The organism is Pseudomonas sp. TS_SC_3 (genome assembly GCF_056156225.1).
In genome coordinates this window covers 402,567-460,237 of sequence record NZ_CM149586.1, presented here as the reverse complement: position 1 = coordinate 460,237, position 57,671 = coordinate 402,567, and the positions used below count along the sequence as shown (strand labels likewise).

50 protein-coding genes and 1 tRNA gene (2 of these 51 cut by a window edge) are annotated in these 57,671 nt (G+C 60.8%); 25 read left to right on the top strand and 26 right to left on the bottom strand.

All coding sequences use genetic code 11. From position 1 onward, the window contains the following. The 7 genes in view from AC0J6G_RS02225 to AC0J6G_RS02195 are tightly spaced (at most 24 nt apart) and all read right to left on the bottom strand, a layout consistent with a single transcriptional unit that may run on beyond the window. Nucleotides 1–532, bottom strand: partial view of a heme ABC transporter ATP-binding protein gene (locus AC0J6G_RS02225; protein ID WP_475250868.1) — the 5' portion only. 236 nt of this gene lie to the left of the window's left edge; only the first 532 of its 768 coding nucleotides appear in the window; the start codon lies at nucleotides 530–532; its stop codon lies beyond the left edge, outside the window. Continuing rightward, entirely contained in the window at nucleotides 532–1,569 is a 1,038-nt protein-coding gene (locus AC0J6G_RS02220) for a FecCD family ABC transporter permease (RefSeq protein ID WP_339526252.1), read from the bottom strand. Before AC0J6G_RS02220 ends, AC0J6G_RS02225 begins: the two co-directional genes overlap by 1 nt. Then, entirely contained in the window at nucleotides 1,566–2,465 is a 900-nt protein-coding gene (locus AC0J6G_RS02215) for a heme/hemin ABC transporter substrate-binding protein (RefSeq protein ID WP_475250865.1), read from the bottom strand. The genes AC0J6G_RS02220 and AC0J6G_RS02215 overlap by 4 nt, the downstream gene beginning before the upstream one ends. Further along, entirely contained in the window at nucleotides 2,452–2,883 is a 432-nt protein-coding gene (locus tag AC0J6G_RS02210) for an ExbD/TolR family protein (protein ID WP_475250863.1), read from the bottom strand. The genes AC0J6G_RS02215 and AC0J6G_RS02210 overlap by 14 nt, the downstream gene beginning before the upstream one ends. Further along, nucleotides 2,880–3,521: a MotA/TolQ/ExbB proton channel family protein gene (locus AC0J6G_RS02205; RefSeq protein ID WP_167147846.1), complete on the bottom strand. Its 642-nt coding sequence runs from the start codon at nucleotides 3,519–3,521 to the stop codon at nucleotides 2,880–2,882. Before AC0J6G_RS02205 ends, AC0J6G_RS02210 begins: the two co-directional genes overlap by 4 nt. A 1-nt stretch (nucleotide 3,522) precedes the next feature. Continuing rightward, nucleotides 3,523–4,593 (bottom strand): hemin-degrading factor, encoded by a 1,071-nt coding sequence (locus AC0J6G_RS02200; protein ID WP_475250861.1) that lies wholly within the window; start codon nucleotides 4,591–4,593, stop codon nucleotides 3,523–3,525. Nucleotides 4,594–4,617: 24 nt separating this feature from the next. After that, nucleotides 4,618–5,322 carry an energy transducer TonB gene (locus AC0J6G_RS02195; protein ID WP_475250859.1) on the bottom strand — a complete coding sequence of 235 codons (705 nt, stop codon included), beginning with the start codon at nucleotides 5,320–5,322 and terminating at the stop codon, nucleotides 4,618–4,620. Nucleotides 5,323–5,452: 130 nt separating this feature from the next. On the opposite strand from AC0J6G_RS02195, the gene AC0J6G_RS02190 reads away from it, so the two are divergent. Next, entirely contained in the window at nucleotides 5,453–7,666 is a 2,214-nt protein-coding gene (locus tag AC0J6G_RS02190) for a TonB-dependent hemoglobin/transferrin/lactoferrin family receptor (protein WP_475250857.1), read from the top strand. Between the two features lie 126 nt (nucleotides 7,667–7,792). Continuing rightward, the gene (locus tag AC0J6G_RS02185; protein WP_475250855.1) at nucleotides 7,793–8,119 is read left to right on the top strand and encodes a Rieske (2Fe-2S) protein; all 327 of its coding nucleotides are present in this window, start codon (nucleotides 7,793–7,795) and stop codon (nucleotides 8,117–8,119) included. Here the strand turns inward: AC0J6G_RS02185 and AC0J6G_RS02180 are convergent. From AC0J6G_RS02180 to AC0J6G_RS02170, 3 genes are all read right to left on the bottom strand, one after another. Continuing rightward, entirely contained in the window at nucleotides 8,116–9,006 is an 891-nt protein-coding gene (locus AC0J6G_RS02180; RefSeq protein ID WP_475250853.1) for an esterase/lipase family protein, read from the bottom strand. The genes AC0J6G_RS02185 and AC0J6G_RS02180 overlap by 4 nt on opposite strands. 464 nt (nucleotides 9,007–9,470) lie before the next feature. Beyond that, the gene (locus tag AC0J6G_RS02175; protein WP_475250851.1) at nucleotides 9,471–10,559 is read right to left on the bottom strand and encodes a fatty acid desaturase family protein; all 1,089 of its coding nucleotides are present in this window, start codon (nucleotides 10,557–10,559) and stop codon (nucleotides 9,471–9,473) included. Between the two features lie 16 nt (nucleotides 10,560–10,575). Further along, nucleotides 10,576–11,691, bottom strand: a complete 1,116-nt coding sequence (locus AC0J6G_RS02170) for a flavin reductase family protein (protein WP_475250849.1) — start codon at nucleotides 11,689–11,691, stop codon at nucleotides 10,576–10,578. 211 nt (nucleotides 11,692–11,902) lie between these two features. Here AC0J6G_RS02170 and AC0J6G_RS02165 point away from each other — a divergent pair, with 211 nt between their 5' ends. The 7 genes from AC0J6G_RS02165 to AC0J6G_RS02135 all read left to right on the top strand — a co-directional run bounded on the left by AC0J6G_RS02165 (nucleotide 11,903) and on the right by AC0J6G_RS02135 (nucleotide 18,161). Continuing rightward, entirely contained in the window at nucleotides 11,903–12,493 is a 591-nt protein-coding gene (locus AC0J6G_RS02165) for a TetR family transcriptional regulator (RefSeq protein WP_475253562.1), read from the top strand. A 177-nt stretch (nucleotides 12,494–12,670) separates the two neighbouring features. Beyond that, nucleotides 12,671–13,171, top strand: coding sequence for an urease accessory protein UreE (ureE, locus tag AC0J6G_RS02160; RefSeq protein WP_475250847.1), 501 nt, complete (start codon nucleotides 12,671–12,673; stop codon nucleotides 13,169–13,171). After that, nucleotides 13,168–13,842 carry an urease accessory protein UreF gene (locus tag AC0J6G_RS02155; protein ID WP_475250845.1) on the top strand — a complete coding sequence of 225 codons (675 nt, stop codon included), beginning with the start codon at nucleotides 13,168–13,170 and terminating at the stop codon, nucleotides 13,840–13,842. The genes ureE and AC0J6G_RS02155 overlap by 4 nt, the downstream gene beginning before the upstream one ends. Before the next feature lie 19 nt (nucleotides 13,843–13,861). After that, a complete protein-coding gene (ureG, locus tag AC0J6G_RS02150; protein ID WP_475250843.1) occupies nucleotides 13,862–14,476 on the top strand; it encodes an urease accessory protein UreG in 615 nt (204 codons plus the stop codon). Between the two features lie 27 nt (nucleotides 14,477–14,503). Further along, nucleotides 14,504–15,076, top strand: a complete 573-nt coding sequence (locus AC0J6G_RS02145; protein WP_475250841.1) for a HupE/UreJ family protein — start codon at nucleotides 14,504–14,506, stop codon at nucleotides 15,074–15,076. Nucleotides 15,077–15,247: 171 nt separating this feature from the next. Next, a complete protein-coding gene (locus tag AC0J6G_RS02140) occupies nucleotides 15,248–16,159 on the top strand; it encodes a glycerophosphodiester phosphodiesterase family protein (RefSeq protein ID WP_475250839.1) in 912 nt (303 codons plus the stop codon). A 1,060-nt stretch (nucleotides 16,160–17,219) separates the two neighbouring features. Next, nucleotides 17,220–18,161, top strand: a complete 942-nt coding sequence (locus tag AC0J6G_RS02135; RefSeq protein ID WP_475250837.1) for a DUF808 domain-containing protein — start codon at nucleotides 17,220–17,222, stop codon at nucleotides 18,159–18,161. Here AC0J6G_RS02135 and AC0J6G_RS02130 read toward each other — a convergent pair. From AC0J6G_RS02130 to AC0J6G_RS02120, 3 genes are read right to left on the bottom strand one after another with little or no spacing between them, the layout of a single operon-like run. After that, on the bottom strand, nucleotides 18,158–19,054 hold the full coding sequence (locus tag AC0J6G_RS02130; RefSeq protein WP_475250835.1) for a transglutaminase family protein: 897 nt from the start codon (nucleotides 19,052–19,054) through the stop codon (nucleotides 18,158–18,160). The genes AC0J6G_RS02135 and AC0J6G_RS02130 overlap by 4 nt on opposite strands. Continuing rightward, nucleotides 19,051–21,543, bottom strand: coding sequence for a circularly permuted type 2 ATP-grasp protein (locus AC0J6G_RS02125; RefSeq protein ID WP_475250833.1), 2,493 nt, complete (start codon nucleotides 21,541–21,543; stop codon nucleotides 19,051–19,053). Before AC0J6G_RS02125 ends, AC0J6G_RS02130 begins: the two co-directional genes overlap by 4 nt. Before the next feature lie 60 nt (nucleotides 21,544–21,603). Further along, nucleotides 21,604–24,894 (bottom strand): transglutaminase family protein, encoded by a 3,291-nt coding sequence (locus AC0J6G_RS02120; protein WP_475250831.1) that lies wholly within the window; start codon nucleotides 24,892–24,894, stop codon nucleotides 21,604–21,606. Nucleotides 24,895–25,217: 323 nt separating this feature from the next. Here AC0J6G_RS02120 and AC0J6G_RS02115 point away from each other — a divergent pair, with 323 nt between their 5' ends. The 16 genes from AC0J6G_RS02115 (at nucleotide 25,218) to AC0J6G_RS02040 (ending at nucleotide 45,761) form a co-directional block, all read left to right on the top strand. Next, the gene (locus AC0J6G_RS02115) at nucleotides 25,218–25,394 is read left to right on the top strand and encodes a hypothetical protein (protein WP_090243806.1); all 177 of its coding nucleotides are present in this window, start codon (nucleotides 25,218–25,220) and stop codon (nucleotides 25,392–25,394) included. A 53-nt stretch (nucleotides 25,395–25,447) separates the two neighbouring features. Then, nucleotides 25,448–28,402 carry a sensor histidine kinase gene (locus tag AC0J6G_RS02110; RefSeq protein WP_475250829.1) on the top strand — a complete coding sequence of 985 codons (2,955 nt, stop codon included), beginning with the start codon at nucleotides 25,448–25,450 and terminating at the stop codon, nucleotides 28,400–28,402. 76 nt (nucleotides 28,403–28,478) lie between these two features. After that, nucleotides 28,479–29,906: a sigma-54-dependent transcriptional regulator gene (locus AC0J6G_RS02105; RefSeq protein WP_475250827.1), complete on the top strand. Its 1,428-nt coding sequence runs from the start codon at nucleotides 28,479–28,481 to the stop codon at nucleotides 29,904–29,906. 700 nt (nucleotides 29,907–30,606) lie between these two features. Next, nucleotides 30,607–32,013: a polynucleotide adenylyltransferase PcnB gene (locus AC0J6G_RS02100; protein WP_475250825.1), complete on the top strand. Its 1,407-nt coding sequence runs from the start codon at nucleotides 30,607–30,609 to the stop codon at nucleotides 32,011–32,013. Beyond that, complete coding sequence (folK, locus tag AC0J6G_RS02095; protein ID WP_475250823.1) at nucleotides 32,013–32,513, top strand: 2-amino-4-hydroxy-6-hydroxymethyldihydropteridine diphosphokinase; 501 nt, start codon at nucleotides 32,013–32,015, stop codon at nucleotides 32,511–32,513. The genes AC0J6G_RS02100 and folK overlap by 1 nt, the downstream gene beginning before the upstream one ends. Nucleotides 32,514–32,750: 237 nt before the next feature. Continuing rightward, nucleotides 32,751–33,551 (top strand): 3-methyl-2-oxobutanoate hydroxymethyltransferase, encoded by an 801-nt coding sequence (gene panB / locus AC0J6G_RS02090; protein ID WP_475250821.1) that lies wholly within the window; start codon nucleotides 32,751–32,753, stop codon nucleotides 33,549–33,551. After that, on the top strand, nucleotides 33,548–34,408 hold the full coding sequence (gene panC / locus AC0J6G_RS02085) for a pantoate--beta-alanine ligase (protein ID WP_475250819.1): 861 nt from the start codon (nucleotides 33,548–33,550) through the stop codon (nucleotides 34,406–34,408). Before panB ends, panC begins: the two co-directional genes overlap by 4 nt. A 172-nt stretch (nucleotides 34,409–34,580) precedes the next feature. After that, nucleotides 34,581–36,245, top strand: a complete 1,665-nt coding sequence (gene pgi, locus AC0J6G_RS02080) for a glucose-6-phosphate isomerase (RefSeq protein WP_475250817.1) — start codon at nucleotides 34,581–34,583, stop codon at nucleotides 36,243–36,245. Nucleotides 36,246–36,339: 94 nt separating this feature from the next. After that, on the top strand, nucleotides 36,340–38,277 hold the full coding sequence (gene acs, locus AC0J6G_RS02075) for an acetate--CoA ligase (protein WP_475250815.1): 1,938 nt from the start codon (nucleotides 36,340–36,342) through the stop codon (nucleotides 38,275–38,277). A 124-nt stretch (nucleotides 38,278–38,401) separates the two neighbouring features. Further along, nucleotides 38,402–39,277, top strand: coding sequence for an oxygenase MpaB family protein (locus AC0J6G_RS02070; protein ID WP_475250813.1), 876 nt, complete (start codon nucleotides 38,402–38,404; stop codon nucleotides 39,275–39,277). Between the two features lie 95 nt (nucleotides 39,278–39,372). Beyond that, entirely contained in the window at nucleotides 39,373–40,554 is a 1,182-nt protein-coding gene (locus AC0J6G_RS02065) for an acetyl-CoA C-acetyltransferase (RefSeq protein ID WP_475250811.1), read from the top strand. 125 nt (nucleotides 40,555–40,679) lie between these two features. Further along, nucleotides 40,680–41,696, top strand: coding sequence for a class I SAM-dependent rRNA methyltransferase (locus tag AC0J6G_RS02060; RefSeq protein WP_475250809.1), 1,017 nt, complete (start codon nucleotides 40,680–40,682; stop codon nucleotides 41,694–41,696). A 102-nt stretch (nucleotides 41,697–41,798) separates the two neighbouring features. After that, on the top strand, nucleotides 41,799–44,819 hold the full coding sequence (locus tag AC0J6G_RS02055; RefSeq protein ID WP_475250807.1) for a DUF748 domain-containing protein: 3,021 nt from the start codon (nucleotides 41,799–41,801) through the stop codon (nucleotides 44,817–44,819). Nucleotides 44,820–44,830: 11 nt separating this feature from the next. After that, a complete protein-coding gene (locus AC0J6G_RS02050; RefSeq protein WP_475250805.1) occupies nucleotides 44,831–45,127 on the top strand; it encodes a DUF2845 domain-containing protein in 297 nt (98 codons plus the stop codon). A 3-nt stretch (nucleotides 45,128–45,130) separates the two neighbouring features. Then, entirely contained in the window at nucleotides 45,131–45,430 is a 300-nt protein-coding gene (locus AC0J6G_RS02045) for a DUF2845 domain-containing protein (RefSeq protein ID WP_475250803.1), read from the top strand. A 40-nt stretch (nucleotides 45,431–45,470) separates the two neighbouring features. Continuing rightward, nucleotides 45,471–45,761, top strand: a complete 291-nt coding sequence (locus tag AC0J6G_RS02040; protein ID WP_475250801.1) for a DUF2845 domain-containing protein — start codon at nucleotides 45,471–45,473, stop codon at nucleotides 45,759–45,761. Nucleotides 45,762–45,824: 63 nt separating this feature from the next. Here AC0J6G_RS02040 and AC0J6G_RS02035 read toward each other — a convergent pair whose 3' ends face one another. The 13 genes from AC0J6G_RS02035 to glmM all read right to left on the bottom strand — a co-directional run. Further along, a complete protein-coding gene (locus AC0J6G_RS02035; protein ID WP_475250799.1) occupies nucleotides 45,825–46,022 on the bottom strand; it encodes a CsbD family protein in 198 nt (65 codons plus the stop codon). Nucleotides 46,023–46,086: 64 nt separating this feature from the next. After that, a complete protein-coding gene (locus tag AC0J6G_RS02030; RefSeq protein WP_475250797.1) occupies nucleotides 46,087–46,452 on the bottom strand; it encodes a BON domain-containing protein in 366 nt (121 codons plus the stop codon). Nucleotides 46,453–46,748: 296 nt separating this feature from the next. Then, nucleotides 46,749–48,854: a polyribonucleotide nucleotidyltransferase gene (pnp, locus tag AC0J6G_RS02025; RefSeq protein ID WP_475250795.1), complete on the bottom strand. Its 2,106-nt coding sequence runs from the start codon at nucleotides 48,852–48,854 to the stop codon at nucleotides 46,749–46,751. A 211-nt stretch (nucleotides 48,855–49,065) separates the two neighbouring features. Next, entirely contained in the window at nucleotides 49,066–49,335 is a 270-nt protein-coding gene (gene rpsO, locus AC0J6G_RS02020) for a 30S ribosomal protein S15 (RefSeq protein WP_046820615.1), read from the bottom strand. Between the two features lie 143 nt (nucleotides 49,336–49,478). Then, a complete protein-coding gene (gene truB, locus AC0J6G_RS02015) occupies nucleotides 49,479–50,396 on the bottom strand; it encodes a tRNA pseudouridine(55) synthase TruB (RefSeq protein ID WP_475250792.1) in 918 nt (305 codons plus the stop codon). A gap of 4 nt (nucleotides 50,397–50,400) precedes the next feature. Continuing rightward, nucleotides 50,401–50,808, bottom strand: coding sequence for a 30S ribosome-binding factor RbfA (gene rbfA / locus AC0J6G_RS02010; RefSeq protein WP_475250790.1), 408 nt, complete (start codon nucleotides 50,806–50,808; stop codon nucleotides 50,401–50,403). Nucleotides 50,809–50,915: 107 nt separating this feature from the next. Beyond that, the gene (gene infB, locus AC0J6G_RS02005) at nucleotides 50,916–53,402 is read right to left on the bottom strand and encodes a translation initiation factor IF-2 (protein ID WP_475250788.1); all 2,487 of its coding nucleotides are present in this window, start codon (nucleotides 53,400–53,402) and stop codon (nucleotides 50,916–50,918) included. 27 nt (nucleotides 53,403–53,429) lie between these two features. Continuing rightward, nucleotides 53,430–54,911 carry a transcription termination factor NusA gene (gene nusA / locus AC0J6G_RS02000; protein WP_475250786.1) on the bottom strand — a complete coding sequence of 494 codons (1,482 nt, stop codon included), beginning with the start codon at nucleotides 54,909–54,911 and terminating at the stop codon, nucleotides 53,430–53,432. Between the two features lie 68 nt (nucleotides 54,912–54,979). Then, nucleotides 54,980–55,441 carry a ribosome maturation factor RimP gene (rimP, locus tag AC0J6G_RS01995; RefSeq protein WP_475250784.1) on the bottom strand — a complete coding sequence of 154 codons (462 nt, stop codon included), beginning with the start codon at nucleotides 55,439–55,441 and terminating at the stop codon, nucleotides 54,980–54,982. Between the two features lie 301 nt (nucleotides 55,442–55,742). Beyond that, nucleotides 55,743–55,828, bottom strand: a tRNA-Leu gene (locus tag AC0J6G_RS01990). A gap of 31 nt (nucleotides 55,829–55,859) precedes the next feature. Further along, on the bottom strand, nucleotides 55,860–56,243 hold the full coding sequence (secG, locus tag AC0J6G_RS01985; RefSeq protein ID WP_475250782.1) for a preprotein translocase subunit SecG: 384 nt from the start codon (nucleotides 56,241–56,243) through the stop codon (nucleotides 55,860–55,862). Nucleotides 56,244–56,247: 4 nt separating this feature from the next. Then, nucleotides 56,248–57,003 (bottom strand): triose-phosphate isomerase, encoded by a 756-nt coding sequence (gene tpiA, locus AC0J6G_RS01980; protein WP_475250780.1) that lies wholly within the window; start codon nucleotides 57,001–57,003, stop codon nucleotides 56,248–56,250. A gap of 65 nt (nucleotides 57,004–57,068) precedes the next feature. Next, on the bottom strand, nucleotides 57,069–57,671 hold the end of the coding sequence (glmM, locus tag AC0J6G_RS01975; protein ID WP_475250778.1) for a phosphoglucosamine mutase. The gene runs 735 nt beyond the window's last position; 603 of the gene's 1,338 nt are visible here — the last part of the coding sequence; its start codon lies off the right edge, out of view; its stop codon occupies nucleotides 57,069–57,071.

Sequence of the window (57,671 nt, the reverse complement as noted above, 5' to 3'; positions counted from 1 at the left end):
ATGTGGTGTGCTGATGCAACGGGTCGAGCATCGAAGTGGGCTCATCGAGCAGCAGCATCTGCCCTTCACCACCCGGCCAGAGCTGCGCCAGCACTCGCGCCAGGTGCACGCGCTGACGCTCGCCGCCGGATAACGCCAGGTAGCTACGCCCGGCCAGGTGCAAGGCATCAGCCGCTTCCAGCGCTTGTTTGATGATTTGCGCATCACGCACGCGTCCGCTGGCGTGGGGTAAACGGCCCATACCGACCACTTCTTCCACGCGAAAGGCAAAATTCAGCGCGGAGGTCTGCGGTAATACCGCCAAGCGTTGCGCTCGCTCGCTACCGGGCCAGTCCTGCAAGCGCCGTTGATCCAGCCAGACATCGCCGTGGCTCGGCTGCAGCTCGCCACACAATGCGCCCAGCAAGGTGCTCTTGCCGGCGCCATTGGGCCCCAGCACGCCGAGCACCTCCCCAGGACGCAGCTCTAGGTTGATATCCGCCAACACCGTGCACGGGCCGCGCTGTACCGCCAGATTTTCCGCGCGCAGCATCAGGTACGCCCCCGCAGCAACAGATAAAGGAAGAACGGCGCGCCAATCAACGCCGTGACAATGCCGATCGGCAGTTCAGCCGGCGCCAGCACCAGTCGTGCAGCCAAATCTGCCAGCAGCAGCAGGCTGGCACCTGCCAGGGCCGAGGCCGGCAACAGTACGCGATGATCCGGCCCGACCAGCAGACGCACCAGATGCGGCACCACCAGGCCGATAAAGCCGATCATCCCCGCCGCCGCCACGGCCGCGCCCACACCAAGGGCGGTGCAGAACACCAGCTCGGCCTTGACCCGCTCCACGGCAAAACCCAGGTGACGCGCCTCAGACTCGCCCAACAGCAAGGCATTCAGCGCCTTGGCCCGCCGTGGTAACCAGAGCGCCACGGCGGCCGTCACCAGCAGCAGCGGCCACAGGCGGGCATAACTGGCGCCATTCAGGCTGCCCAGGTTCCAGAACGTCAGGGTACGCAAGGTGGCGTCATCGGCCAGGTAGGTGAAAAGGCCGATGGCCGCACCGGCCAATGCGGTCAGCGCAATACCGGCCAGCAGCATGGTCGCCACATTGGTTTCACCATCACGCCGGCCCAGGCGATAGACCAGCGCCGTCACCCCAAGGCCGCCGATAAAAGCGAACAACGACAACAAATAAGGTGCAAAGGCTTCCGGTAAACCGCCAAGGGCAGCGCCGCCGACAATCGCAATCGACGCGCCGAGGGCCGCGCCGCTGGAGACCCCGATCAGGCCAGGGTCAGCCAGCGGGTTGCGAAACAGCCCTTGCATCGCCACCCCGCACAGCGCCAGCACCGCGCCGACCAGCAGCCCGAGCAAGGTGCGCGGCAGTCGAATCTGCCCGAGTATCAATTCGGCCTGGGCCAGATCATCCCCCGGTTGCGCCAGGCCCAGCAGGCGCAATGCCGCCTTGAGGGTATCGAGCAGCGGCAGGCTGACCGGCCCCAGCGCCAGGGATAACCAGAGCGCGAGCGCCAGCAACAGGCTCAGTGCGATAAACAGTGAGCGCGGACGAATAACAGGATTCATGGCGTGGGCTTAGCTTCGGCGACCAGAGGTTGGCTGGCAGGATAAAAGGCTGCGGACAAGGCCGCCAGCCCATCTGGCAAACGCGGGCCAAGGCCACCGACCAGCAGCGTCGGATCGAGCATCAGCAAACGCTGATTACGTGCCGCCCGGGTCGCCGCCAGCGCCGGGTTCTGCTGCAGCAATGCCTCACGCGCGGCATCACCAGAAAGACTGCGATCAGCAATGATCACCACCTCCGGATCAAGCGCCAACAAGGCTTCGCTGGACAGCGCCTTGTAACCGCTATGGCTGGCCAGATTGCGCCCACCGGCACGCTCGATCAGCCAATCGGCCGAGGTGTCCTTACCGCCCGCCATCGGGCTACCGCCGGCATGGCCGAGCAACAGCAACACACCCGGCGCCGCCTGCTGACGCTGCGCAGTTACCAGCCAGTCGGCCTGCTGCTGCAAGCGCTGCTGATAGGCCGCAAAGGCCTGATCGGCGCGTTGTGGCTCGCCCAACAGTGTGCCGATGCGCTGCAGGCTGGCTTGCAGGCTGGTCAGATCCGCCTTGGACGAGAGCATTTCCACCCGCACACCGGCGCCACGCAACTGCGCCAGCACGGGCGGCGGGCCCATCTCCTCACTGCCGATCAGCATATCCGGGCGCAGCGTCAACATGCCCTCGGCGGCTAACTGGCGCTGATAACCGATGCTCGGCAGCGCGCGCAGCGACTCTGGATGCTGACTGGTGCTGTCCACCCCGACCAGACGGCTTTCGCCACCCAACGCCACCACCCACTCGCTGAGCGAGCCGCCGGAACTGATCCAGCGTTGCGGCAACGGCTCGGCGGCCATCGCCGAGGCACAGGACAACAGGCTCGCGCCCAGGGCGAACAAAGTATTAAGGCGTTTCATAGTTGGCCTCTAGAAGAATGCGACTGTCCTGAATGCCCTGCTGCTGCAGCAAGGCCATCAGGTCGAGAAATGCCGACAGCGGTGCCTGACGATCCAACGCCAGGTCCAGACCTACCGTGCTGTCGGCGACAAAGGCTGCAGTCAGTTCAGTGCGCAGCCTGCTGAAATCCGCCTGCTGCACGCCGTTAAAGCGCCAAGCACCTTCGGCTGAGAGCTGTATTTGCATGCGTTCGCCACTGCCGGCATTCGCGGTGGGCAGCGCCTCGCGGCTCTGCGGCAACTGCAAAGGCAGCTCCAGCAATGGCGTTTGCGCGGTCAGCAGAAAGAACACCAGCACGATAAAAATCACATCGAGCAGCGGTGTCAGATCGGGCAACAGATTGCCCTGAGAATTGCTGGCAGCCGGCAGACGGATCACGACAACACCCACTGCGCGGCTGGCTGATTACTCGGCAGTTCCAGCTCCAGACCATCCAATGCCAGCTGACAGCGATTGAGCAACGCCTGCACGCCCTCCAGATAACGCTCGGCCCACAAGGCAAAGCCCTGCCCCGCCGCCAGCGCCGGTATGGCGATCAGCAAGCCCCACACCGTGGTGTACAGCGCCTGCCACAATCCATCGGCGAGCAGCGCCGGGGTGACCGGGCTGTTCTGCCCGGCGATATTGGCAAACATCTCAAGCATGCCCAGCACCGTGCCGAGCAGCCCGAGCATGGGCGCCAGCATGCCGATCAGCTGCAGCAAGCGCAGTTGTCGGTTGAGACGCTGACGCTCTTCCAGTAGCCAGCAGCCGAGCAGCTCTTCGCGCTGCACCGCCGGCAAGGCGCTGTGTTTGAGCAACAACGCCAGGCCATAGCGCCAACCACGCGCACGACCTTTGCAGTGCTCACGTTCACAGGTGCGGCAGGCGCTGACCGCCGCACGCCCGGCGGCAGTGCTCAGCGGCTGCAAACGCAGAAATACGCTAAGGCGCTCCAGAATCAGTGCCAGCGCCAGCAGCGAACACAGCGCCAGCGGCCAGCCCAACGGCCCCATCGCACTCCACCACTGGCTCATCTCAGCACTCCAGCGCTGGCGCGCTTTCGGCCAGGGCGCGCCAGTCTTCGCGCTCCGGGACGCCCGGTTTGCGCGCGCCAAACAGCTGCACCACCAACTCGCCATTGGCATCGAAGGCTTCCCAGCTGGTGATCACGCCATCGGTGCTGGGCTTGCGTACCCGCCACAGCTCGGTCACGCCAGTGGTCTGCAAGTGCAGATTGAACTCGGGATCGAGCACGTTGAACCAGGTGTCCATCCAGCGCAGGTTGCGCACCGGGCCGGAGTGAATCTGGATGCAGTGGCGATTGCCGACAAACACCATGATCGGCACTTCGCGCGCACCGGCTTGCTCCAACAGTTTGGGCAGCTCGCGCACATCCAACGGCTCGGCCCACTCACTTCCGGCCAGGCGTAGGGCCTGGGTGCGTGTAGCGCCGTGTTTTTTCAGCAGGGCGAAGAAGTGGTGAGTGTCCTTGAGGGTCGACCAACCCACGCGCAGAGCATTAGCGTCTACCTGGGCATCGGCTTGCGCGGGCTGCACCTGGGGCAGCGGCATCAGTTCCAACTCGGCGCTCTGCTCAGCCATGCGGAAACGCTCCACCATTGGCGCCCAGGCACTTAGCTGGCTGTCTTCGGTGAGAAACACCTTGTGCACCGCAATGCCCTGGCGGTCGAACACCTGAATGCTGCGCTGGGTGCCTTTGCCGGTTTGCTCCTCGATGGCAAATACGCTGGCCCAGCCGCCAAGAAACAGCCGCAGATCGATATCAGCCGACACCACCAGGCCCATCCGACCATTACCGGTGACCGTCACTTCACGGTAATAACCTTTGCGTTCATGCACGCAATGCTCGTTGCGGGTCAGCGCCATCACATAGCCCAGCTCACCCAGTGCCGGCAGCAATTGCGCCCAGTCCGGCTGCAAGCGCACGGCATCGACATCGAGGCGGCTGGCCACCAGTTCGGCCTCGCTGACGGCCAGACGCTCGGCGGCATCGCGAGCGCGCAGGCGTGGCTGCTCGCTGCGCAGTACCTGCCAGGCCAGATACAGATCATTGCTGGGCGCGACAGATTGGGCGTGTGTGCTCATGGAAAACTCCTCACTACTGATTAATCAACGGCTCGCCGTCAAGGCGAACTGAATAGGGATCTGTACACGGCTAGGCACAGCCTGACCGCCGGTGGTTTCGGGGCGAAAGCGCCACTTGGCAACTGCCTCCAGAGCGGCGCGATCAAGACTCTCTACGCCCGAAGAGCGCAGTACATTCAGGCTGCGTTGCTGGCCGCGCTCATCCAGACGCACCTCGACCAGCACCACACCCTGCTGATTACGCCGCCGCGCCTGGGACGGGTAATTCGGCTGGCGGGGCGGCTCGCGGAAACTCGGTTTGCGGCTAAGCACTTCAGCGACCGGCTTTGTAGCAACAGGCTTGGCGGGCGCGGCTTGAGCCGCTGCACGCACCGCAGCCGACTGACGGGTTGCCTCGGTTGGCTGCGCTTGAACCGGCTGGTTTTGAGTTGGCTGTGCCGCTACCGCTGGCTTTGCCTTGACCACTGGCGCCTGCACGACAGGCTTAGGTGCCGAAGACTTTCTAGGCACGACCGCCTGGCGTTGCGGTTGCGGTTGCGGTTGCGGTTGCTCAGACAGCTTGGCCGGCGCCGGCTCGGCCTGTTGCAGCACGGCAGCCAGGCGTAATACCTGGGGTGCTTCGCGGGTTTGCGCCGCACTCAACGCAGGCGGTTGCGCCTCGCCATGCAGCAGCCAGCCGGCGGCATGCAGCGCCAGCGACAGCACCAGAAACAGCGACAAACGCAGCATGCAAAAGCCCAATCAAATCGAATTAGACCTATTTGATAATTATTTGCATTCGCATGTCAATGTCGTTTAGGTTTGCCGCCGATGCCAACCCGGTGGTCACAGAAACCACCCGTACGATCCTGGAGTCCCCATGCACAGAAGTCCTCCATTCGCCCGCCGCCCCTGGCTTGCCCTGCTGCTGCTCAGCCCATCGCTGGCCCTTGGCGCCGAGAAAGCGCCCAACCAGTTCGACACGGTGACCGTCACAGCCACCCGCACCGAGCAGACCCTCGACCAAGTGCCGAGCACCGTATCGGTGCAGACTGAACGCGATATCGATCAGAAGAACGTGAAGAATATTCAGGACCTGGTGCGCTATGAACCCGGCGTGACCGTCGGCGGCACCGGCAACCGCTTCGGCCTCGCAGGCTTCACCATTCGCGGCATTGGCGGTAACCGCGTGCTAACCCAGGTGGACGGCGTGCCGACCCCGGACGCCTTCACCTTCGGCCCCTTCCTTGATGCGCGGCGTAACTACGTCGACCCGGACACCGTGAAGCAGGTGGAAATCATCCGCGGCCCCGCCAGCTCCTTGTATGGCAGCGACGCGATTGGCGGTGCGGTGAGCTTCCTGACTAAGGATGCAGGCGACTATCTGGATGAGGGTGACGACGTCTACGCGCGCCTCAAGACCGGTTACAACGGTGCCGACGACAGCTGGATGCGCAGCACTACCCTGGCCGCACGCAACGGTCAGTTCGATGGCCTATTGCACCTCGGCCGTCGCGATGGCCAGGCTCAGGACACCTTTGGTGGGCGTGGCGGCATCGGTGCCGTACGCGAGCAAGCTAACCCACAGGATTACCGCGCCGACAACCTGCTGAGCAAGCTCGGCTGGAACTACAACGACAGCGACCGCCTGCAGCTGACCTACGAAACCCTTGAAGACAGCGCGAATACCCAGGTGCTCAACGAATACAGCACGACCGCCACCGTGCGCACCTCCGATGCCACTGACACCACAGAGCGTGAGCGCGTCAGCCTGCAACATCGGTTCGAGATAGGCAGCGTGATTGCCGACCGCGCCGAATGGCAGCTGAGTTATCAGGACAGTCAGATCCGCCAGCGCACCGAGCAAACTCGTTTTAGCGGCGGCCGCTTGCGTGAGCGCAGTCGCGACTCCACCTACCAAGAGAAGCTGTGGGCCTTCAATGCCAAGTTCGACAAGCTGTTCGAAACCGGCATCGCCAAACACCAACTGATCTATGGCTTCGACGTCAAACGCCTGGACAGCAGCGACCTGCGCCGCGGCAGCGAAGTCTTCGCCAGCAATGGCTTGCCAGTGCCGGCCATTCCTGGCGATGAAACCTTCCCACTGAGCGACTTCCCCGACCCGACGGCCACCGAGTACGCGCTGTTTGCCCAGGACAATATCGAGATTGGTCGCTGGACCCTATTGCCGGGCTTGCGCTACGACCACTACGAGATGAAGCCGGACGTCACTCAGGAGTACCTGAACAGCAAGCCGGTCAACAGCAATCCCGCTGAATACAAAGACGATGCCATCTCGCCCAAGTTTGGCGTGACCTACCAGCTTGACGACGCTCACAGCGTCTACGGACAGTACGCTGCAGGCTTCCGCGCGCCCAATGCCGTGGATGTCTTCGGTGAGTTCATCAACTTTGCCCGCGGCTACCAGACCATCGCCAACCCCGACCTCAAGGCCGAAACCAGCGACAGCTACGAGCTCGGCCTGCGTGGTAAATACAGCGCCGGCAGCTTCGGCCTGGCGCTGTTCTACAACCGCTACGACGACTTTATTGAGCAGGTCACCCTGGCCAATGATCCTACGGGCAACGGCCGTATGACCTTCCAGTATCAGAACCTGGATCGCGTCACCATCCGCGGCGCAGAAGCCAAAGGCGAGTTATTCCTTAACAGCGTTGGCCTGCCGGACGGCACCCGTCTACGCGGCTCGATTGCTTATGCACGTGGTAAGGACGAAGCCAGCGGCCAGCCGATCAACAGTGTTGATCCACTGAAAGCGGTATTCGGTCTCGGCTATGACGCGCCAAGCGGGCAGTTCGGCGGCGAGTTGGCCTGGACTCTGGTGGCAGCGAAGGAGCGTGTCGACGAAACCCAGATCGCCAATCAGTACGAACCTTCCGGCTACGGCCTGCTCGACCTGACTGGCTACTGGCAGGCGACTGAGCAGTTCTCGGTCAACGCTGGCCTGTATAACCTGGGCGACAAGCAATACTGGCAGTGGGGCGATGTGCGCAGCCTCACCGAAAACAGCGCCAGCCTGGGCCGCTACACTCAGCCGGGCCGCCACGCCGCCGTCAATCTGGTCTGGGAAATCTGATCCAGCAACACATCTACCGCACTATTAACTGGCCGCGAAAAAGCGTTCCACTTGGCGCATGGATGCGCCCTCCTCTTTCACTTCCACGCCAGGGCGGCATAATGCCGGCCTGTCGGGGAGGTTCCTATGTTGCGTTTATGTGCACCGGATGAGTTGGCCGAAGGCCAGAGCCGGGGCTTTGAGATAGCGGGAGAGAAGCTGTTTGCCGTGCGTAAGGACGGCCAGCTGTATGCCTATCGCAATCGCTGCCCGCACCGTGGCATCCCACTGGAATGGCAGACCGACCAATTTCTCGATGTCAGCGCCAGCCTGATTCAGTGCGCCACTCATGGCGCGTTGTTTCTGATCGAATCCGGCGAATGCGTCGCCGGCCCCTGCGCCGGGCAATCCTTAGAAGCCATCGCCATCCACGAAGATGATCAGGCTATCTGGGTCGATTTAAACAACACCTAAAGCCCTTGAGCGGCCAGCCGCTGTGCATGTTCAACAAAGAGCTTCACCGGCTCGGCACCCTTGCCGACCAGGCCGAAGGTCTGATTGATGATGTCGAAGTGATCCAGCGGGTACTGATCACCGATCACCGTGCCCAAGTGCGAGCTGTAACGCCCAACCATGCCATCACACTGCCCGGCCTCACGCGTGAAGGTGCGCGCAAACAGGCGGCAGGCGATATTCGGCCCGTCGAAGCGGTTGCCGCCTTTATCGGTAATACCCGGCTGAATGGTGCCGGACCAGGAGTAGTAGCGCACGCCGTTAACCTCGGCCGCGCCCTCACCGCCCCAGACTTCGGGCAAGCCCTGCGGATACTGCGTATTGAAAGCCGCGACGCCTTCGGTGCTTAGCGATTGCTGCGCTGCGGCCACATCCATCGGCAGCGGTTCACCCTTATACCCGCGCTCCAGCCAGGCCATGCAGCGGGCTACAGCACGCAGCAGCGCACTCAGTGCACGTTCACGCAGGCTGCCGTGTGGCGCTTTACGGGCGAGAAAATCGGCCAGCTCCGACCCCTGATTAGGCCCGGCCACCGAAGTGACAGACGCCACCCACTCGGGCTTTAGCGCAGCTGCATAGCGCGCCGTCAGGGCGCCTTGGCTGTGGCCGATCAGATGGACTTTTTCGGCGCCGGTCTCCTGCAACACATCGGCGATGCGCAGCAGCAGTTGCTCACCGCGCACCTCGGTGGAATGCACCGAAGACACCAGCACCGGGAAGACTGTTGCACCGATGCGGCGCAGCGCCGTGACGATGCCGTACCAGTAGGGATAACCGAGCAGGCTGATAAAGCCCAGTAAACCTGGCACCAGAACCAGGGGATAACGGGGTGCAGAAGATGTCGACATCGCAAACCATCCTTGTGTCATACCGCCGAGAAATAACGTGCTGAACCACGAAGCATGCCAGTAAAGCTCGTAGGGAAACGAACCGCCCCTCTTTTATAGTCGCGGTTTATCTTTGCGCTACCATTACCCCGCACACCCGCGAACGAGTTACCCGCAGAATCCCAAGCCGGACGGCTCACATGCATGGTTTAAGCAACGCAGTTTTATACGCAGCCCCACCAGAAGGGGCGGCAGCCCGCCAAGACTTGGAGCAGATTCAGTGATGGCAGTTCAATAGCTTGCCCTAGGGGGCAGGCCGAGCAACTAAAGCAGCAACGCTTATAAGGTGGCGATTTCGATGCGGCGCCACGGTTTTCGTAAGGTGGATGACGCTTTACCCATCCACCAACGGCAAGGGCGGATGAAAACAACGTAAGCTATGCGCCCCGATACACCCTGCCTAGCCCTGCTCGCTCAGGGCGGCTTCAAAGCCCAGCCGGCATAGCCTCGGCAGGACGACGGCGGTAGATCCAGATCCGCTTAAGCACTGTCGAAAACTGGTGCCACAAACTGCCGTTGTTGTAGACCTGACCGTAACGCTCGGCGATCTCCCGCACCTCCACCGCCAACGCCGCATAGCGCCGCGCCGGTAGATCGGGGAACAGGTGGTGTTCGATCTGGTGGCTAAGGTTGCCGGTGAGGATATGGAACAGCGGTCCGCCATTCAGATTGCTGGAACCCCGCAGCTGACGCAAGTACCAGTGACCCCGGCTCTCGCCAACCACCGACTCCTTGCTGAACACCGCCGCCTGCTCGGTAAAGTGACCGCAGAAGATCACCGTGAAGGTCCACAGATTGCGGATCAGGTTGGCCACGGCATTACCGGCCAGCACCGCCAGGGCATTAGCACCAATCAGCAGCGCTAGCAGCGGGAAGAACAGGTAATCCTTGCCCCACTGACGGAGGATCTTGGCGTTGAACTGCTTGATCAGCGGGCGCACCTCGGCCTTGCTCAGCTTGCCCTTGTAGACCTTGTCCAGGCGCAAGTGCTGAATCGCCACGGAGTACTGGAACAACACCGCCTGAATCGTCACCCACAGCGGCTGCCAGCGGTAGAACGGCTTCCAGCGCTGCTCGGGAAACAGCCGCACCACGCCATAACCGACGTCATCGTCCATGCCCAGCACATTGGTCCAGGTGTGGTGCACATGGTTGTGGGTGTGCCGCCAGAAGTCACTGGGCCCGGCGATATCCCACTCATAGCTGCGCCCGGAAAACTCGGGGTCATTCATCCAGTCGTATTGGCCGTGCATGACGTTATGGCCAAGTTCCATATTCTCGAGGATCTTGCCCAGGCCCAGTAGCAGCGTGCCCAGCAGCCAAGTCGGCGGAAACCAGCCGAGCATCAGCAAGCCGCGCCCGCTCCAGCAGCAGAAGCGCACCGCTGCTCGAATGCGGCGGATATAGCGCGCATCCACCTCGCCCAGATCGGCCAGGGTGCGTTGGCGCAGGGCGTCCAGCTCGTTGCCGAAGGCGCTCATTTCATCCAGGGAGAGTTCGCGATCACGACGCATAGAATTACCTCGCACGTTAAAGATCAATTTCTACGTCGCTGTGCGGCGCGCTGACACACAAACGTATGGGTTGCCCCGGTTCGCTAAACAACACGCCACTGCGTAAATCGCGCACCGTGCCGCTCAGCAACGTGCAGGTGCAGCTGGCGCAGATACCCTGGCGACAGCCATGGGCCGGCTGCAGGCCATAGGCCTCGGCCTGTTCCAACAGGCTGTGCTGATTATTGGCGGTCGCCTGCTGATGGCTGCGGGCAAAGCCCAAACGCACCTGGCGCAGGCTGATATCGGCGCGTAGCACGGGCGCAGTAAACGCCTCTATCTGCAGCGCGCCGGGTAAGCGGGCGGACTGCCACCACTGCTGCACCTGGGCGACAAACCCCGCCGGACCGCAGGCCAGGACGCGGCGCTGATCCAACTGCGCAACATCGGCCAGATGCTTATCCGTAAAACGCCCAACTGATCCTTCCGATCCAACACCGGCAGCGGTCAGTGACCAGTGCACCTGCAGATTGCTGTGCTGCGCCTGCAGGGCCTGCAATTCGGCAACAAAACCGCGCTGGCCCTGCTCACGGACGTAATGCAGCAGCGTGATCGGCGCGCTAAAACCCTGAGCCAGGGCAGCGCGCAGCAGCCCCAGCAACGGCGTAATGCCACTGCCCGCAGCCAACAGCAACACACCCTGTTGCGCCTCGGGCCAGCTTAGCTCGCCATGCGCCGGCCCCAGCTCCAGCACATCGCCCACCGCCAGATGCTCCAGTAGGTAGGGCGAGACGCGGCCAGCGGCCTGATGCTTGACCGCGATCTGCAGGCGGCCTTTCGCTTGCACCGCAGTCAGGCTGTAACTGCGGCTCAAGCGCACGCCATCACGTTCGAGATACAGCTGCACATGCTGCCCGGGCTGCGCGCCGCGCCAGTTGCCGTTGGCCTGTAGGGTCAATTCGAGCATGTCATCGGCCACCCATTGGCGTTGGGTAACACGGGCAAATACGCGATTCACTCGCAGCGCCGGATGCAGCAGCGCCAGCACTGCGTCGACATCGCTCTCACGCAACCAGCCGTGGACGACCAGCAGGCGCAACGGATACAGCAGGCTGGCGAGCCCGCGTACCCAGGCAAAAGGAAGAAGGGCCATGACAAGACTCCAGTGCACAATTGTTCACTAGACTGGCAGAGCATATTTACTCAGTCAACAGTCGTGCACTCAAAGAGGTATACGCAACGTGGTTCGACGTGAACAACGGCCATTTGTTAGAGTGCGGCGCTGATTGATTCATGCAGAGCCTGGAAGCTTGAAACCACTTCAACCGCGCGCCGAACAAAAACTGCAAACCCGCCACGCCCTGATGGACGCCGCGCGTAGCCTGATGGACAGCGGCCGTGGCTTTGGCAGCCTGAGCCTGCGCGAAGTGGCGCGCTGCGCCGGCATCGTGCCGACCGGTTTCTATCGACACTTCGAAGACATGGACGCCCTGGGCCTGGCGCTGATTGCTGAAGTCGGCGAGACCTTCCGCGAAACCATTCGCCAGGTACGCCACCACGAGTTCGAGGTGGGCGGCGTGATCGATGCCTCGGTGCGCATTTTTCTCGATGCCGTAGCGGCCAACCGCTCACAGTTTCTGTTTCTTGCCCGCGAACAGTACGGCGGCTCGCTACTGGTCCGTCAGGCCGTGGGCGCATTGCGCGAACGCATCACCGCTGATCTGGTGGCGGATCTGGCGGCCATGCCGAAACTGCAGCATTTCGACGCCCCAGCGCAGAATATGATCGCCGACCTGGTGGTAAAAACCGTATTCGCCACCCTGCCCGAACTGATTGATCCACCTGCAGAAACCCTGCCGATGCATGCCTCGCCCGAGGTGAAGATGATCGAGCAGCTGCGTTTTATCTTTATCGGGGCTAAGCATTGGCAAGGGCTGGGTCAAACGCGCGACTGATCAACGTCCGCCGCGCGCACTAAAAATGCGCAAAAGCCCCGCGAGCGCACCAAACAAAACCCCATAACGCCCTAATTTCAGCCACACATCCCCCTGACAATGCGCCCGGCGTGGCGTGACGGCAGCTTGGCAAGGCCCTTGCTCTATAACCGGCATTGCCCTGCCGGAATCTGCCCCATGTTGGTGATCCACCGCCGTATTACCGCCCAGCCGCGCTGGGACGCCGAACTCGAACTGAGCTTCGAAGCCCGCAGCAAAAGCCGTCTGCGCTGTTTCAGCCGCACCGGTGAAGATGTCGGTTTATTCCTTGAGCGCGGCCAACCCGCCTTGCATGACGGTGAGTGCCTGCTGGCCGAAGATGCGCGCATCGTCCGCGTAGTCGCCCGCCCCGAGCCCTTGCTGCATGTCACCTGCGCCAACCCCTTTGAATTGATGCGCGCCGCCTATCACCTGGGTAACCGCCATGTCGCCTTGCAACTCGGTGATGGTTGGCTGCGCCTGCCGGATGATTACGTGCTCAAGGCCATGCTCGAACAACTCGGCGCCACGGTAGAACTGATCGAAGCGCCCTACCAACCCGAGCAAGGCGCGTATGGCGGTGGCCATCACCACTCGCATGCTGGCGATGCTGAATTCAGCTACGCACCGCGCCTGCATCAATTCGGTGCGCGCAAGTGAATAAAGCCTGGCAGCTACTGAGACTAGCGAGCCCCCAATTACCTATTGGCGGCTACAGCTATTCCCAGGGTCTGGAAATGGCGGTGGAACAGTGCTTGGTCGATAACGCAGAAAGCGCCGAACGCTGGATCGCCGATCAGCTGCTGCTCAATCTCGCCCGCTTTGAAGCGCCACTGCTGTTGGCGCATTGCCAGGCTGCGCATGCTGAAGACTGGCCGCAACTGCGTGCATTGGCAGAACAGCATCGGGCCAGCCGGGAAACCCGCGAGCTGCGCCTGGAAAGCCGGCAGATGGGCTACTCCCTGCAACAACTGCTCAGTGGCCTGCCGGAGCTGGATCAACCGGCGCAGCAGCTTTTTAGCGAGCTGGACGAACCCGGCCTGGCAGTCGGCTGGGCGCTCGCGGCGCGTGGCTGGCAGATCGCGCCAGAGGATGCCCTCGCCGCCTGGCTCTGGGGCTGGCTGGAAAACCAGCTGGCGGTACTGATGAAAACCCTGCCGCTGGGCCAGCAAGCCGCGCAACGCCTCACCTCGCAGCTCTTGCCACTGCTCGATCAAGCGCAGCGCAAGGCCAGCGAACTGCAACCCGAACACTGGGGCAGCGCCGCCTTTGGCCTGGCCCTGACGAGCATGGCGCACGAGCGCCAATACAGCCGTTTATTCCGCTCTTGAAGATAAGGAAGACTCACAGATGAACAGCCAACCTTTGCGTATTGGTATCGGTGGCCCGGTCGGCTCCGGCAAAACCGCCCTGACCCTGGCCCTGTGTCTGGCCTTGCGCGAGCGCTACAACCTGGCCGTGGTGACCAACGACATCTACACCCAGGAAGACGCGCAGTTTCTGGTGCGCAACGAAGCCCTGGCACCGGAGCGGATCATCGGCGTGGAAACCGGCGGCTGCCCGCACACGGCAATCCGCGAAGACGCCTCGATCAACCTGGAAGCCGTCGACCAGCTCAATCGGCGCTTTCCGGGTTTGGACCTGATCATCGTCGAATCCGGCGGTGACAACCTCTCGGCCACCTTCAGCCCGGAACTGTCGGACCTGACCATATACGTGATCGACGTATCCGCTGGCGACAAGCTGCCGCGTAAAGGCGGGCCGGGCATCTGCAAGTCCGACCTGCTGGTGATCAACAAGATCGACCTGGCTCCGCTGGTCGGCGCATCGCTGGAAGTGATGGAGCGCGACACCCTGAAGATGCGCGGCGATAAGCCGTTTGTATTCAGCAACCAGAAGATTGGCCAGGGCCTTGAGCAGATCATCGCCTTTATCGAACAGCACGGCATGCTCAACGCCGCTTAACCCATTCATTCAGTCAAGGAGACGCCCATGAACCTGCGTAAATCGCTGTTCGCCCTCGCCCTGTTCCTCAGCCCGGCCGTGGCATTCGCCCATGCCGGCCACGATCATTCCGGCGTCATGGCCGGTCTGGCACACCCGGTATTCGGCCTCGATCACCTGCTGGCCATGCTCGCTGTTGGCCTGTGGGCTGCGCAGCAATCCGGCGCAGCGCGCTGGGCGCTGCCGCTGACCTTTGTCGGCACTATGTTGATTGGCGGTCTGCTCGGGTTTAACGGCCTGCAAATTCCGCTGATGGAAACCGGCATCGCCGCCTCGGTTCTGGCTTTCGGTCTGTTAGTCGCCGTGGCCATCCGCCTGCCGATGGTTATCTCCATTGCCCTGACCGCACTGTTCGCCCTGACTCACGGCGTCGCCCACGGCCTGGAGCTGCCGGAGCTGGCCAGCCCATGGGGCTATGCCGCAGGTTTTGTGGTTGCCACCGCCGCCCTGCACGCCAGCGGCTATGCCCTGGTGCGTCTGCTGCCCCAGGCCGCTGCACCGGTGGTGCGCGTACTCGGCGCCGCCTCGGCAGTCACCGGTGCCTGGCTGCTGACAGGCTGAGTTGCTGGCTCGGGTGGACGACCAACGTCCACCCACATCCGCCCCACCAACCGCCCCTGACCGCAAAGGTCGCTAGGCTGGCGCATTTCGCCTCTCGCTCAGCCGCCATGGCTTTGTCATAGTCGAGGCGTATTAAACCCCCTCCCCCATTGGCTGCCCTGGACCCTGACCATGCTGCGCGTCGCCCGCTTTTTATCTGCTCCGCTCTTATTGCTGGCCATCGCTCTCGGCGTGCTGGCCCTCACCAGTAAACCGGCCTTACCGATGGGGGTGCTGAGCAACTTAGGCGAACAACCTCTGGTCATTGCCCACCGGGGCGGCAAAGCCCTGTGGCCGGAGAACAGCCTGTTTGCCTTCGAGCGTGCCAGCGCCCTGGGCGTGGACATGCTGGAGATGGACCTGCACCTGTCCAGTGACGGTGAGCTGGTGGTGATCCACGACAGTAAGCTGGATCGCACCACCAATGGCGAAGGCCCGGTGGCCGCGCGCAGCCTGGCGCAGTTGCAAGCGCTGGACGCCGGTTACCGCTGGAGTGCCGACGGCGGTCAGAGTTACCCCTATCGCGGCCAGGGGATACGCATCCCCAGCTTTGCCGAGGTACTCGAACGCATTCCAGCGGCGCCCAAGGTGATTGAGATCAAGGTGCCGGATGTCGGCATGGAAGCGCTGTTATGTGATGCCTTGGAGGCGCACCAGCAACGCGACAAGGTGATTGTCGGCAGCTTCTATGACCGCAGCCTGCAGCTGTTCCGCGAACAATGCCCAGGCGTTGCCACCTCCGCCGGGCCCGGCTCAGTGCGCCTGCTGGTGGCGCTCAACTGGGTCGGCCTAGGCGGCCTGCTGTCGCCCTCCTACCAGGCGCTGCAGATTCCCGAAGCCCACGGCGGCCTGACCGTTGCCAGCCCCAGCCTGCTCAAAACCGCCGCACAACGCGGGCTGAACACTCAGTTGTGGACCATCAACGAACAGCCGGACATGCGCCGCCTGCTCGACCAAGGCGCCCACGCACTGATTACCGACTACCCGGACCGCGCCCTGCAGGTATTAGGGCGCTCGACCCGCATCAGCGCCCTGGAAAACTAAGCGCGCTGTCTGACAAGCAGCGGCGTCACGCCCCTACGCCGCTCGCCCCGCCCTATATCGCGCCTGTACAAAAAACAACCTACTCCCTCCAGGCCACGGCCGCTGTGGCCTGGAAGTAAGCGTGCGCAGCTTATCCACAGATCACTCCACAGTAACTTGGGATAAGTTATCCACTGCACGCCTGCAGCGGGTGGAAAAACCCTGAAATAACGCGATTATTGCTTGACTCCGGCGGTTCAAAATGACGCTTTTCACCACTTCAACGGGCTGATCAAAAAAAGAACAACTCTGGCAACGCCTTGCCCAGCTTGCCTTTCACGCAGGCATACCAGAGTTATCAACAGCTCTACCCACAGTAGTCGTGGACAACTTCAGCACTACCCCATCCGGTTCTGAATAACCAGACTAACCTGTTGTTTGTGCGATAAATATTGCACCGATCAAAAAACATACAACTCGCGCAAAGCCACGCATAACAAGGTCTACAGGCAGGCATACCGGAGTTATAAACAACTCTACCCACAGTAGTGGTGGACAACTTCCGTATTGGCCACTGATTTCACCCTGAACAACCTGATCAATTGACTATTTAGGCGACAAATAAACCCCTGATCAAAAAACACACAAAACCCGCTAACGCTCACACCACTAAGCCCTAAAGCGCCTACACCCACCTTATCCACAACTCGCTCCACAGTCTTTGTGCACAACTAACTAGGCGTGGCGACGTGCTGTGTATAAAACCGCATCAGCTTTTGCCTATGAGCCTTATCGAGAGAATCAACACCCCAGCCCCGAGACTCAGGCGTAGCGTCAGAGCCTTACTAAAGGAGTTCTCCCATGCTTGTTAATGATCTGTTACGCAGCCTGCTTGCCGCCTATGCCAGCGGGGCCAGTGGCAGCAGCGGCGAATAACCGTTCAGCCGATTTTCCTTTGCGGCGCTAAACCCTACGGGCTACCTATGGCTGATGCAGGCTGACTCACGTATAACCCTGCGCACCATCGCCGGCAGTTGTACCTGGCGGTTACCCTTTAAAACCGCAGAAAGGAATCCCCAGCATGGCCGGCGCCAGCCTATTAACCCTGCTCGATGACATCGCCAGCGTGCTCGACGATGTGGCCCTGATGACCAAGGTCGCCGCCAAGAAAACCGCCGGCGTTCTCGGCGATGACCTGGCGTTGAATGCCCAGCAGGTTAGTGGCGTACGCGCCGAGCGTGAATTGCCCGTGGTGTGGGCGGTGGCTAAAGGTTCACTGCGCAACAAAATGATCCTGGTGCCTGCAGCACTGCTGATCAGCGCCTTTGCGCCTTGGGCGGTGACGCCGCTGCTGATGTTCGGTGGCGCCTTCCTGTGCTACGAGGGCTTCGAGAAGCTCGTGCACACGTTCATCCACAACCAGGGCGACGCCCAGGCGCAGCAAGCCGAACGGCTGCATGCGGTGGCCAACCCTGCGGTGGATATGCTGGCCTTTGAGCAGGACAAGATCAAAGGCGCGATCCGCACCGACTTTATCCTCTCGGCGGAAATCATCGCCATCACCCTCGGCACCGTGGCGCTGGCCGGTTTCGGCAAGCAAGTTGCTGTGCTCTCAGGCATCGCCCTGCTGATGACAGTCGGGGTTTATGGCCTGGTGGCGGGCATCGTCAAGCTGGATGACGCCGGCCTCTACCTTAATCAGCGCGCTGGCGAAGGCCTGGCCAGCCGCCTACAACGCAGCCTCGGTCGCGGCATTCTGTTTACCGCGCCATACATGATGAAAAGCCTGTCGGTTATCGGCACCGCTGCAATGTTTATGGTCGGCGGCGGCATCCTCACCCACGGCGTGCATGCTGCGCAGGTGTGGATCGACCAGTTGGCGCAGACCGTGGCGGTCAGCAGCGGCCTGCTTGCAGCCTTGCTGCCAACGCTGCTGAATGCTGTCGCTGGGATCATCGCCGGGGCCGTAACCCTGCTGCTGGTCAACCTGGCCACCCGCGCCCGGAAAGCCATCAAGAACTAACCCGCCAACGGCAGCACCGTCACCTGCACCTCGGGGTCATGGCTGCCGCCGCCAAGAATCACCCCGCGCAGCGGTGAGACATCAGCAAAATCGCGGCCCCAGGCCAGGGTGATATGTTCCAGCGCCGGGCGGATATTGTTGGTCGGGTCGAAATCCACCCAGCCCTGCTGCGGGCAGAACACCGAGACCCAGGCGTGCGAGGCGTCGGCACCGATCAGCCGGGGCTGGCCGGGCGGTGGCTGGGTCAGCAGGTAGCCGCTGACATAGCGCGCCGAGAGGCCCATGGAACGCAGGCAGGCGAGCATCAGATGGGCGAAGTCTTGGCACACGCCACGGCGCTCTTCCAGTACCTGCAATAGCGGCGTGGCCACCTGGGTGGCCGCGGCATCGAAGCTGAACTCGCTGAAAATCTTCTGCATAAGCCCGTCCACCGCCGCCAGCAGCGGCCGGCCGGGGCTAAAGCAATCCGCCGCATAGTCGCTGAACACCTGTTTGAGGTGCACATAAGGCGACTCGAAACGAAAACGCGTCGCCTCCAGCACCCCAGGCGGCAGCGCCTGACCGCTGTAGCGCAGCGCCGTGCAGGCGTCTTCCCAGGGCGGTGACGCCTGCAGATCCAACGCTTGGCGCGCCAGCACTTCGACCTGCAGGCGCGCACTGACTTTGAGTTCGTCATGCGGGCGCTCGAACACCAGGCGGGTCAGCGGGTTGCCGAACACATCCAGGGCATCCTGGCGCTGGCACGGCTGCGGGCTGACCAGCAGCTGCTGTTCATGGTTACGTTGCCAGGGGCAAGCCCGTGGCCAGAGGTGCGCCAGCTGCTGGGCCAGCGATACAGGGCTGGCGTAACGGTAATGGGTGTCGTGAAGTATCTGGTAGAAGGCGCTGCTCATGAGGATTGCGTCCGCTGGCTGGCGTCGACATGCACAAAGAAGCGCAAGCCTAAACGGTCGGAGATGTCCGCACTGGCCTGGCTGATGCTTTCCAGCAGCCCAGACAAACCATCCAGCACCTCCTGCACACTCACCGCGCCAAACAGCGGATTCTCCAGGCTGGCCAGGCTAAAGCGCGCCAACTGCCCTTCCAGGTGTTTCAGCCGACGCTCGCTGGGCAGCTCGAAACGCTCGCCCAGGCGCGCCAGCGAGCGCAGCAGGGTGCGCACCTGAAACAGCACGGCATGCGGGTTCTGCTCATCCAGCAGCAACAGGTCGAGCACCGGAATCAGCTGCGCGGAAGCCAGGTAACGGGTGCGGTAGGTGATGCTGCTGTTGCCCAGTTCCAGCAGCCACTCCAGCGCCGATTGATCCTGCGCCGCGCTGCTGGTGAGGAAGTTGGCCAGGCTGTCGCAGAGAAACTGCAGACGCTCGATGCAGCGGCCGATCATCAGAAAACGCCAGCCGTCGTCACGGGTCATGTCATCCAAAGCAAAGCCTGAGAGCGCCGCCAGCGACAGCAGCAGACGGTCAAGAAAATCCAGTAACTCGCCGAAGTCGGCCTGCTCGCTGCTCAACCCCTGGGCCTCGCGCTGTAATTCGAGCAGAGCCTGCCAGTTGGCCTGGGACAGCTTGCCGCGCACGCTGCCGGCCACCCACTGCAAACGCTGCAGATTGCCGCGTAGGCTGCCCGGCCAGTCCTCACCCAGCAGCGCTTCAAGCAGGCGCTGTTGCAGTTCGCCGCTGTCAGCATCCGGCAGCAGACCCAGGCTTTCAGCCAGGCTCAGGGCGGTTTGCAGCGCCTGGGGGTCATCGTCGTCATCCACATAACGCGCCAGCATGATGCGTAGCAGCCGCGCACCGTCCTCGCAGCGTTCGCTGTAGCGGCCAAACCAGTAGAGGTTTTCCACCACCCGCGAAGGCAGATAGGGGTCACTGCGCACCAAATCGGCCACGCCCAGCGGGCGCAGCCATTGCCAGGGTTCGCCGCCGGCATGCCGTTCGCCGAGCACCCAGGTGTCCTTGCTGGCACCGCCGCGCTGCATCGACACCACTTCGGCGTCGGCTTCGGCGGCTACCCGAGTCAGGCCGCCAGGCATGACCCGGTAACCCTCGGCGCTGGCCACGGCAAACACCCGCATGCCGATGGCACGCGGCGCCAGCTGGCCTTCTTCAGGCTGCCAGACCGGGGCCTGCGACAGTTGCGCCAGGGCCTGGGCGACATAAGCATAAGGCCGCGCCTTGAGCCGCTCAGCCAACTCGGCGCGCTGCGCCTCGTCCAGATCACGGCCAAACACCGGGGCAAAACTCTGCGAGGGAAAGCTGGCGCGCACCAGCAGCTCGTCGAGCTGTTCCAGGGCTTTATCCAGCACCGGCGGCTCACCGCACCACCAACTGGCGATGCTCGGCAGCAGCAGTTCTTCGCCCAATAATTTTTCTGCGATGGCCGGGAGAAAGCCCGGCAAGCCAGGGGATTCCAGCACGCCACTGCCAAGGGCGTTGGCCACCAGCACATTGCCCTGGCGCACCGCTTCCAGGAGGCCGGGCACGCCGAGGGCCGAGTCGGTACGCAGCTCCAGCGGGTCGCAAAAGTCATCATCCAGACGGCGCAGCACCGCATGCACGCGGCGCAGGCCGGCCAGGGTTTTCAGGTAGACCTTAGCGTCGCGCACGGTCAGGTCGCTGCCTTCCACTAGCGGGTAACCGAGCTGACGCGCCAGGTACAGGTGCTCGAAATAGCTCTCGTTGAAACGCCCAGGGGTGAGCAGCACCACCAGCGGTGTTTCACTGCCGGCCGGGGCCTGGCGCGCCAGAGTGTCCTGCAGGGTGCGGAAGAAACCGGCCAGGTATTGCACGCGCAGATCGCGGTACAGCTCGGGAAAGGCGCGCGAAACAATTTGCCGGTTTTCCAAGGCATAACCGGCGCCAGACGGCGCCTGAGTGCGGTCGGCGGTGACCCACCAGCGACCATCCGGCGCACGGGCCAGATCCACCGCATACAGGTGCAGATAAGTGCCGCCGGGCGGCTGCATGCCCTGGCAGGGCCACAGGTAGTTGTTGTGGCCAAACACCAGCTCTGCCGGCAACAGCCCGTCGGCCAGCAGTTGCTGTGGGCCATACAGGTCGGCCAACACGGCATTTAGCAAACCGGCACGCTGCGCTACGCCGGCGGCGATCTGCTGCCATTCTTCGGCCGGGATCAGATTGGGCAGCAGGTCCAGCTCCCACGGCCGGTCGGCGCCATCGGGGTCGGCGTAAACGTTGTAGGTCACCCCATTTTCCTGAATCTGCCGGGCCAGCAAGGCCTGACGCTGCGCCAGCTGCGCCGGACTGCTGCGCTGCAGACGCTCCAGCAACAGGCGCCAGTGCGGGCGCGCCTGACCATCTGCGTCGAACAGTTCATGGTAAGCCCCTGGTGTCAGGGGGTAGTCGGCAAGCAGGTCGGGCATGGCAGGCTCGATAAGACGATCACGGGCAGCGCGCCCCTCGCCCCGTTATGGGTGAGGGGGTTAAACGAGGCGCAGATCCAGGGTCATGGGCAGTTCATTATTGTTGATCGGCGCCAGTGTCGGGCGTTTGCCTGGGCTATGGCCCAAGCGGAAGAAGCGCGCCAGACGCCGACTCTCCGCCTCATAGGCGTTTACCGGCAGGCTGTCGTAGTTGCGTCCACCGGGATGAGCGACATGATACTGACAACCGCCGAGGGAGCGGCTCATCCAGCTGTCCACCAGGTCGAAGACCAGCGGCGCGTGTACTTCGATAGTCGGGTGCAGGCAGTTGGCCGGCTGCCAGGCGCGGAAACGTACGCCGCCGACAAATTCGCCGACCTTGCCGGTGGGCCGCAGGGGCACCGGCACACCGTTGCAGGTCAGCACATAACGATCACTCGGCAGACCGCTGAGTTTGACCTGCATGCGCTCCAGCGAGGAATCCACATAGCGCACCGTACCGCCGCCACCGCCCTCCTCGCCCAGCACATGCCAGGGTTCCAGAGCCTGACGCAGTTCCAGCTCGATGCCCTTGACGTTGAAATCGCCGGACTTGGGAAAGCGGAACTCGAAATGCGGAGCAAACCACTCGTTGTGCAGGCGATAGCCGCAGCCGTCCAGCTCCTGCAGCACGTCGGCAAAGTCCTGCTCGATAAAGTGCGGCAGCAGATAGCGGTCATGCAGCTCGGTGCCCCAGCGCACCAGCCGCGCCGGCTTGTAGGGCTCGCGCCAGAAACGCGCGATCAGCGCGCGAATCAACAGTTGCTGCGCCAGGCTCATCTGCGCGTGGGGCGGCATCTCGAAGGCGCGCAGCTCCAGCAGGCCGAGGCGCCCGGAGGCCGAATCCGGCGAGTACAGCTTGTCGATACAGAACTCGGCACGGTGGGTGTTACCGGTGACGTCCACCAGCAAGTTGCGCAACAGGCGGTCGACCAGCCAGGGCTGGCAGTCGCGGCCCACTTCGGGCATCTGCGCGAAGGCGATTTCCAGTTCGTACAGGGCATCGTTGCGCGCCTCGTCGATACGCGGCGCCTGGGATGTCGGCCCGATAAACAGACCGCTAAACAGGTAGGACAGCGACGGGTGGTTGTGCCAGTAGCTGATCAGGCTGCGCAGCAGATCCGGCCGCCGCAGAAACGGCGAGTCCGCCGGCGTCGCGCCGCCGAGCACAAAGTGGTTACCGCCGCCGGTGCCGGTGTGGCGGCCATCGATCATAAATTTCTCGCTGGAGAGGCGGCACTCGCGGGCCTGCTCGTAGAGAAATTCGGTGCGCTCGACCAGCTCATCCCAACTGGCGACCGGGTGGATATTCACCTCAATCACGCCGGGGTCCGGGGTTACGCGGAAGAACTGCAGGCGAGGGTCCAGTGGCGGTTCGTACCCCTCCAGCAGCACCGGGCACTTCATCTCGGCAGCAGTGGCTTCGATGGCCGCCACCAGTTCCAGATAGTCTTCCAGGCGCACCAACGGCGGCATAAATAGATAGAGCTTGCCGTCGCGCGGCTCGGCGCACAGCGCGGTGCGCACCACAGCGGCAGCCGACTGGCCCAGCAGCGGACGTTTGCTCGTACTGGTCTGACTGCCCGACCAGACACCGCGCGACTGCGGCTTAATCTGCGGCGCAGCCGGCAGTGGCGCAAATACCTGACTTGGGTCTTCCGGGTTTACGTAGGGGTAATCGGCCTCGCTGACCCAAGGTTGCGAATCCAGCGGCAGGCGGTAGCCCATCGCCGAATCGCCCGGTATCAGCCGGCAGTGCTCATCACGCAAGAACCAGCTGCCACTCTGCCAGCCAAGCTGCTTAGCCTGCCGGGCCAACGGCAGGATGTGCCCGACTACTTTATCCAGCCCCTGCTCGAACACTTTGCGCAGACGTTCGCGCTCCAGCGGGTCGGCCAGGCGTGGGTCTTCGGCGGTGACGTTGATTGGTAGCTTGCGCTCGCGCCACAGGTAGTAGAAGCGGTCCTCATAAGCCGGCACGCAGTATTTAGCGTCCACGCCCAGGCGCTCGGCGAGCAGGGTGAGAAAGTCGGCGGCCTTGGCCGCATCAACGCCATAGTCCTGCTGCTCGTCGGCGTAAAGCGCCGGGTTGTTCCACAGCGGCTCACCATCGCGGCGCCAGTAGGCATTCAGCGACCAACGCGGCAGCTGCTCGCCGGGGTACCACTTACCCTGGCCGAAGTGCACCAGCGCTTGCGGTGCGTAGTGCTCACGCAGGCGATGGAACAGGTCGGTGGCCAGGCGGCGTTTGTTCGGCCCAAGGGCGGCGGTGTTCCACTCCGCATCGTCGGGGTAGTCCAGGGCAACAAAGGTCGGCTCGCCGCCCATGGTCAGGCGCACATCCTGCGTTTGCAGGTCCTCATCGATCTTCTGCCCAAGGGCGACAATCGCCTGCCACTGCGCCTCGCTATAAGGTTTGCTGACCCGCGGCGCTTCCCAGATACGCTCGACCCACATCTCGTGGCTGAACTCGCACTCGCTCTCATCCACGCCGCCGCTGATCGGCGCCGCCGAGGACGGTTCGGGGCTGCAGGCCAGCGGAATATGGCCTTCACCGGCGAACAGGCCGCTGGTCGGGTCCAGGCCAATCCAGCCGGCGCCCGGCAGGTAAACCTCGCACCAGGCGTGCAGGTCGGTGAAATCCACCTCGGTGCCGGACGGGCCGTCGAGGGATTTAACATCGGCTTTCAGCTGAATCAGGTAGCCGGAAACAAAGCGCGCCGCCAGGCCCAGGTGGCGGAACAATTGCACCAGCAGCCAGGCCGAATCACGGCAGGAGCCGGAGCCTTTCTCCAGGCTTTCTTCCGGAGTCTGCACGCCCGGCTCAAGTCGAATCAGGTAGCTGATATCGGTGGACAGGCGCTGGTTCAGCGCCACCAAAAAATCCACGCTCGGCAGCGGCGTACGCTCGATGCTGGCCAGGTATTTGGCAAACAGTTTGTCCGCCGGCAGTTTCACCAAATAAGGCGCCAGCTCCAGCTGCTCGCCCTCGGTATAGGCGAAAGGGATTTTCTCGGCGTAAGGCTCAAGGAAGAAATCGAAGGGGTTGAACACCGCCATTTCGGCGACTAGATCGACCTCAATCTTCAGCTCACGGGTCTTTTCCGGAAACACCAGGCGCGCCAGGTAGTTGCCCTGGGGGTCCTGCTGCCAGTTGATAAAGTGCTCGCCCGGTTCGACCTTCAACGCGTAGGACAGAACCCGGGTACGGCTGTGCGGTGCAGGACGCAGGCGCACGACCTGCGGGCCAAGATTGACCGCGCGGTCGTAGCGATAGTGGCTGACATGGTGCAAGGCGATATGAATCGACACAGCGGGCCTCCTGCGAGCCTGGGCGATAACCAGGCAGCGCAAGACTTATGCCAGTGATCCAAGCCAGTACTGGCGCGGCCTCGCGCATTCACCCACCACTGACGCGCACCACAACAGGGCCAGCCATGCCCCACACCTGCCGCAGCGCACGAAAACAGGTCGCCCAGCCGCTCAAGGCTGCGTTGGCGCTGACGATCAGGCGGCTCACTGAAACGTCGCCGGCCTGACGGCAAACAACGCGCATCACGCCCAAACGGTTGCCCGCCTACGCAGAGCGCGATGCATCCGTTACCATCGCCGGCAATTAAACGAAGAGATGCAGCATGTATATCTATCGATTGGTGCTGATCCTGGTGGTGGGGATCTACCTGTTTTCCCCGGCCATCATGGACTGGTGGATCGACCCCAATGGGGCCTGGTACCGCCCCTACCTGCTGTGGCTGATTCTGATCGTCGTCACCTTTATTCTGCAGAGCCAGCAAGATGCTGATGAACTCTGACGCACCGCGCAGCAGCCCATGCCTGCCCTTTATCTATTCGCCGAGCCAACGTGATGCTGACGAGCTTTAGCCTGAGCCAGCTGATCCTGATCAGCGCGGCCTACCTTCTTATCTTGTTCGGCGTGGCCTGGATCAGTGAACACGGCCTGATTCCGCGCTGGGTGATTCGGCATCCGCTGACCTACACCCTGTCGCTCGGCGTGTATGCCAGCGCCTGGGCCTTCTACGGCACGGTGGGGTTGGCCTATCAATACGGCTACGGCTTCCTCGCCAGTTACCTGGGGGTATCCGGGGCGTTTCTGCTGGCGCCGGTGCTGCTTTATCCGATCCTGCGTATTACCCGCACCTACCAGCTGTCATCGCTGGCCGACCTGTTTGCCTTCCGTTTTCGCAGCACTTGGGCCGGCGCATTGACCACGGTGTTTATGCTGATCGGCGTACTGCCGCTGCTGGCCCTGCAGATTCAGGCCGTGGCCGACTCCATTGGCATCCTCACCCGCGAGCCGGTGCAGGAGCGCGTAGCGTTGGCCTACTGCGGGCTGATTATTTTGTTCACCATCCTGTTCGGCGCCCGGCATATCGCCACTCGCGAGAAGCATGAAGGTTTGGTGTTCGCCATCGCCTTCGAGTCGGTGGTCAAACTGGTGGCGATCAGCGCCATCGGCCTGTACGCGCTGTATGGCGTATTCGATGGCCCGCAGGATCTGCAATCCTGGCTGGTGCAGAACCAGTCCTCGCTGACCAGCCTGCACACCCCGCTGCAGGAAGGCCCGTGGCGCACCCTGCTGCTGGTGTTCTTTGCCTCGGCCATCGTCATGCCGCACATGTACCACATGACCTTTACCGAGAACCTCAACCCGCGCGCCATGGTCAGCGCCAGTTGGGGCCTGCCGCTATTTTTGCTACTGATGAGCCTGGCGGTGCCGCTGATTCTCTGGGCAGGCCTGAAGCTAGGGGCCACCACCAACCCGGAATATTTCACACTCGGCGTAGGCATCGCGGTCAATAGTCAGACGCTGGCGCTGATTGCCTATATTGGCGGGCTGTCGGCCTCCAGCGGGCTGATCATCGTTTCAACCTTGGCGCTGTCGGGCATGGTGCTCAACCATGTGGTGTTGCCGCTCTATCAACCGCCGTCCGAGGGCAATATCTACCGCTGGCTGAAGTGGACGCGCCGGGCGCTGATCCTGCTGGTGATCATGGCCGGCTACGGCTTCTATGTATTACTCGGCGCTGAACAGGACCTGGCCAACCTGGGCATCGTCGCCTTCGTCGCCACCTTGCAGTTCCTCCCTGGCGTGCTGGCAGTGCTGTACTGGCCGGCGGCTAACCGTAAAGGCTTTATTGCCGGCCTGCTGGCGGGTATCGGCGTGTGGACAGTGAGCATGTTGCTGCCGATGCTCGGCAATTTGCAGGGGCTGTACCTGCCGTGGTTCAACGTCATCTATGTACTGGACGACAGCAGCTGGCACATGGCGGCGATCGGCTCGCTGGCCGCCAACGTGCTGGTATTCACGTTGGTGTCACTGTTTACCGAGGCCAGCCCGGAAGAGAAAAGCGCCGCTGAAGCCTGCGCCGTGGATAACGTGCGCCGCCCACAGCGACGTGAACTGCTGGCTAATTCGCCACAGGAGTTTGCCGCGCAGCTGGCCAAACCGTTGGGCGCGAAAACCGCTCAGCATGAGGTCGAGCAGGCGCTGCGTGACCTGCACCTGCCATTCGATGAAGGCCGCCCCTACGCGCTGCGCCGCCTGCGTGACCGCATCGAGGCCAACCTTTCCGGCCTGATGGGCCCCAGCGTCGCCCAGGACATTGTCGAAACTTTCCTGCCTTACAAAGCCGGCAGCGAAACCTATGTCAGCGAAGACATCCACTTTATCGAGAACCGCCTAGAGGATTACCACTCGCGCCTCACCGGCCTGGCGGCGGAACTCGACACCCTGCGCCGCTACCATCGGCAAACCCTGCAAGAGCTGCCCATGGGCGTCTGCTCACTCGCCAAGGATCAGGAGATCCTGATGTGGAACAGGGCCATGGAAGAACTCACCGAAATCCCCGCGCAGCGCGTGGTCGGCTCACGCCTGAACACCCTGGGCGAGCCGTGGCGCAGCCTGCTGCAGAGCTTTATCGAACTGCCCGACGAGCACTTACACAAACAGCGCCTGGCCCTCGACGGCCAGACCCGCTGGCTCAACCTGCACAAGGCGGCCATCGATGAGCCCCTGGCTCCCGGTAACAGCGGCCTGGTGCTGCTGGTTGAAGACCTTACCGAAACCCAATTACTGGAAGACAAGCTGGTGCATTCCGAGCGCCTGGCGTCTATTGGTCGCCTGGCCGCGGGGGTCGCCCACGAGATCGGCAACCCGATTACCGGCATCGCCTGCCTGGCGCAAAACCTGCGCGAAGAGCGTGAAGGTGACAGCGAGATAACCGAAATCAGCGAACAGATCATTGAACAGACCAAGCGCGTGTCGCGCATCGTCCAGTCGCTGATGAGCTTTGCCCATTCCGGCAGCCATCAAAACAGTGAAGAACCCGTCTGCCTGGCCCAGGTCGCGCAGGATGCCATCGCCCTGCTGGCCCTCAACCGACGCAGCGTTGAAGTGCAGTTCTTTAACCTCTGCGATTCCGATCACTGGGTAATCGGTGACCCGCAGCGCTTGGCTCAGGTGCTGATCAACCTACTGTCCAACGCCCGCGATGCCTCACCGCCGGGCAGCGCGATCCGGGTCAAGAGTGAGGTGTTTGAGCACACCATCGACCTGATCGTCGAAGACGAAGGCAGCGGTATTCCCAAGGCGATCATCGACCGTTTATTCGAACCTTTTTTCACCACCAAAGAAGTGGGCAAAGGCACCGGCCTGGGCCTCGCGCTGGTCTATTCGATCGTGGAAGAGCATTATGGACAAATAACAATCGACAGCCCGGCCGACCTGGAACTGCAGCGCGGCACCCGTATTCGGGTCAGCCTGCCGCGGCATGTCGAGGCGACGTCCCTAGCGACTTAAACCAGCTAACAGAGAGTCTGCCAGCACGGCTGATTGGCCCAGCGGCATGCTCCGAGACCGTCGAGAGACCCATTTAATGCCTCATATTTTGATCGTCGAAGACGAAACCATTATCCGCTCCGCCCTGCGCCGCCTGCTGGAGCGCAACCAATATCAAGTCAGTGAAGCCGGCTCAGTGCAGGAAGCCCAAGAGCGCTTCAGCATCCCCAGCTTCGACCTGATCGTCAGTGACCTGCGCCTACCCGGCGCCCCCGGCACGGAGATGATCAAACTCGGCCAGGGCACCCCGGTGCTGATCATGACCAGCTACGCCAGCCTGCGTTCGGCCGTCGACTCGATGAAAATGGGCGCGGTGGACTACATCGCCAAACCCTTTGACCACGATGAAATGCTTCAGGCCGTGGCGCGTATCCTGCGCGACTTTCAACAGACCAAGAACGCACCAGCGCCTGCAGCCGCCAATGCCAAAGCTGGCAATGACAAGGCCGTCGATAACAGCAACGGCGAGATTGGCATCATCGGCTCTTGCCCAGCCATGCAGGAGATGTACAGCAAAATCCGCAAGGTCGCGCCCACCGACTCCAATGTACTGATTCAAGGCGAATCCGGCACCGGTAAAGAACTGGTCGCCCGCGCCCTGCACAACCTCTCGCGCCGCGCCAAAGCGCCGCTGATTTCAGTGAACTGCGCCGCCATCCCGGAATCGCTGATCGAATCGGAACTGTTCGGCCACGAGAAAGGAGCGTTCACCGGCGCCAGCGCCGGCCGTGCCGGCCTGGTCGAGGCCGCTGATGGCGGCACCCTGTTCCTCGATGAAATCGGTGAGCTGCCACTGGAAGCTCAGGCGCGCCTGCTGCGCGTGCTGCAAGAAGGCGAGATTCGCCGGGTTGGCTCGGTGCAGTCACAAAAAGTCGATGTGCGCCTGATCGCTGCGACCCACCGCGACCTGAAAAGCCTGTCGAAAATCGGCCAGTTCCGCGAAGACCTGTATTACCGCCTGCACGTGATCGCGCTGAAACTGCCCCCCCTGCGCGAGCGCGGGGCGGATGTGATCGAAATCGCCCGCGCCTTCCTGATTCGCCAAAGCACCCGCCAGAACCGTCTCGAACTGCGCTTTGCCGCCGACGCGGAACAGGCCATCCATCATTACTCTTGGCCGGGTAACGTGCGCGAACTGGAAAACGCTATCGAGCGCGCGGTGATTCTCTGCGAAGGCAACAGCATCTCAGCCGAGCTACTGGGCATTGATATCGAGCTGGATGACCTGGAAGACGACTTCACCGGCCTGCCCGTACAAAGTGCTGGCTTGGGGCATGAGCCGAGCGAACCGACCGAAGATTTGTCACTGGAAGACTACTTTCAGCACTTTGTGCTGGAACACCAAGACCACATGACCGAGACCGAGTTAGCCCGCAAACTCGGTATCAGCCGCAAATGTTTGTGGGAACGCCGTCAGCGCCTGGGTATTCCGCGGCGCAAATCCTCGGGCGTAACCGCAGGCTAGCGCGTCACAGTCAGGTGACAGATGCGTACGCAGGTGGTTCCACAACCTGTTACCCATTCAACACTTAGTAACAAAAGCCGGGTCTTATGGTAACGAGAGCCCGGCTTTTTTATCCCGTCTGGCCACTACCCAAAACGCTCAAACCCCTGAATTTAAAGGGTTTACAAAAACTGGCACGAGTTCTGCTTTAGTACTGGCACAACAACAATAACAAGCACGCTCCAACCCTAATAAAAATAAGACGTACCGACTCCAGCACAATAAAAACAACACCGCGGAGGCGCAGCTAACTGATTCTTTTGGAAAGGAATTGCCTTTGGGGTTCGCCCCAAAACCAGGCCGAGAATAAAAAAACTGCCCTAAGGCAGCGCCAAAACTGGTTGGGTCACGGTGTGATCATGGCAGCGTCAGCATCCAAAGCAATCCGTTTGCTCTTGATTCCCAGCTTGGGAAGTTTTCCAAAAGTCCTTGACTGGATGGAACGGGTAAATCAACAAAAACAACAAGCCCGCCATAATAATAAAAAAAGAGCACGCACCAATTTGGGGGGGAGCTTCGGCTCCCCCAGTAGCTTCAAACTCCCCGCCTGCAGCAGTCTCCCGCCGTTTCCTGCACCAAACCTCGACTCAATGCTAGAATCCACGCCATTCCTGCGGCCGGCATATACTCTGGCCAGTCATTTAGTCAAACAGTGCCTCCCATGCTGAAAAAGCTGTTCAAATCCTTTCGTACCCCCATCCGCCGTGGCAAACACTCGCACAGCACGCCCGAAGTGTTGAGCAGCAGCCAACATCCCATCGAACGGGGTGAAATCAGCCGCTACGCCATCAGCGTGGTCGAGCGCCTGCAACAAGCCGGCTACCAGGCCTACTTGGTCGGTGGCTGCGTACGTGACTTGCTGCTGGACATAGAGCCCAAAGACTTCGATGTCGCGACCAGCGCCACGCCTGAGCAGGTGCGGGCTGAGTTCCGCAACGCGCGCGTGATCGGTCGCCGCTTCAAGCTGGTGCATGTGCATTTCGGCCGCGAGATTATCGAAGTCGCGACCTTCCGCGCCAATCACCCCGAAGGCGATGAAGAAGAGAACAGCAACCTGTCCTCACGTAACGAGAGCGGTCGGATTCTGCGCGACAACGTCTACGGCAGCTTGGAAGATGATGCCCAGCGCCGCGACTTCACCATTAATGCGCTGTATTACGACCCCAGCACCGAACGCATTCTTGATTACGCCAATGGCGTACACGATATTCGTAACCACTTGATCCGCCTGATCGGTGACCCGACCCAGCGCTACCAGGAAGATCCGGTACGCATGTTGCGTGCAGTGCGTTTTGCCGCCAAGCTGGATTTTGACATCGAAAAACACAGCGCCGCGCCGATCTATAAATTGGCTCCGCTGCTTGGCGGCATCCCCGCTGCGCGCCTGTTCGATGAAGTGCTCAAACTGTTTCTTGCCGGCTACGCGGTGTACACCTACGAGCTGCTGGTGGATTACGGCCTGTTCGGCCAGCTGTTCCCAGCCAGCGCCGAGGCGTTGAAACTTAACCCGGACTACACCGACCAGTTGATCCGTAATGCACTGGACAGCACTGACCTGCGCATTCAACAGGGTAAAACAGTCACTCCGGCGTTCCTCCTTGCTGCACTGCTGTGGCCGGCCCTGCCGGCCCGCGTGATCAAGTTGCAAGATCGCGGCATGCCGCCAATACCGGCGATGCAGGAAGCGGCGCATGAACTGATCAGCGAGCAATGCCAGCGTATTGCCGTGCCTAAGCGCTTCACCATGCCGATCCGGGAAATCTGGGATATGCAGGAGCGCCTGCCACGCCGTAGCGGCAAACGCGCCGACACGTTGCTGGAAAATCCACGCTTTCGCGCCGGGTATGACTTCCTCCTGCTGCGCGAAAGTGCCGGCGAAGAAACCGGTGGCCTCGGCGACTGGTGGACGCGCTATCAGGACGTCAGCGACAGCGAGCGGCGCACTATGATTCGCGAACTCAGCAACAAAGATGATGCAGCCGGCGCCCCCCGCAAACGCAAGCGCAGCAACAGCAAGCGTAAGCGCGGCCCTGCTGGTGAAGGCGGTAGTTCCGCCGCAGGTGAGTAATGATGGAGCGCGTGTATATCGGCCTGGGCAGTAACCTGGCCACCCCACTCGCCCAACTGCGCAGCGCCCTGGCCGCCCTGGCCGCGCTGCCGCAGAGCAACCTGATTGCACAATCGTCCTTCTATATCAGCGACCCACTAGGCCCGGCAGACCAGCCGCGTTACGTAAACGCTGTGGCTGCGCTGGACACTGACCTCAGCCCACTGGCGCTGCTCGATGCACTGCAAAACATCGAACAGGAACAAGGCCGCACACGCAAAGCCGAGCGCTGGGGCCCGCGCACTCTTGATCTGGATATTCTGCTGTTCGGCGAACGCTGCCTGGATGAGCCGCGCCTGACGGTGCCGCACTACCACCTGCATGCCCGCGCTTTCGTGCTCTACCCACTGGCCGAAATTGCCCCCGACCTGCGCTTGCCAGATGGCAGCGCACTGACCGAGCTTCTCAGTGTGCGTCCCTTCGAAGGGCTGGAGCTGCTTTGCGAGGCGCAGCAGACCTGACATCCGCACACATCTCAAGCAACCCGTATATGCCGCAGCCACCGCCATAGACCTGGCATAACGCAGGCATATGACGGTAACGCCAGTAACAAGCCGGTAACACCTGCAATTGACTTCAAGCCCACCCATCTGGACTATAGGCGTCCCGTTGCTCCGCACCGGTGCAATTTGCGGCCAATGCAGGCCAACTTGAAGCAGCACAACTGCTGACTGAACGCCTGAGTGAGGACAGTTTTCATGCCTGATGTAACCCTGACCACCCTGCAAAGCCTCAAGCAGAGCGGCGAGAAAATCGCCATGCTGACCTGCTATGACGCCACGTTCGCCCAGACGGCCTGCCAGGCCGGCGTCGATGTACTGCTGGTGGGCGATTCCCTTGGCATGGTCTTGCAAGGCCATGACAGTACGCTGCCTGTCACTGTCGCCGACATGGCGTATCACACCGCCTGCGTCAAACGTGGCAACCAGGGCGCGCTGATCCTCGCCGACCTGCCGTTTATGGCCTATGCCACTATTGAGCAGACCCTGAATAACAGCGCAGCGTTGATGCAGGCCGGTGCCCATATGGTCAAGCTCGAAGGCGCGGCCTGGCTGGCCGAGCCGATTCGACAATTGGCCGAGCGTGGCGTCCCGGTGTGCGCCCACTTAGGCCTGACTCCGCAGGCGGTCAACATCCTCGGTGGCTATAAGGTGCAAGGCCGCCAGGAAGCCCAGGCGCGGCAAATGCGTGCCGATGCCATGGCCCTTGAGCAAGCCGGCGCGGCCATGTTGCTGCTCGAATGCGTACCCAGTGAACTGGCCGCCGAAATTAGCCAAGCGGTGAAGATTCCGGTGATCGGCATCGGCGCTGGCAGCGCCACCGACGGCCAGGTACTGGTGCTGCATGACATGCTAGGTCTGTCCCTGAGCGGTCGCGTGCCGAAGTTCGTGAAGAACTTTATGGCCGGCCAGAGCAGCATCCAGCACGCCATCAGCGCCTACGTCAAAGCGGTTAAAGACCAGAGCTTCCCAGCAGCCGAACACGGATTTTCTGCATGAACACAGTTAAAAGCGTGCGCGAGTTGCGCGCCGCTGTCGCCCAGGCGCGCGCCGAAGGCAAACAAATTGCCTTTGTGCCGACCATGGGCAACCTGCACGCCGGCCACGCCGCGCTGGTGGAGAAAGCTGCCCAGCGCGCAGACTTTGTAGTCGCCAGCATCTTCGTCAACCCGTTGCAGTTCGGCCCCAGCGAAGACCTCGACAAGTACCCGCGTACCCTGATCGCCGACCAGGAAAAACTGGTCGAAGCCGGTTGCCACCTGCTGTTCACCCCGGATGTCGAAGAAATGTACCCGCACGGCATGGACGGTCAGACCCGCGTCAGCGTACCGGGCGTTTCCGAAGGTCTGTGTGGCGCCAGTCGCCCTGGGCACTTCGAAGGCGTTGCCACCGTAGTGAGCAAGCTCTTCAACATGGTGCAACCGGACCTGGCAATTTTCGGTCAAAAGGATTTCCAGCAACTGGCGGTGATCCGCACCCTGGTGCGTGACCTGAATATGCCAATCCAGATTATCGGCGAGCCGACCGTGCGTGCCGAAGACGGTTTGGCGCTGTCTTCGCGCAACGGTTACCTGAGCGCCGAACAGCGTGAAGCGGCGCCCGTGCTGTACCGTTCATTGCAGGAGATGGCCACGGCGATCCGCGCGGGTGAACGTGACTACGCCACGCTGGTTGCGGCAGCGCAGCAGCAACACAGCGCCGCCGGTTTTCGCCCGGACTACCTAGAGGTGCGCGAAGCAAACAGCCTGCGCCCGGCAACCGCCGATGATCGTCAGTTGGTGATTCTGGTGGCCGCCGTTATTGGCAGCACCCGGCTGATCGACAACCTGGCCTTCGACCTCGATACTCCAGCCTGACCAACAAGCACTGACAGGCCACTGCAAACACGCTTCGGCAACCCAGGCGCTTTTCAGTGGTCTATTTAAGGCGAGCTCATCAACCGCACTGGCCCGCTACATTCCAGGCCCGGATCACTCCGGGCCTTTTTGCATGATTGATTGGACGCACACAGGAAAGGAACACGCACCAATGGCCTATTACCAGCAACCGCATGACGTCACCACCCTGCCCGCTTGGCAGGCGCTACGCGAGCAGCGCGAGCAGATGAACGACTTCAGCATGCGCGAGGCCTTTGCCAGCGATCCGCAACGCTTTAACCGCTTCTCCCTGAGCAGCTGCGGCCTGCTACTGGATTACTCAAAGAACCTGATCGACGAAAAAACCCTGGGACTGTTGGTGCAGCTGGCTGAACAAGCCCAGCTGCCAGCGTCCATTCACGCCCTATTCAGCGGCGATAAGGTCAATGCCTCTGAAGGGCGTGCAGCTCTGCATACAGCCCTGCGCAGCCCGATTGGCCGCACCCTGAAACTCGACGGCGTCGACCTGATTCCGCAAGTGCATCGCGTGCTGCACCAGATGACCGAGCTGGTCAGTCGCATTCACAGCGGTCTGTGGCGTGGCTATAGCGACAAACCCATCACCGAGGTGGTGAATATCGGCATCGGCGGCTCGTTCCTCGGCCCGCAGCTGGTTTCCGAAGCGCTACGGCCCTTTACCCAGCGCGGTGTACGTTGCCATTACTTGGCCAATATCGACGGCAGCGAGTTCCGTGAATTGACCGCGCGCCTGAACCCGCAGACCACCCTATTTATCGTGTCTTCCAAGTCGTTCGGCACCCTGGAAACCCTCAAGAACGCCTTGGCCGCACGCGACTGGTACCTGGCCCTGGGCGGCCCGGAAGCCGAGCTGCACAAACACTTTATTGCGGTAACCAGCAACCCGACGGCTGCTATCGACTTTGGCATCAAGGCGGAAAACATCTTCCCGATGTGGGACTGGGTCGGCGGGCGTTATTCGCTGTGGTCGGCCATTGGCTTGCCGATTGCTCTGGCCATCGGCATCTCCAACTTCAAGGAGCTGCTGGCCGGCGCTTATGCCATGGACCAGCACTTCACCCAGGCGCCGTTGGCCGAGAATATGCCGGTACTGATGGCACTGCTGGGCATCTGGTACGGCAACTTCTGGGGCGCGAAAAGTCAGGCGATTCTGCCCTACGACCACTATCTGCGGAACTTCACCAAACACTTGCAGCAGCTGGACATGGAATCCAACGGCAAGAGCGTGCGCCAAGACGGCAGCCCCGTGGATTTCAGCACCGGGCCGGTGATCTGGGGCGGCGTTGGCTGCAACGGCCAACACGCCTATCACCAGCTGCTGCACCAAGGCACCGAGTTGATCCCAGCGGACTTTATCGTGCCGGTCAACAGCTTCAGCCCGCTGGCCGACCACCACCAATGGTTGTTTGCCAACTGCCTGTCGCAGAGCCAAGCGCTGATGCACGGCAAGACCCGCGCCGAAGCTGAAGCCGAGCTGCGCGACAAAGGCCTGGATGAAACCGAAGTACAGCGCTTGGCACCACACAAAATGATTCCCGGTAATCGCCCGAGTAATATCCTCGCGCTCAACCGCGTTGACCCGTTCGGCCTCGGCGCACTGGTGGCGTTGTATGAACACAAAGTGTTCGTGCAGAGCGCCATCTGGGGTATTAACGCCTTCGACCAGTGGGGCGTGGAACTGGGTAAAGAACTGGGCCAAGGCGTGTATCAGCGCCTGACTGGCCAGCTCGATACGCCGGCCAGCGATGCCTCGACCCAGGGCCTGATCCAGCACTTCCGCGAGCGCCATCGCGGCTAAACCAGGCGCGGCAGAGCACAAGGCCAGCACTTGAACCAAGCACCCGCTTGGTTCACCCTACGATCATCGCGGAACACAATAATAAGGACCCGCCATGTTCGAAATCACCCGCCATCCTGTGCCCGACGCCGTGCGCCAGCGCGCCCACCTGGACAACGACGACTACCTGCGCCTGTACCAGCAATCGGTGGAGCAACCGGAAATCTTCTGGGCCGAGCAGGCCAAAATCTTCCTCGACTGGTCCAAACCTTGGACCAGCGTGCAGCAGGGTGACTTGCTCAGCGGCCAGGGCTCCTGGTTCAAGGGTGGCCAGCTGAACGTCAGCTACAACTGCATCGACCGCCATCTGGAACAACGCGGCGAACAGATTGCCTTGATCTGGGAAGGCGACAACCCCAGCGAATCAGCGCACATCACCTACAAGAAGCTGCACCACAACGTCAGCCGCCTGGCCAACGTGCTGAAAAGCCGTGGAGTGAAAAAGGGCGACCGGGTGTGCATCTATATGCCGATGATCCCCGAAGCCACCTACGCCATGCTCGCCTGCGCGCGCATCGGTGCGGTGCATTCGGTGGTCTTTGGCGGCTTCTCCCCGGACGCCCTGCGCGACCGCATTCTGGACGCCGACTGCCGCACGGTGATCACCGCCGACGAGGGCGTGCGCGGCGGCAAGTACGTGGCGCTCAAGGCCAATGTCGACAAGGCGCTGCAAAGCTGCCCGGCAGTCAGCACGGTGGTGGTGGTCGAACGCACCCAGGGCGAGATCGACTGGGTTGAAGGCCGCGACATCTGGTACCACGAAGCCCTGCGCGACGCTGACGGCGACTGCCCGCCAGAGCTAATGGACGCCGAAGACCCGCTGTTTATCCTCTACACCTCAGGTTCCACCGGCAAACCCAAGGGCGTGCTGCACAGCACTGGCGGCTATCTGCTGATGGCGGCGATGACCCACAAGTACGTGTTCGACTACCACGAAGGCGATATCTATTGGTGCACCGCCGACGTCGGCTGGGTCACAGGGCACAGCTATATCGTCTACGGCCCGTTGGCCAACGGCGCGACCAGTCTGATCTTCGAAGGCGTGCCCAACTACCCGAGCGCCTCGCGCTTCTGGCAGGTGATCGACAAACACCAGGTGAACATCTTCTACACCGCGCCTACCGCCCTACGCGCTCTGATGCGTGAGGGCACCGGCCCGGTCGAATGCACCGAGCGCACCAGTCTGCGCCTGCTCGGCAGCGTCGGCGAGCCGATCAACCCGGAAGCCTGGGAGTGGTATTACAACGTGGTTGGTGAGCGCCGCTGCCCGATCGTCGACACCTGGTGGCAGACCGAAACCGGCGCCATCCTGATCACCCCGCTGCCCGGCGCCACCGACCTCAAACCCGGCTCGGCGACCCGCCCGTTCTTCGGCGTACAACCGGTGCTGCTGGATGAACAGGGCAAGGAAATCCACGGCCCAGGCTCAGGCGTACTGGCGATCAAGGACAGTTGGCCAAGCCAGATTCGCAGCGTCTACGGCGACCATCAGCGGATGATCGACACCTACCTCAAGCCCTACCCCGGTTACTACTTCAGCGGCGACGGCGCGCGCCGCGATGAGGACGGTTACTACTGGATCACCGGCCGGGTGGACGACGTGATCAACGTCTCCGGCCACCGCATCGGCACAGCCGAGGTGGAAAGCGCCCTGGTACTACACGACGCCGTCGCCGAAGCCGCCGTGGTCGGCTACCCGCATGACATCAAGGGCCAGGGCATCTACGCCTTCGTTACGCCGATGAACGGCGTGGAGCTCAACGAGGCCTTGAAGAAGGAACTGCTGGCACTGGTCGGCAAGGAAATCGGCAGTTTCGCCAAACCCGAGCTGATCCAGTGGGCACCCGGCTTGCCGAAGACCCGTTCGGGCAAGATCATGCGGCGCATCCTGCGCAAGATCGCCTGCAACGAGCTGGAAAACATGGGCGACACCTCGACCCTGGCCGACCCCAGTGTGGTGGACGGGCTGATCGAGCAACGCCTGATCCGCTAAACCCAGCCAGGTGTAGGGTGGATGACGCTCTGCTCATCCACCAATGGCCCCGTGCGGTGGAGCGCCACCCGGTGGATCGATAAAGCGCGATCCACCCTACACCAACAAGCGAATAGCCTATTTCATGGAATTCCTTCGCCGCCGTATCGAAAGCCAAGTCCTTAGCCTGAGCGGTATCGCCCTCGGCCAGATCGACTTCGAAAAGCCCCAGGACGACCCCGGTCTGTTCGGCCCCGACTCGGTGAGCTGGCAGGTGCACGGCGACTTCACCAGCATGCTGATCGGCGGTATCAGCGCCCTGCTCTTGCAAGCTCTGCATCCGCTGGCATTAGCCGGGGTGTGGGATCACTCAAATTTTCGTCAGGACCTACTCGGCCGCTTGCGTCGCACCGGGCAGTTTATTTCCGGCACCACCTACGGCTCGCGCGCCGATGCCGACTGGCTGATCGACAAGGTCAAAACCATTCACCTCAAGGTCACAGGCACCGCACCGGATGGCCGCGCCTATGCCGCCAGTGATCCAGCGTTGCTGACCTGGGTGCATGTGGCCGAGGTGCACAGCTTTCTCCAGGCCCATCTGCGCTACCGCAACCCGCAGCTGAGCGAGGCTGATCAGGACCGCTACTACGTGGAAATCGCCCTGATTGCCGAACGACTGGGCGCCACCCAGGTGCCGCGTTCACGCGCCGAAGTCGCCGCCTACCTGACGGCTGTGCGCCCTGAACTGCTCTGTGATGAACGCTCGCTGGAGATTCTGCGCATCCTGCTCGGCGCACCAGCCCCCAGCGCCATCGCCGCCCCGGCGGCCAAGCTGTTAATGCAAGCGGGTATCGACCTGCTGCCGGATTGGGTGCAGGAGATGCTAGGCCAGCAGATCAGTCCGGCGCGCAGCCGGGTGATCCACGCCGGTGTACACAGCCTGGCCCCGGTCCTGCGCTGGGCGGTACGCGGCGGCGCCATCCACCGCGCGCGCCGGCGTCTGGACCTGCCGCCGCGCTGACCGGCCGGTTCGCACGCTGGCCGTAAACAAAGCCGCTGTGCCACCATAGCGACCTCTCGCGGCCCGCCGCGCCTGTTACTTGTGAGGATCGCGTTATGCAAGACGTCGTCATCGTTGCCGCCACCCGAACCGCTATCGGCAGCTTTCAGGGTGCACTGGCGAATATCCCGGCACCGGAACTGGGCGCTGCAGTAATCCGCCGCCTGCTGGAACAAACCGGCCTGGACGGCGCGCAGGTCGACGAAGTGATTCTCGGCCAGGTGCTGACCGCAGGCTCAGGGCAGAACCCGGCGCGTCAGGCGGCCATCCTCGCCGGCCTGCCGCACGCTGTGCCAGCGCTGACCCTGAACAAGGTCTGCGGCTCGGGCCTTAAAGCCCTGCACCTGGGTGCCCAGGCGATCCGCTGCGGCGACGCCGAGGTGATCATCGCCGGCGGCATGGAAAACATGAGCCTGGCGCCCTACGTCATGCCCGGCGCACGCACCGGCCTGCGCATGGGCCACGCCAAGCTGGTCGACACGATGATCACCGACGGCTTGTGGGATGCATTCAACGACTACCACATGGGCATCACCGCCGAGAACCTGGTCGACAAATACGACATCAGCCGCGAAGCGCAGGACGCCTTTGCGGCCGCCTCGCAGCAGAAAGCCGTGGCCGCCATCGAAGCCGGGCGCTTTGCTGATGAAATCACCCCGATCATGATTCCCCAGCGCAAGGGCGAGCCGCTGGCCTTCGTCACTGACGAACAGCCGCGCGCCGGCACTACAGCCGAATCGTTAGGCAAACTTAAGCCCGCATTCAAGAAAGACGGCAGCGTCACCGCCGGCAACGCCTCCAGCCTCAACGACGGTGCCTCCGCCGTGCTGCTGATGAGCGCCGCCAAAGCCCAGGCCCTCGGCCTGCCGGTACTGGCGAAAATCGCCAGCTACGCCAACGCCGGTGTCGACCCGGCGATCATGGGCATCGGCCCGGTCGGCGCCACCCAACGTTGCCTGGCCAAGGCCGGCTGGCAGTTGGCTGACCTGGACCTGATCGAAGCCAACGAAGCCTTCGCCGCGCAGGCATTGGCAGTCGGCAAGGAACTGAATTGGGACGCGAGCAGAGTCAACGTCAACGGCGGCGCCATCGCCCTCGGCCATCCGATTGGCGGTTCCGGCTGCCGCGTGCTGGTGACCCTGCTGCACGAGATGATCAAGCGCGACGCCAAAAAAGGCCTCGCCACCCTGTGCATCGGCGGCGGTCAAGGTGTGGCACTGGCAATCGAACGGGCCTGAGGCTTTTGGTCTTATGGGAAGGGCTTTAGCCACGCGCTTTAAAATCGTAAGCAGCGCGGCTAAAGCCCCTCTCCTTGAAAAGCGCGGTGGTAAACTGCGCGCCCTTCTTCTTCGAGTCGCCGCGCATGCCCTCTCTCGATCAGGCGCTGCGCGCCGCCCTGCATAACCGTCACGACCTGCTGGCTGAGCTGCATCAGCAAGACACTGATTGTTATCGCCTGTTCCATGGCAGCCAGGAAGGTGCCGGCGGCCTGACCATTGACCGTTACGGCCCGCAGCTACTGGTACAAACCTTTCACCAACCGCTCGGTCGTGATGACTTACTGGCCGCCCATGCGCTGATCTGCAGCCACCTGAATCAGCCCTTACTGCTGGTGTACAACGACCGCAGCCAAGGCAACTCACGTATCGACCGCACAGACCCGGTCTACCAAGCTGAACCCGCTGCACTGGACGACCTGATCGGCCATGAATGGGGCCTCAATTACCGCGTGCGCGGCCGCCATGCTGGGCAAGACCCACTGCTGTTTCTCGACCTGCGTAACGCGCGCGGCTGGGTCAAAGCGCACAGCGCTGATAAATCTGTACTTAACCTTTTCGCCTACACCTGTGGCGTCGGCTTGAGCGCGGCCGCAGGCGGGGCCAGCGAAGTGCTCAACCTGGATTTTGCCGAGGGCAATCTGGCGGTCGGTCGCGAGAATGGCCAGCTCAATCCGCAGCTGCTGCCTATGCAGTTCATTCAGTCAGACTACTTTCCGGCGATTCGCCAACTGGCCGGCCTGCCGATCAATGCGCGGCGCGGGCAGAAGCTGCCGCACTATCCGCGCCTTGAGCAACGCCAGTTCGATGTGGTGCTACTCGACCCGCCCGCCTGGGCCAAGAGCGCTTTCGGCACTGTCGATCTGCTGCGCGATTATCAGAGCCTGCTCAAACCCGCGATTCTAGCCACCGCCGAGGATGGCGTGCTGATCTGTTGCAACAACCTGGCAAAAGTCGCCCTGGCCGATTGGCGCGAGCAGGTGCTGCGCTGTGCGGAAAAGCTTGGCCGCCCGGTGCGCGATTGCCAGGTGCTGCCACCGGCCAGCGACTTCCCTTCACAGGATGGTCAGCCACCGCTGAAAACCCTGATTCTGCAGTTCTGATCCCCGCGCACGTTCGCAGAAAATCCCCGCGCAGAGCCTCTGCGGAACGGCACACGCGTGCCATACTCCAATGCACTTTTCGTCGGGATAGATGACGTTTTTATGCTTAAAGGAATAAAGCGCGCTGCCAGCGCCACTGCCATCGCCGTTGCTTTCTACAGCCTGCTGGGCTTTCTGATTTTGCCCGGTCTCGGTTTGCGCATCGCTAACCAGCAGTTGGCGCACTACGCCGAAGTCCCCGCCACACTGCAGCGCCTGCAACTCAACCCGTTCAGCCTGGAGCTGAGTCTCTGGGGCCTACGAATTGGCGAAGCCGACCAGCAGCAGATCGCCTTCGAACGCCTGTATGCCAACCTGCAACTCGACAGCCTGTGGAACGGCGTGCTGCACCTGGCCGATATCGAGCTGGACAAGCCGCACAGTGAAGTGCTGTTCGGCAAGGACGGTCGGCTCAATCTGACCCAACTGTTCAACGTCCCGCCCAGCACCGAGCCGGCGGTTGAAGAGCCGGCCGGCGAGCCCTTCCCGCTGCGTATTACGCGCATCAAACTGAGCGGCGGCAACGTGCATTTTCAGGACCTGCGCCCCAGCGAGCCAATCGAATTTATTTACGACGATCTTAATTTCGAGCTGTTCAACCTCAGCACCCTGCCCGACGACAATGCCGACATGAGCCTGGTCGCCACCGGCCCCACCGGCGGGCGGATCGACTGGACCGGGCGCATCAGTCTGGTGCCAATCAGCTCCAGCGGCAGTCTGAAAGTCACTGACGGTAAACTGAAAGCCATCTGGCCCTACGTACGCGATGCGGTGCCGCTGGTGTTGGAAGACGGTACCGTCAACCTCAGCAGCGATTACAGCCTCAATCTCGCCAAAGGCACCGAACTGCTGCTGAGCAATACCCAGCTCAACGTCAGTCGTTTTGCCATCAAGAGTCCGGCGGACAAACCGCTGCTGCGCCTAGAAAGCCTGGATATCAGCGAAACCCGTGTGGACCTGGCCAAGCAGCAGGTCATCGTCGGCAAGATTCGTAGCCAGAAGCTGGAAACCTGGGCCGCACGCGAGGCCGATGGCCAGCTCGACTGGCAGAAGCTGCTGGCCAGCCAACCCGCCAAACCAGCTCCAGCTCCAGCTCCAGCTCCAGCTCCAGCTCCAGCTCCAAATGAGGGTGGCGTAGGTTCCGCTGCGACAAAAGAAGCAGAGCCGGTAAAAGAGCCAACTGAACCGACCACCGCAGAGCAATCCGCCGAGCTAGAAACCGCCACTGCAGGCCAGCCGCAAGAGCCCAGCAAACCCTGGCAGGTCATCCTGCGTGACGTGCAACTGCGCGACTATCAGGTGCATCTGGCAGACCGCGCCGGCGGTGCGGAAGTGAAAATCGACTTGGCACCACTTAATCTCGACCTGAGCGATTTCGACAGCCTGGGCACTTCACCCTTCGGCCTCAAGCTCGACACCGGAGTGAATAAAACCGGGCAGATCAAGGCCAACGGCCAAGTGCAACTGAACCCGACCACGGCCAAGCTGCAGGTGGCCATTCGCGATATCGACCTGCGCCTAGCGCAGACTTACCTAAGCCCTTTCGTTCGGCTGGAGCTGCGCAGCGGCAAGCTCGGCAGTGACCTGGCGGTTGACCTGCAAAGCGTCGAGCCGCTGGCGTTCAGCATTGGCGGGCAAGCCGCGATCAACCAGTTGCATACCCTCGACACCCTCAAGGACCGTGACTTCCTCAAATGGCAGCAGGTGTTGGTACAAGGGATCGACTATCAACACGGCAAAGGCCTGGCGATTGGCCAAGTCAACCTGCAACAGCCCTATGTGCGCTTTATCATCAACGAAGACCTGACCACTAATATCAAAGACCTGATGATTCCACAGCCGGCCGATGCCAAGCCGGCCAGCGCGCAGGCCGAGAAACCGCTGCCGATCCGCATTGGTGGCATTAGCATCAAGGACGGCTCGGCCAACTTTGCCGACTTCAGCCTACGCCCCAACTTCGCCACCGCGATTGGCCAGCTCAACGGCCAGATCGGCACCCTGGATAACCAGAGCCCGAAAGCCGCCAGCGTCGATATCAAGGGCAAGGTCGACAAGTACGCGCCCGTCAGCATCAAGGGCCAGCTGACGCCGTTCGACCCAATGAACAGCCTGGATATCGCCACCAGCTTCAAGAACGTCGAGCTGACCACGCTCACGCCCTACTCCGGTAAATTCGCCGGCTTCCGTATCCGCAAGGGCCGCCTCAACCTCGATCTGCACTACCAGATCGAGAAAGGTAACCTCAACGCCACAAACAAACTGCTGCTGGAAGACCTGCAGCTGGGCGAAAAAGTCGACAGCAAGGACGCCATGGATCTGCCGATTCGCCTGGCCGTGGCCCTGCTCAAGGACACCAAAGGCAATATCGAAATCCAGCTGCCGGTGCAGGGCAACCTCAACAGCCCGGAATTCAGCGTGATGCCCATCGTCTGGCAGACCCTGCGCAACCTGGTCCTACGCGCCGCGCAGGCACCGTTCAAGTTTATCGGAGGCCTGGTCAGCGGCGGCAGTGACGTTGACCTCAGCAACGTACGCTTCAATGCCGGCGACAGCGCACTCGACGGCGACGCACAAAAAGCCTTGGATACCTTGGCCAGCGCCCTGAAAGAGCGCCCGACCCTGCGCCTGGAAGTCGAAGGTATGAGCGCGCAAAGCAGCGACGGCCCACCACTGGCAGTCGCGCGCCTGGAGCGTGAATACCAGACCACCTGGTACAAAATCCTGCAGCGCCGTGGCGATAATGTGCCGGCTGATGCCAGTGAATTGGTGGTCGATGAGGATGACAAAGCGGTGCTGCTCGAAGGCATTTACCGCGCCCGCCTTAAGCAACAGCCGCCGGCTGAATGGACCCAACTGGATGATGCCGAACGCAGCGCGAAAATGCGTGACGCCGTGCTGCAGTCTTGGGCGCAAAGCCAATTACTACTGCGGCAGTTAGCCCAGGCGCGGGCGGCTGAAATAAAGAACTATCTGGTTGAGCGAGGAGGCTTAAGCGCCGAACGCATCTACCTACTGGATGTAGGCATCGTGCAGGCTGACAAAGATGGTCGGGTAGCCACAGCCCTGCACCTGGGCAGCGAGTAAGGCGTTTGCATATGCGCATACTGACTACGATGTTGTTACTTGCCTTGATGAGCACAACACTCCTCGCCCAGGCTGAAACTCTGCGCTGCGGTAGCCAGTTGGTAAGCCTGGGCGATAGACGGTTTGAAGTGCTGCAGAAATGCGGCGAACCGGCTTTCCGTGAATTAGTCGGCTACTCGCTCGGCCCAAGCGAACGGCGCGAGTATCCGATTGAGGAGTGGGTCTATGGCCCGAGTAACGGCATGCTGAGCATTCTTACCTTCGAGGGTTCTCGCTTACGCGCCATTGAACGGCGTCGTAACCACTAACCGATGAAAGCCTTAATAACTGCCCTGCTATTAGTTGCACCCGTCCTCACTCAGGCCTCGTCAACCCTGCGCTGTGAACGTGGACTGATCAGCCTTGATGACACGACCCGCGAAGTGAGCAGCAAATGCGGCGAACCCTTGAGCCGTGACTTTCTCGGCTACCGCGAAGTACTGGATGAATACGGTTTCTACAATGAAGTCGCGGTCGAAGAATGGTCATACGGACCGCGCAACGGCATGTACCAATTTCTGCGTTTCCAAGGCAACCGACTGATCAAGATCGAAAGCAAACGCCGCAACTAACAACTCTCTTTAGATGCCCCCACGATAAGGACACTGCACCATGCAACGGATAGCGCTCAGCCTCACCCTGCTACTTCTGGCAACCTATGCCCAGGCCAGCACCCTGCGTTGCGAGAAGGGCATCGCCAGCACCGGCGACCGGACTACAGAGGTCGCCACAAAGTGTGGCGAACCGATTGCCCGCGATAGGCTGGGCTACACCCTGGATGCCCACGGCAATAATGAGTTCCTCGTCGAAGAGTGGGTCTATGGCCCGCGTAACGGCATGAACTATTACCTGAGGTTCGAAGGCGGCCGCCTGAAGAGCGTGGAAAGTAAACGCGGCAGCTGACACTTACCAAAGAACCACAAAAAAGCCCCGCAGGATGTGCCTGCGGGGCTTTTTTACAACGGATTACAGCTTGTTGCTGAAATCACGCAGCTCGTCCTGAGCTTTTTCCTTGGTCCAGCCATAGCGCTCTTGCAGCTTGCCAGCCAGATAATCGCTGTGACCTTCGGCAACATCCAGGTCATCGTCGGTCAGGTTGCCCCACCGCTCCTTGATGCGGCCATTAATTTGCTTCCACTTGCCTTTGATGATGTCGGAATTCATTGAATCCTCCGGGTCAGTGAGTGGCGGTCAGGCCGGGTCAGATCGACCAGGCCTGATTTATGAGTTACTGCGCGGTTTTCAGGGCTTCAGCGGCTACCGCTTTCACACCTTTAATCTCACCGGCCTTGGCAATCGCCAGGTCACGCTCGGCCGAAGTGGTGACAACACCGGAAAGCGTCACTACGCCTTTGTTGGTTTCGACCTTGATATCGATGCCACTCAAGTTGCTATCAGCCAGGAAGGTAGACTTCACTTTGCTGGTGATCCAGGTATCGCTTACCGCGTCTTCGGCGTCATTCATCGTTTCGCTGGCTGCCAACATGGTTGGCTGCCCAACGGGACTAGCCGCTAGCACTGGCCCAGCCAGAAGCAGGCCCAAAGCGGTGGCAGTCAGGGTGGTTACGGCGAAATGCTTGATTGGCGTTTTCATGGGTAATGCCTCCTGCATGTACTGAACAATCTGCATGCTCGTCGAGCTGCAGCCTCCCCAGTACTGTCGCAAGGGCTGTGCCAAGCCACTTAAAACTAATTTACCGTTAAATATCAATTACTTATAAATAGACCAACGTAGTCTCGATCGTGCAATCTGCATGTTCGCGGTATTCCCTCAAGGCATATTGCACGACGCCTCAGCAGCAACGGGCGATGAGGTATACAGGCTTTATTCACAGGCAAAAAAAGAGGGCCCCAAAGGGCCCTCTGTTCTGCGGTCAAGCGCGGCGGTGATTAAACGCCCGACGCCTTGGCAGCAGCTACATCTTTAATCGACAGCTTGATACGGCCGCGGTTGTCCACGTCCAATACCAGCACTTCGATTTCCTGACCTTCTTTGAGGATGTCAGTCACCTTCTCAACACGCGCATCGCTGAGCATGGAGATGTGCACCAGACCGTCTTTGCCCGGCAGGATGTTAACGAAGGCACCGAAGTCGACGATGCGCTCAACCTTACCGATGTAGATCTTACCGATCTCGGCTTCCGCGGTGATGCCTAGGACACGCTGACGCGCGGCCTCTGCTGCTTCCTTGGTTTCGCCGAAGATCTTGATGGTGCCGTCGTCTTCGATGTCGATCGACGCTTTGGTTTCTTCGCAGATAGCGCGGATGGTTGCACCACCTTTGCCGATCACATCGCGAATCTTGTCCTGGTCGATCTTCATCGCGATCATGGTAGGCGCGTTGGCCGACAGCTCGGTGCGCGACTGGGCAATAACCTGGTTCATCTGGCCGAGAATATTCAGGCGCGCTTCCAGGGCCTGACCCAGAGCGATTTCCATGATTTCTTCGGTGATGCCCTGGATTTTGATGTCCATCTGCAGTGCGGTGACGCCATTGGCGGTACCCGCAACTTTGAAGTCCATGTCGCCCAGGTGATCTTCGTCGCCGAGGATGTCAGTCAGAACGGCAAACTTCTCGCCTTCCTTAACCAGACCCATGGCGATACCGGCAACCGGTGCCTTCATCGGCACACCGGCGTCCATCAGCGCCAGAGAAGCACCGCACACGGAAGCCATCGAAGACGAACCGTTGGACTCGGTGATTTCCGACACCACACGAATGGTGTAAGGGAACACGTCAGCAGCTGGCAGCATGGCCGCGATGGAGCGGCGTGCCAGACGGCCGTGACCGATTTCGCGACGGCCAGTAGCCCCCATACGACCACACTCGCCCACCGAGTACGGCGGGAAGTTGTAGTGCAGCATGAAGGGGTCTTTTTTCTCGCCTTCCAGAGTGTCGAGCAGTTGCGCGTCGCGGGCGGTGCCGAGAGTCGCTACAACCAGCGCCTGGGTTTCGCCACGGGTGAACAGGGCCGAACCGTGGGTTTTGTCCAGCACACCGACTTCGATGTTCAGGCCACGCACAGTACGGGTGTCACGGCCGTCGATACGCGGCTTACCGTTCACGATGTTCTCGCGCACGGTGCGGTATTCGATTTCGCCAAAGATTTCTTTAACTTCGGCAGCGCTCGGCTGACCTTCTTCACCGGAGAACTTGGCAACGACTTCATTGCGCAGCTCACCCAGACGGGCATAACGCTCGTGCTTGATGGTGATGGTGTAAGCCTGGGAGATCGCATCGCCGAACTCACCGCGAATAGCGTTGAGCAGTGCGGTGTTCTCAGCCTTTGGCTGCCAGTCCCATGTCGGCTTGGCGGCTTCGGCAGCCAGCTCGGCAATGGCGTTGATCACCACCTGGAATTCGTCGTGGGCGAACAGTACAGCGCCCAGCATCTGGTCTTCGCTCAGCTCTTTAGCTTCCGATTCAACCATCAGCACGGCGTCTTTGGTGCCGGCTACAACCATGTCCAGGCTGGAAGCCTTGAGCTGCTCATAGTTCGGGTTCAGCAGGTAGCCAGTTTCCGGGTGGAACGCTACGCGCGCAGCGCCGATCGGACCGTTGAACGGAATGCCGGAAATGGCCAGGGCGGCCGACGTACCGATCATCGCAGCGATGTCCGGATCAGTCTTTTTGCTGGTGGAGATCACGGTGCAGATCACCTGCACTTCGTTCTGGAACCCTTCTGGGAACAGCGGACGGATCGGACGGTCGATCAGGCGCGAGGTCAGGGTTTCCTTCTCGGAAGGACGGGCTTCACGCTTGAAGAAACCGCCTGGGATCTTGCCAGCCGCGTAGGTTTTTTCTTGGTAGTGCACCGACAGCGGGAAAAAGCCTTTGCTTGGGTCAGCAGTCTTGGCGCCGGTGACAGCCACCAGTACGGCGACGTCATCGTCAACGGTGACCAGCACTGCGCCGGAGGCTTGACGGGCGATACGGCCAGTCTCGAGGGTTACGGTCGACTGACCGAATTGAAATTTCTTGATTACCGGGTTCACGGTGTTTTCCTTCTCTTTGTTGCCCTTGGGGAAAGCGTTTCTTGCTCCCGTTTTATCACCACTGGATGAACAAACGGGTCTTGCAGAATGTGTGGGCGGTTACGGGTATCGGACCCGCTAGCGTCCAAAACAGCTAAAGCACAAAAGCAAAAGCTGGAAGCAGGGCGAACCCCACTTCCAGCTTCGGCAGTCAGCTACGCATAAGCATTGCTTAGCGACGCAGACCCAGGCGACCAATCAGGGCGCTGTAACGGCTAACGTCCTTACCCTTCAGGTAATCCAGCAGCTTACGACGCTGGTTAACCATACGGATCAGGCCACGACGTGAGTGGTGGTCTTTACCGTTGGCCTTGAAGTGGCCTTGCAGCTTGTTGATGTTGGCGGTCAGCAGTGCAACTTGCACTTCAGGCGAACCCGTGTCACCAACAGCTTGCTGGTAGTCGGCTACGATTTGAGCTTTTTCTTGAACGTCGAGAGCCATGAGGCAATCCTTTTATTTAGGAAACTGTTCCAGAGAAACAGCTTCAACAAGCCAGGGACAAATCCCTGTATCTATAAATGAGTAGTGACCGCGCTTGTTAACAGCCACCCTCGCCAGCCTGCTGTTACACAGGCTGGTTTCGGTCATGCTGACCGAATCAATCGACGCGGCGCAATGCGCCCGTCTTCGCTCACTTCACCGATACCGATAAAGCGACCAGTGTGATCCTGCACCCGCACCATGCCAAACTTCGGTGCTTCCGGCGCACGTACCGGCTGCCCTTGCAGCCAATAGAACGAACTGTGCTCAGAGAACTGCAGCAATGGCCAGTGTTGCAAGCCACTGTCAGCCGGCAACAGAAACTGATCAACCGCCTCGTTGCCACCTTCAGCATGCACCCGCTCCAGCTCTTCGAGCGTTACGGTGCGGCTCAAATCGAAGGGGCCGGCTTTGGTCCTGCGCAGCTCTGCTACGTGAGCGCCGCAACCCAGCAAGTGACCGATGTCTTCGACCAACGTGCGAATATACGTACCCTTGCTGCAATCAACCGCCAGGCGCGCTTGCTCCGCCTCGCAGTCCAGTAATTCCAAGCGCGCAATAGTAACAGAACGCGGCTCGCGCTCCACTACTTCACCGGCGCGCGCCAGCTTGTAAAGTGGCTGTCCGTCACGCTTGAGCGCCGAGTACATGGGCGGTATCTGGCTGATTTCACCACGAAACCCGGGTAGTACCGCCTCGATATCGGCGCGACCAACGGTTACTGGACGACGCTCTAATACCTCACCTTCAGCATCTGCAGTGGTGGTGGTCACGCCCAGCTGCATCAGGGTTTCGTAACCCTTGTCAGCATCGAGCAGGTACTGGGAAAACTTGGTCGCCTCGCCAAAGCACAACGGCAATACGCCAGTGGCCAGCGGGTCGAGGCTGCCGGTATGCCCAGCCTTCTCGGCATTGAGCAACCAGCGCACCTTCTGCAAAGCAGCGTTGGAACTAAAGCCCTTGGGCTTATCCAGCAGGATGATGCCGTCAACGGCACGACGAATACGTTTGACCTGGGCCACGCGCTTACTCCTTGGCCTCAGGGACATCATCGTTATGCTGACGGTCTTCGCTCACGGCACGCTCAATCAGCGCCGACAACTCAGCCCCACGAATCACGCTTTCGTCGTAATGAAAACGCAGGTTGGGCACACTGCGCAGCTTCATCGCACGACCCAACTGCATGCGCAGGAAGCCGCTGGCATCGTTGAGCACCTTGATGCTCTGCACCACGGGATCAACACCCTCTTCCGGCTCGCCACCCATGATCGTGACAAACACCTTGGCATGGCTGGAGTCACGGCTGACTTCTACCGCCGTGACGGTCACAAGGCCGCCAAGACGCGGGTCCTTGATTTCCATACGGATCAACTGCGCTAATTCGCGCTGTATCTGGTCGCCGATGCGCTGGGCCCGGCTAAATTCTTTGGCCATTTCTTACTACCTTCACTCGTCGCGCTGCCTGAAAGCAGCGGACCTAAAAGCGGCAAACGCCCGGCCGCGCAAATGCGGGGCCGGGCGCTGCGTGTTGCGACTCGTGCTTACAGGCTACGGGCCACTTGGACTTTCTCGAACACTTCGATCTTGTCGCCGACCTTAACGTCGTTGTAGCTCTTCACGCCGATACCGCATTCCATGCCATTACGCACTTCAGCAGCATCGTCTTTGAAGCGACGCAGGGATTCCAGTTCGCCTTCGAAGATCACCACGTCGTCGCGCAGTACGCGGATCGGACGGTTACGGTAAACCGTACCCTCGACCACCATACAACCGGCAATCGCACCGAACTTCGGCGAACGGAACACGTCACGTACTTCAGCAATACCCAGGATGTTCTCGCGAACATCGCTGCCGAGCATGCCGGTCAAGGCCTTCTTAACGTCTTCGATGATGTCGTAGATCACGTTGTAGTAACGCATATCCAGACCTTCCTGCTCGACGATCTTGCGCGCGCCGGCATCGGCACGCACGTTGAAGCCAAACAGTACAGCGTTGGAGGCCAGGGCCAGGTTGGCATCGGATTCGGTGATACCACCGACGCCGCCACCGACCACGCGCACCTGCACTTCATCGTTACCCAGGCCGCTGAGCGAGCCTTGCAGCGCTTCCAAAGAACCACGAACATCAGATTTGAGGACGATGTTGAGCGTCTTCTTCTCTTCCTGGCCCATGTTCTCGAAGATGTTTTCCAGCTTACCGGCATGCGCACGGGCCAGTTTCACTTCGCGGAACTTGCCCTGACGGAACAGTGCAACTTCACGTGCTTTCTTCTCGTCAGCCAGTACGCTCATGTCGTCGCCAGCTTCTGGCGTGCCGTCTAGACCAAGAATCTCGACCGGAATCGACGGGCCAGCTTCTTTAATCGCCTTACCGTTTTCATCGAGCATGGCGCGGATACGACCGTAGTTGGAACCGATCAGCACCATGTCGCCTTGACGCAGGGTACCGTCTTGAACAAGTACGGTGGCTACCGGACCACGACCCTTATCGAGACGCGATTCAACCACCACACCGCGACCTGGAGCCGACGGAGTCGCTTTCAGCTCAAGAATCTCAGCCTGCAGCAAAACGGCTTCGAGCAGCTCGTCAACACCGGTACCCGCTTTCGCCGACACGGAAACGAACGGTGTATCACCGCCCCACTCTTCCGACGTCACGCCGTGCACCGACAGCTCGCTACGAATGCGATCAAGATCAGCGCCTGGCTTATCGATCTTGTTCACAGCGACGACCAGCGGAACACCAGCAGCCTTAGCATGCTGAACCGCTTCAATGGTCTGCGGCATTACGCCGTCGTCCGCCGCCACCACCAGGATCACGATGTCAGTCGCCTTGGCACCACGGGCACGCATCGCAGTAAACGCGGCGTGGCCTGGGGTGTCGAGGAAGGTGACCATGCCGCGCTCGGTTTCTACGTGGTAGGCGCCGATATGCTGGGTGATACCACCGGCTTCGCCAGCAGCCACCTTGGCGCGACGGATGTAGTCGAGCAGCGAGGTCTTACCGTGGTCAACGTGACCCATTACGGTAACAACCGGCGCACGAGCAAAGGTCTCGCCTTCGAACTTCAGCGACTCAGCCAGAGAGTCTTCCAGAGCGGTGTCGCTGACCAGCGTGACCTTGTGACCCAGTTCCTCAGCAACCAACTGGGCAGTTTCCTGATCAAGAACCTGGTTGATGGTCGCAGGGGTGCCCAGCTTGAACATGAACTTGATGATTTCAGCGGCTTTAACCGACATCTGCTGAGCCAGATCGCCCACAGTGATGGTTTCGCCGATCTTCACTTCACGCACGATCGGACCTGTCGGGCTCTGGAAGCCATGAGCATTACGCTTCTTCAGCTTGCCTTTGCCACGACCGCCACGACGGAAGCTGTCGTTCTCTTCGTCGATGGTACGCGGGGCAACACGTGGCGCTGGGGCTTTTTCTTTAACAGACGGACGATGCTGGGTGGTCTTGCGATCACCACCACGACGCTCGGCATCATCATTGCGCGCTTTGTCTGGGCGGCGCGGCTCATCTTTCTTACGCTCGTCTGCAGCAGGTGCAGGCTGCGCGGTTGCAACGGGCTGAGTAGCGTTGGCTACTGCATCGCCAGCAGCCGGTGTGGTTGCCGCACGCGGAGCTTCTTCAGCCGCGCGACGCTTGGCTTCTTCATCAGCTTTAGCCCGCGCAGCATCAGCTACAGCGCGCTGCTCAGCCAGCTCACGCTGCTTTTCAGCTTCGATTTCTTCTGGGCTGCGCTTAACGAAGGTCTTCTTCTTGCGCACTTCAACACTGATAGTCTTGCTACCAGCAGCGCGTAAGGTGCTCGTCGTTTTGCGCTGCAAGGTAATCTTGCGCGGCTCTTCTGTTTTGCTATCGCCGTGACTGCTCTTGAGATAGGCCAATAGGGCCTGCTTCTCACTGTCAGTCACTGCTTGCTCAGCGTTCTTGTGCGGCAAACCTGCCTCACTCATTTGCTGCAGCAGGCGCTCTACCGGCGTATTGACCACTTGGGCCAGTTCTTTAACCGTGACTTGCGTCATGTATTTCTCTCCTCAGGCCGCAACTGCTTACTCGAACCAATGGGCTCGTGCGGCCATGATCAACTTGCCGGCTCGCTCAGCGTCGATACCGTCGATGTCGAGCAGATCATCAATAGACTGCTCGGCCAGGTCTTCGCGGTTAATAACGCCGCGCACTGCCAGTTCATGCGCAAGCGCCTTGTCCATCCCCTCTAGCGAGAGCAAGTCTTCGGCTGGGTGGGCATCTGCCAGCTTTTCCTCGTTGGCGATGGCTTTAGTCAGCAAGCGATCTTTGGCACGGGCGCGGAGCTCGCTGACGATATCCTCGTCAAAGCCATCAATGCTGAGCATTTCTTCCATCGGTACGTAGGCAATTTCTTCAAGGCTGGTGAAGCCCTCTTCGACTAACACCTGGGCCAGCTCTTCATCGACTTCCAGCTCGTCGATAAAGCGCTGCAGGATGTCGCCTGTTTCCGCTTGCTGCTTGGCCTGGATGTCCGCCTCAGTCATCACGTTCAAGGTCCAGCCAGTCAGTTGACTCGCCAAACGTACGTTCTGACCGCCGCGACCAATGGCCTGAGCAAGGTTATCTGCGCCAACGGCGATGTCCATGGAGTGGGCATCTTCGTCAACAATAATGGCGGCTACTTCAGCCGGCGACATGGCGTTGATGACGAACTGCGCAGGATTGTCATCCCACAGCACGATATCAACACGTTCGCCTGCCAACTCACCGGAGACCGCCTGCACGCGCGAACCGCGCATGCCAATACAGGCACCCTGCGGGTCAATACGCTTGTCTTTGGAGCGCACGGCCAGTTTGGCGCGTGAACCCGGATCACGGGCAGCACCCATGACCTCGATTAACTCTTCGGCAATTTCCGGCACTTCAATGCGGAACAACTCAATCAGCATTTCTGGCGCGGTGCGCGACAGAATCAGCTGAGGGCCGCGGTTCTCGGTACGAATTTCCTTGAGCAGCGCACGCAGGCGCACGCCAACACGGAAGGTTTCGCGGGAGATAATGTCTTCGCGAGCCAGCATGGCTTCAGCGTTATTACCCAGGTCAACGATTACGCTGTCACGGGTTACTTTCTTCACGGTGCCGGAAATGATTTCACCCAGACGCTCGCGATAAGCCTCAACGACCTGAGCACGCTCAGCTTCACGGACTTTCTGCACAATCACTTGCTTAGCGGTTTGCGCGGCAATACGACCGAATTCAATGGATTCGATCTTTTCTTCCAGCACATCGCCCACTTTCGCATTCGCTTCAACAGCGCGCGGCATGTCAGTGGTGACCTGGTGTGCAGGGTCATCAAAATCACTTTCTTCAACCACTGTCCAGCAGCGGAATGTTTCGTAGTTGCCGGTCTGGCGATTGATCGCCACACGCAACTCGACTTCATCTTCAAATCGCTTTTTGGTAGCAGTGGCCAAAGCCAGCTCCAGCGCTTCAAAAATTACGCTAGCCGGTACGCCCTTTTCGTTGGAAACCGACTCAACAACCAGCAGTACTTCTTTGCTCATCGTACGCCTCGCCTTTCGCAATCCATTGGATCCTGCGCAATCCGCGCAGCTCTCGCGGGATTCGCGGCTCAATCAAACCTGGGGATAATGTTGGCCTTGTCGATCATATCGATCGGCAACAGGAATTCGTGGTCATCCACCTGCACCACCACGTCCTGATCTTCCACACCGCGTAGAAGGCCCTGAAAGTTGCGTCGACCCTCGAAAGGCGAGCGCAACTTAATTTTTACTTGCTCACCCGCATGGGCAGCGAACTGTTCAATGGTGAACAACGGCCGATCCATGCCTGGCGAGGACACCTCAAGGGTGTACTCGGCGCTGATGGGGTCCTCGACATCAAGGACACCGCTGATCTGCCGACTGACAATTTCACAGTCTTCGATCAACACGCCGTCAGGCTGCTTATCAATATAAATTCGCAGCAGAGAATGCCGCCCTTGTGACAGGAACTCGACACCCCAACATTGGTAGCCCAGAGCCTCGACTACTGGGGCCACCAAGGCCTGCAACTGTTCTAGCTTGCTCGACACCTGAACCCCTCGCGCATGCTGTAAAAATAAAAAATGGGCGAAGCGCCCATCATCGAACCGCCCTCTAAAGGCCGGCAAAGCTGTCGCCCAGTTAGCAAAAAGCCCCTTATCAGGGGCTCCTCTGCAATTCAATGCGGGGGCTGGTTTGACCCAGCCATCATCGGACTCAGCATCCGAGGAGCGACTTTACTGCTCAACCCCACATCAAACCTGGGGCCGGATTATACGACTTAACCTCAAACGGGGTCAATCGATGCTCCAGCAACAAAAAAGCCCGCTTCGAGCGGGCCTTCTTGAAAAATGGTACCGAGAAGGGGACTCGAACCCCTACAGCCTATGGCCACTACCACCTCAAGGTAGCGTGTCTACCAATTCCACCACCTCGGCAAAATCACTTACTGCGTACGACCTTTAACGCTTACTGCTGCTCAGGAGCCTGAGGTACGTCCGCCGCTTCGGTAGCCGGCTTAGCTGCATCCAGAACAGGTACATCTTCAACAGCTGGCTTAGCCTGTTGTACTTCCAAGACTGCTGGATCAGGCAAACCAACTTGACCCATGCCATCAGCTTTATCTTTAGCAAAGAACGCTAAACCCAAGCTAGTTATGAAAAATGCGGTAGCGAGTATAGCAGTAACTCGACTCAGAAAGGTAGTACTTCCTTGACTACCAAATACGGTAGAAGAAGCACCCGCACCAAACGAGGCACCAGCATCAGCACCTTTACCCTGCTGCAGCAAAACCAGCGCAACAACGCCGATGGCACCCAGCAGATGAAGAACAACGATGACTGTTTCCAGCATTTCTTTAGCTTCCTGCGGCGCGACAAATCGCACCGAACTCATCCGCATTCAGAGAGGCTCCACCCACAAGCCCCCCATCGATATCCGGCATACCGAACAACTCGGCTGCACTGGCGGCCTTGACGCTGCCGCCATAAAGAATTCTTACTTTACCCGCCAACTCTGGACTTTTCGCCGCTAACTGCGCACGAATTGCCGCATGAGCTTCCTGCGCCTGCACAGGCGATGCGGCCAGACCCGTGCCAATAGCCCAAACCGGCTCATAGGCAATAACTGCATCGGCAAAGACATCAATACCCAGAGCATCGATCACGGCAGACAACTGCGCAGCAACCACCTCTAGCGTCTTCCCCGCCTCGCGCTGAGCCAGGGTTTCACCGACACACAACACCGGTAGCAAACCTGAAGATTGCGCCGCAGAGAACTTACGCGTCACAATTTCATCAGACTCACCCAGCAGCAATCTACGCTCGGAGTGGCCCACCAACACAAGCGAGCAACCCACATCATGCAGCTGAACCGCTGCAATCTCGCCAGTCATAGCGCCCTGCTGAGCTTCGGTCGCACAGCTTTGCGCACCTACCACTACAGCCTTGCCTACCAAACCCTCAACAACCTGAGAGAGATGTAAGCTAGACGGGAAAACTGCAACATCCACACCAGCAGGCATTACCTGCTCGGCGAGACCGCTGATCAGCTCTGCAACGCTGGCGCGGGTACCGTGCATTTTCCAGTTACCAGCAACCATTGGGCGACGCATGCTTAACCTCGTCGGTCAAAGAGGGCGCAGATGTTACCCAACAGCTACTCGACTGGCAAGCCGAATCAAGCACATACATCGGTAACAATCTTAGCTAATTCATCGGCATAGCCGCGCACCTGGCCTTCATCGTCACCTTCAACCATGACGCGCACCAATGGCTCAGTGCCGGATTTGCGCAACAACACCCGGCCGCGCCCCGCCATTTGCTCAGTTACCCGCGCACTAGCCTCCTGTACAGCAGGGTGCTCCAACGGATCAATACCACCGGCAAAGCGTACATTCACCAGCACCTGCGGACACTTCTGCATACCCAGACGCGCTTCACCCAGGGTTTGCTCACGGCGCTTAAGCGCCATCAAAACCTGCAGCGCAGCGATAATTGCGTCACCCGTCGTGGTGTGCTGAAAACACACCAGATGCCCCGAATTCTCCCCCCCCAACTGCCAGTTACGCGACAGCAACTCAGCGATCACGTAACGGTCGCCGACCTTAGCGCGGACAAACGGAATGCCCAGATCGGCCAGAGCCAGCTCCAACCCGAGGTTGCTCATCAGCGTACCGACAACACCACCTTGCAGCTTGCCGCGCTCCAGCAGATCGCGAGCAATGATAAACAGCAACTCATCACCATCAACTACTGCGCCGGAGTGATCGACCATCAACAC

Bases quoted from the DNA above. Each gene is read 5' to 3' on its own strand.
- AC0J6G_RS02070 (WP_475250813.1), top strand. From the start codon at position 38,402: ATGGAATTCCTTCGCCGCCGTATCGAAAGCCAAGTCCTTAGCCTGAGC.
- AC0J6G_RS02110 (WP_475250829.1), top strand. From the start codon at position 25,448: ATGCTGACGAGCTTTAGCCTGAGCCAGCTGATCCTGATCAGCGCGGCC.
- AC0J6G_RS02115 (WP_090243806.1), top strand. From the start codon at position 25,218: ATGTATATCTATCGATTGGTGCTGATCCTGGTGGTGGGGATCTACCTG.
- AC0J6G_RS02100 (WP_475250825.1), top strand. From the start codon at position 30,607: ATGCTGAAAAAGCTGTTCAAATCCTTTCGTACCCCCATCCGCCGTGGC.
- AC0J6G_RS02065 (WP_475250811.1), top strand. From the start codon at position 39,373: ATGCAAGACGTCGTCATCGTTGCCGCCACCCGAACCGCTATCGGCAGC.
- AC0J6G_RS02125 (WP_475250833.1), bottom strand. From the start codon at position 21,543: ATGCCCGACCTGCTTGCCGACTACCCCCTGACACCAGGGGCTTACCAT.
- tpiA (WP_475250780.1), bottom strand. From the start codon at position 57,003: ATGCGTCGCCCAATGGTTGCTGGTAACTGGAAAATGCACGGTACCCGC.
- AC0J6G_RS02050 (WP_475250805.1), top strand. From the start codon at position 44,831: ATGCGCATACTGACTACGATGTTGTTACTTGCCTTGATGAGCACAACA.
- AC0J6G_RS02030 (WP_475250797.1), bottom strand. From the start codon at position 46,452: ATGAAAACGCCAATCAAGCATTTCGCCGTAACCACCCTGACTGCCACC.
- secG (WP_475250782.1), bottom strand. From the start codon at position 56,243: ATGCTGGAAACAGTCATCGTTGTTCTTCATCTGCTGGGTGCCATCGGC.
- nusA (WP_475250786.1), bottom strand. From the start codon at position 54,911: ATGAGCAAAGAAGTACTGCTGGTTGTTGAGTCGGTTTCCAACGAAAAG.
- AC0J6G_RS02130 (WP_475250835.1), bottom strand. From the start codon at position 19,054: ATGAGCAGCGCCTTCTACCAGATACTTCACGACACCCATTACCGTTAC.
- rbfA (WP_475250790.1), bottom strand. From the start codon at position 50,808: ATGGCCAAAGAATTTAGCCGGGCCCAGCGCATCGGCGACCAGATACAG.
- panB (WP_475250821.1), top strand. From the start codon at position 32,751: ATGCCTGATGTAACCCTGACCACCCTGCAAAGCCTCAAGCAGAGCGGC.
- AC0J6G_RS02060 (WP_475250809.1), top strand. From the start codon at position 40,680: ATGCCCTCTCTCGATCAGGCGCTGCGCGCCGCCCTGCATAACCGTCAC.
- AC0J6G_RS02195 (WP_475250859.1), bottom strand. From the start codon at position 5,322: ATGCTGCGTTTGTCGCTGTTTCTGGTGCTGTCGCTGGCGCTGCATGCC.
- AC0J6G_RS02040 (WP_475250801.1), top strand. From the start codon at position 45,471: ATGCAACGGATAGCGCTCAGCCTCACCCTGCTACTTCTGGCAACCTAT.
- panC (WP_475250819.1), top strand. From the start codon at position 33,548: ATGAACACAGTTAAAAGCGTGCGCGAGTTGCGCGCCGCTGTCGCCCAG.
- folK (WP_475250823.1), top strand. From the start codon at position 32,013: ATGATGGAGCGCGTGTATATCGGCCTGGGCAGTAACCTGGCCACCCCA.
- AC0J6G_RS02220 (WP_339526252.1), bottom strand. From the start codon at position 1,569: ATGAATCCTGTTATTCGTCCGCGCTCACTGTTTATCGCACTGAGCCTG.
- AC0J6G_RS02215 (WP_475250865.1), bottom strand. From the start codon at position 2,465: ATGAAACGCCTTAATACTTTGTTCGCCCTGGGCGCGAGCCTGTTGTCC.
- AC0J6G_RS02190 (WP_475250857.1), top strand. From the start codon at position 5,453: ATGCACAGAAGTCCTCCATTCGCCCGCCGCCCCTGGCTTGCCCTGCTG.
- AC0J6G_RS02145 (WP_475250841.1), top strand. From the start codon at position 14,504: ATGAACCTGCGTAAATCGCTGTTCGCCCTCGCCCTGTTCCTCAGCCCG.
- AC0J6G_RS02200 (WP_475250861.1), bottom strand. From the start codon at position 4,593: ATGAGCACACACGCCCAATCTGTCGCGCCCAGCAATGATCTGTATCTG.
- ureG (WP_475250843.1), top strand. From the start codon at position 13,862: ATGAACAGCCAACCTTTGCGTATTGGTATCGGTGGCCCGGTCGGCTCC.
- AC0J6G_RS02165 (WP_475253562.1), top strand. From the start codon at position 11,903: ATGGACGCCGCGCGTAGCCTGATGGACAGCGGCCGTGGCTTTGGCAGC.
- acs (WP_475250815.1), top strand. From the start codon at position 36,340: ATGTTCGAAATCACCCGCCATCCTGTGCCCGACGCCGTGCGCCAGCGC.
- AC0J6G_RS02135 (WP_475250837.1), top strand. From the start codon at position 17,220: ATGGCCGGCGCCAGCCTATTAACCCTGCTCGATGACATCGCCAGCGTG.
- AC0J6G_RS02105 (WP_475250827.1), top strand. From the start codon at position 28,479: ATGCCTCATATTTTGATCGTCGAAGACGAAACCATTATCCGCTCCGCC.
- AC0J6G_RS02045 (WP_475250803.1), top strand. From the start codon at position 45,131: ATGAAAGCCTTAATAACTGCCCTGCTATTAGTTGCACCCGTCCTCACT.
- AC0J6G_RS02170 (WP_475250849.1), bottom strand. From the start codon at position 11,691: ATGGCCCTTCTTCCTTTTGCCTGGGTACGCGGGCTCGCCAGCCTGCTG.
- infB (WP_475250788.1), bottom strand. From the start codon at position 53,402: ATGACGCAAGTCACGGTTAAAGAACTGGCCCAAGTGGTCAATACGCCG.
- ureE (WP_475250847.1), top strand. From the start codon at position 12,671: ATGTTGGTGATCCACCGCCGTATTACCGCCCAGCCGCGCTGGGACGCC.
- AC0J6G_RS02140 (WP_475250839.1), top strand. From the start codon at position 15,248: ATGCTGCGCGTCGCCCGCTTTTTATCTGCTCCGCTCTTATTGCTGGCC.
- AC0J6G_RS02180 (WP_475250853.1), bottom strand. From the start codon at position 9,006: ATGTCGACATCTTCTGCACCCCGTTATCCCCTGGTTCTGGTGCCAGGT.
- pgi (WP_475250817.1), top strand. From the start codon at position 34,581: ATGGCCTATTACCAGCAACCGCATGACGTCACCACCCTGCCCGCTTGG.
- AC0J6G_RS02035 (WP_475250799.1), bottom strand. From the start codon at position 46,022: ATGAATTCCGACATCATCAAAGGCAAGTGGAAGCAAATTAATGGCCGC.
- AC0J6G_RS02185 (WP_475250855.1), top strand. From the start codon at position 7,793: ATGTTGCGTTTATGTGCACCGGATGAGTTGGCCGAAGGCCAGAGCCGG.
- rpsO (WP_046820615.1), bottom strand. From the start codon at position 49,335: ATGGCTCTCGACGTTCAAGAAAAAGCTCAAATCGTAGCCGACTACCAG.
- AC0J6G_RS02205 (WP_167147846.1), bottom strand. From the start codon at position 3,521: ATGAGCCAGTGGTGGAGTGCGATGGGGCCGTTGGGCTGGCCGCTGGCG.
- AC0J6G_RS02175 (WP_475250851.1), bottom strand. From the start codon at position 10,559: ATGCGTCGTGATCGCGAACTCTCCCTGGATGAAATGAGCGCCTTCGGC.
- AC0J6G_RS02055 (WP_475250807.1), top strand. From the start codon at position 41,799: ATGCTTAAAGGAATAAAGCGCGCTGCCAGCGCCACTGCCATCGCCGTT.